Here is a 56,394-nt window from a genome sequence, read left to right as displayed (position 1 = left end):
GAATGTTCCGCGATGCCGGATTGGCGACGCGGGCGCCCGAGACGAGATGCTCGGCATCGAATTCCTCGAAGAAGAGGTCGATCGCCGCGCGCGCGGCCTCGGTGCCAAAACCCTGGCCCCAATGGTCGACGCCGAGCCAGTAGCCGAGTTCCGGCGCATCCGGCTCGCCGCGGTCGATACCGACCATGCCGACCGGCGAGTAATTGTGCTCGATCAGGAACACCGTCTCGCTGCTGTCGGCGGCCTTCGCGCGCACGAACTCGACCGCATGGTCCTGCAGATAGGGATGCGGCAGGCGGCGGGTGTTTTCCGCGATACGGCGATTGTTGGCGAGATGCGTAATCGCTTTTACGTCCGCGAGCGTCGGCCGACGCAACGTCAGCCGTTCCGTCTCGAGGACGCAGCTACTGGTCCCACGCAAGCTCGGGGTCTGGATCTGGATGTCCTGCAACATGTCGGGCTCCTGATTGCGGAAAAACGCAAAATGAAAAGGGGAGGCCGGTTTCCCGCCTCCCCTGGAGCCCGTTTCGACTCCGCCGGTTCAACAGGACCCGGCGGACTCGAGATTGTGTCCACCGTCTATTCGGCCGCCTCCGCCATCGGGACTACCGATACGAAAGTGCGGCCGTTGGTTTTCGCGCGGAACTCGACATGACCTTCGACCTTGGCAAAGAGAGTATGGTCGGTGCCCATGCCGACATTAAGGCCGGGATGCCAGGTGGTGCCGCGCTGACGCACGATAATGTTGCCGGGAATCACGCGTTCGCCGCCGAAGGCCTTGACGCCCAGGCGCTTGCCTTTTGAATCGCGACCATTTCGCGATGAACCGCCTGCTTTTTTGTGAGCCATGGCCCGTCTCCGACTTCGTAGATATGTCTAGATCAATTCCTTGACGGAATCATTTCACTTTTTGTCACGCTTCAACTTTTCGTTGAAGCCTGATCACTTCTTCTCGCTTTTGCTCTTCGCGGCGGCCTTCCTGGCCGGAGCCTTTTTCGCGGGCGCCTTCTTCCTGGCTGCCGGCGCCTCGTCTCCGTCGGCGGCTGCTACTTCAACCTTTTCCTTCTTCGGCCGCGGGCCGATCGAAGGCTTGTTGTTGTCGGTCAGGATCTCGGTGACGCGAAGCACCGTGATCTCGTCGCGATAGCCGCGCTTGCGGCGCGAATTCTTGCGGCGACGCTTCTTGAACGCGATCACCTTCGGGCCGCGCTTGTGGTCCAGCACCTCGGCCGCCACGGAAGCACCTGCCACGGTCGGCGTGCCCAGCACCGGCGTGTCACCGCCGACCACCAGAACCTCGCCAAGCTGCACGATCGTGCCGACGTCGCCGGCGATCTTGCCTATCTCGAGCACATCATCCGGAACGACGCGGTACTGCCGGCCGCCGGTTTTGATGACTGCGAACATCGTTTTTTTCCTTCGTGTTCAATCCCGGCCTCGGATATGTGCCCGATAGGGCTTACCCGGGTCGGCTTTTTGGTCAGTCGTTATGGGTACGATTTTCGCGCGCCCTGGGGAGCGACCCCTTGAGAATTCGCGCAAAAACAAGCGGCGCGAGAAATCCCGCGCCGGATGCCGGGACTTATAGCCGCCGAAAGCCGCGAGTCAAGGCAAAACGGCCGAAAAACTGACTAAAATGGACGGATTCGGGCCGGAAAAGGCGAATGGCGAGTGCCGAATAGCGAGTAGAGCGCCACCCTATTCGCTATTCGCTATTCGCTACTCGCCATTCACCATTCACCCGCCCATGAAACCAATGGGTTCCCCGCCCGTTGTCGCCGGCAACATCCGGCAGGGCGAGGGCAATGGCAGAGGACACCATCACGACCACGGGCATCGCGCGCCACGGGGCCACGCGGCTCCCGTCGGTCGAAGTCGACAGCTTCAATATCGAGTTGAAGGACGACGATGGGTTTCTCGGGGATCGCGCCAGCAGGAAGGCGTTCCGCAAGATTCTGGACGATTTGCGCAAGCCGCTGAAGAAGAACGGCGACGATCCCCTGGGCAAGAAGGCCAGCGGCGAGATCGCCAAGAGCGAGCTCGACGAGGCGCTTGCTAGCGAGGACATCGCCGCCGCGGCGCTGGTGCACAGCGCGATCGAGGAGTTCGCGCAGGAACTGGCTCACGTGACGCGGCGGTTCCTCAAGACCAAGGCGTGGGCGGATACCGAGCGCATCGTGGTGGGCGGCGGCTTCCGGCAGAGCCGGGTCGGCGAACTTGCGATCGCGCGCACTGACATTCTCCTCAAGGCCGATGAGTTCGAGGTCGACCTGGTGCCGATCCGCTTTCACCCCGATGATGCCGGTCTGATCGGCACGCTGCATCTGGCGCCGTCGTGGATATTCGAGGCCTATGACAGCATCCTGGCGGTCGATATCGGCGGCACCAACATCCGCTGCGGCGTGGTGGAAACACGCTGGAAAAAGGCGCCGGATCTTTCCAGGGCAACGGTCTGGAAATCCGAGCTGTGGCGGCACGCCGACGATGAGCCGACGCGCGAAGGCGCGGTGAAGCGGCTGGTCAAGATGCTGAAGGATTTGATCGGCACCGCCGAAGCCGAGGGGCTGAAACTTGCGCCGTTCATCGGCATCGCCTGTCCCGGCGTGATCGATGCGGATGGTTCGATCGAAAAGGGCGCGCAGAATCTGCCCGGCAACTGGGAAAGCTCAAAGTTCAACCTGCCGGCGAGCCTGGTGGAAGCGATACCGGAAATCGGCGGTCACGATACCGCCGTGCTGATGCATAATGACGGCGTGGTGCAGGGGTTATCGGAAGTTCCCTTCATGCAGGACGTCGAGCGTTGGGGCGTCCTGACCATCGGCACCGGGCTCGGCAATGCGCGCTATACCAATCGCCGCAAGGAAAACAGCAAGGACGAGAAGAAATCCAGGAAGAGCAAAGACTAGCGCGGGCATTAACGTTTTGCGCGGGTAGTAAGGTTGATCGGTTAGGTTAAAACCCGGTTCGCGTTGCCGTTTCGCGCCGCCTTGCTACCGTCGCCTGCGTCGCTCCGCTGACCGGCGAAGCCGCACTTCCCCGGCCAGGATTTCAAAGCAGCGGCACGGGACCGTCAGTTTTTGTCGCGTCTGGCGGTCCCACCCCTTTTCTTCCGACATTCGCTAACGCCAGCCGATGCGCGTGAAGAACGTCGCAATCTCCGACGCGGCGCGATCGGGGTCCTCGCGATGCGGAAAATGCCCGACGCCGGGAAGCATCGCGAGATCGAGATTTGAAAAGGTCTCGCCGAGCCTGTCGGTCCATTCAAACGGAAACAGCGGATCGTGCTCGGCCCAGCGAACGCAGGTCGGCACGTCGATCGGCGGTAGCGCCGGCGCTTCGCCCTTCATCATCCTGACCCGGCCGGCATGGGCTGCGCGATAATGCGCGAAACCGCCGGCAAGGTTTCCCTCCTTGAGGAAATTGTCGGTGAAGGCGTCAAGCACATCGTCAAAGGCGTGCTTGCGGTGCGACCATGCCGTGAGGAAGTGCCCGATGTAGCGACGGCAACTTTCTCTGGTAGCGCCGACGAGGGCGGGCGCCATCTCCATCTGGTGAAAGGATTGATACCAGATGTTGTTGAGCCGATCCGGCTCCGCCATCCGTGGGCCGATTCCGGGATAGACGAAGTCGAAGAAGAACAGGCCGGCGATGCGTCCGGGCACTGAGCGCGCCAGCGGCTGCATCAAGGCACCGCCGACATCGTGACCGACGATGCCGGCCTGCGCCAGGCCAAGCGCATCCATCAATGCCAGCATGTCGGCGGCTTGCTGGTCCGGTCCGAACGGTCTCTCCGGCTTGTCGCTGTCGCCAAAGCCGCGGAGATCCGGGGCGTACAGCGTGAAACGACCGGCGAGCCGTGTCATCACCGGCTCCCAGGTCAGCCAGAATTCGGGCCAGCCGTGCAGCAGCAATAGCGGCCGCCCGGTCCCGATTTTTGCGACATGGAACGCCGCTCCGTTGGCCCGGATCGTCAGGTGCTCCATTTTCGGCTCCTTTCGCGCCCCACCATCCGGAAATCTTGTGGCCCGCGCCTTGTCTGTCCCGCAATCCTCGCCTAGAACACGCCCCGACCACGAGGCCGATTCCGGCCCGTCTTGGCGCCTGGAGAGGTGGCAGAGTGGTTGAATGCACCGCACTCGAAATGCGGCATAGGTGCAAGCCTATCGGGGGTTCGAATCCCTCCCTCTCCGCCAGCAGCACAAGAAAACCAATAAAATCAACAGGTCATTGATTGTCATAGGCTTTTGCCGCCCGGATTGGTACACACGGGTGGTACACGTGACCCTTTCGATGACTCGACCCTGGAAGCATCCCGACAGCGGCTATTACTGGTTCCGGAAACGTGTTCCGGATGATCTTCGCAACCTGGTCGGGAAGCGCGAGGAGCGCTTCAGTTTGGGAACGCGGGATCCCAGCGAAGCGAAGCGGCTGCATGCGTTGAAGCTGGCCGAACTTGAAGAGCGCTGGTCGAATTTGCGCGCTGGCCAGCGCTCATTGTCTCCCGACGATATGGCGCGATACGCGTTCGCGATTGGTGAGCAGCTTCGGAGCACATTTGAAGCGGACCCCTATATGCAGTTGAAATGGGATGTCGAGATTGGCGCAAGCCTTTGGGGTCCACCCAAGGGCGAACGCTACTTGGACGCCACTCAACCACTACCCCCGGCTTATCAGAAGCAGACTGATCAGCAGAGCCTCTGCTATTGGCTCGTTGACCAGCATTTCCAAGCACGAGGCTTATCCCCACCTGCTGACGATCGCGAGAGATTGGCTCGGGCCGTCACTATTGAGGTGCAACGGATTGTTCAAAATCACGAAGCCTACTTGCGTGGCAAGCAAGAGATACGCGTCAGTGGATTTTCGCTGGTACAGACTCGGGCATCCGCTGCGCCACTAACTTTCGAAGCGATGATTGCGGGCTGGCTTCTAGAAAAGAAGCCAAATGAAAAAACACTATATTCTTGGCGCCGGGTAATGAACGAGCTGGCTAGGTTCCTCGAGCACGACGATGCGCGCCGGGTTACCGCAGATGACCTAGTGAAATGGAAGGAAGAACTCCTCGCCAAGGAACGCGCCGCCAAGACCATCCGCGACAGCAAGCTGGCGCCGGTGCGGGCGATATTTCAATGGGCTGTCGATAACCGCAAGCTCGATGCCAATCAGCCAACTGTTCCAGGACGACGTCGTAGTTGCCTTGAAGCCGCTGCTCGCGGCAGCTCCAGAGATCCGGTTCTACCAGGTCGCGTGACCTCGAGTTCAGGCGCCCGGTCGACGACCGGGCGCCTGCTCGTTGCCTGGCGAAAGGGGGAGTGGCCCCGACGAACGGTACGTCCGCATGGCGAAGCTCGTCCGGATGTCGCGCAACTCGGGCAGCGACAGCAGTCGGTTCAACACCGTCGCTTCATAGGTCGCCATGTCACGTACGACGACCTCGATGAGGAAGTCGATATCCCCGGAGACCAGGTGGCAGGCGATCACTTCGGGCATCGCCAGCAGCATCTTGATGAAGTTCTCCTTGCCTTCGGCCGAGTGACGCCCGACGCGAATTCCGGCGAAGACGGTCAATCCGAGCCCGACCGCCGAACGGTTCACGATCGTACGGTAGCCCTCGATGGCGCCTGTCTCTTCCAGCAGCTTGACCCTCCTCGAGCACGGGGAAGGGGAAAGGCCGACCCGCTCGGCGAGCACGTTGTTCGGCAGACGGGCGTCGGCCTGCAACTCACGGAGAATCTTCAGGTCGATTGCATCGAAATTGGCTGTATTGGCAGGAACGGTCATGAAGCGCCTGTCTGACACGATTTCGTGCCAAAATCTCAATCCGACAGGCTTGTCTTTGGCAAGTACGAATTCGCGCAGCGACTATGCTGGCGGCATGAAAAACTTCGAATTGGGCTTCTCCACCCGGGCGATCCACGAAGGGTACGACCCGCTCGACTATCATGGGGCACTGAACCCGCCCGTATTTCTGACGTCGACCTACGCGTTCGAGCGCTCCGAGACGGGCAGCGAGCGGTTCGCCGGCGCAGCGGATGGCTACATCTACGGCCGTGTCGGCAACCCGACTGTCGCGGTTCTGGAGAAGCGGATGGCTTCGCTGGAGGGCGGCGAGGCCGCGATGGGCACCTCGTCCGGTATGGGGGCCCTGACCTCCGTACTCTGGACGTTGCTGAAGGCCGGCGACGAGATCGTGGCTGACAAGACGTTGTATGGCTGTACTTTCTCGCTGCTCCATCATCAACTCGCACGCTTCGGCATCAAGACGAAGTTCGTCGACCTGACCGAGCCTGCCAATCTATCGGACGCACTCACATCACGGTGCCGGATGGTCGTCGCGGAGACGCCCTCGAACCCGAACATGCGCCTGGTCGACATCGCCGTGCTCGCCGAAATCTGCCGGAGAAAGAGCGCGCTTCTTCTCATCGACAACACGTTCTGCACGCCCTATCTGCAGAAGCCGCTCGCGCTCGGTGCCGACATCGTCGTTCATTCGGCGACCAAGTACCTCGGCGGACATGGCGACCTGCTTGCCGGCATCGTCGTCTCGAGGAAGGAATTGGTCGACCAGTTCCGCTTCGTCGGGATCAAGGAGATGAACGGCGCCTGCATCTCCGCTTTCGACGCATTTCTCGTTCTCCGAGGGCTGAAGACGCTGAGTATTCGGATGGATCGGCACGGTGAAAACGCCTCCAAGCTGGCACATGCCCTTGCGGCGCACCCCGCGGTGGAGACCGTCTACTTCCCTGGCCTGACGTCTCATCCGCAGCACCAGCTCGCGCTGCGCCAAATGAAGAACATGGGCGGGATGATCGCGCTGGAGCTCAAGGGCGGGCTCAGTGCCGGGCGCGCCTTCATGGACAACGTTGCGCTGGCGACGCGGGCGGTCAGCCTCGGCGACGCGGAGACCCTGATCCAGCACCCGGCCAGCATGACGCATGCGACCTACTCGCCGGAAGAGCGCGCCGCGCACGGATTTACAGACGGTCTGATCCGGATTTCGGTCGGCCTCGAAGACTACGACGATCTGCGGGACGATCTTTTGGGATCGCTCGATCGCTTGAAATAACTAGCGCCCGGCGATCGATCGGGCCTGACACGGGAGGTGGACCATGACTGAATTCGTGTCGCCGGAGGCGATGGCCGACATGATCCCGTCGGGCGTCAAGCTCGGCCTCGCTCCGGACGGTTCGGGATCCTGTCCCGCGATGATCCGGCTCCTGATCGAGCGAGGAATCCGCGACCTTCACATCGTCTGTGCTCCCATCGGCGGGATGCAGGTCGACATGCTGATCGGCGCCGGCGCCGTGTCTGTGCTCGAGACCAGCGCCGTCAGCCTGGGCGAGACGGGCGGGGCGCCGTGCTTCGGGCGCGCGATCCGGAACGGCGAGATCCGGATGCTCGATGCGACGTGTCCGGCAGTGTTCGCAGGTCTGAGCGCGGCGGAGAAGGGCGTGCCGTTCATGCCCATCCGCGGCATCATCGGCAGCGACGTCCTGAAGAACCATCCGAACTGGAAGGTCACCACCAATCCGTTCGACGAGAGCGAGAAGATCGTCGTGGTCTCGGCCATCCAGCCGGACATCACGCTCATCCACGCGCCAGAAGCCGATCTCTTCGGCAACGTCCGCCTTGGCCGGCGCCGCGAAGTGATGCTGCTCGCGCACGCATCCAAGAAGACCTTCGTCACCGTCGAGCGCATCTCCGAGACTTCGCTGCTCGACGACGAAAAGCTCGCCGCTGGCGTTCTCCCGGCGATGTACGTCTCCGCCGTGGCCGAATACAGGAATGCGGCCTGGCCGACGGGTCTCTATGCCGAGTACGAACTCGACGCTCAAGAGGTCGAAACCTACGCGCGTGCTGCGCGCACGCCAGAGGGATTCCAAGCCTACATCACCGGTACCAGGAGCGCGGCGTGACGACCAAGTGCACAAACCGCGAGTTGCTGATCTATGCGATCTCCCGCCTTCTTGATGGAGTGCAGCACGTCGCCGTCGGAATGTCGTCGCCGATGCCTGCGGCCGGCGCGATGCTGTTGCGGGCCCTGAACAAGAAGCGGGGCCTCGGCGAGGTACAGGTCTCGATCCTCGGCTCGGTCAAGCACAACTCCTTCACCAGCGGGTCGGAAGAACTGTTCGATTGCGCGGCGCAGGGCCGCATCGGCGCGTTCTTCCTCGGTGGTGGCCAGATCGACGGCAAGGGCAACGTGAACCTTGTCGGTGCCGGAGGCTATCCGAACTCGCCCGTCAGATGGCCTGGATCGTACGGCTCGGCTTATCTGTATTTCCTGGTGCCGCGCGTGATCCTCTTTCGCGAAGAGCACAGTCCCCGCGTGCTGGTCGACCACGTCGATTTCATCTCTGCGCCGGGAGCGACCGAAGAGGGGGTCTATCGACGGGGCGGTCCGCATGCACTGCTGACCAATGCCGCGTTGTTCAGTTTTCAGCGCGATTCCAGTCGCTTCCGGCTCGAGAGCGTGCATCCGGGCCGCAGCGCTGTCGACATCCGTGAGATGACCGGCTTCTCCTTCGACAATGACCGCTGCGAGGTCGAAACTCCCGGTCCGGATGTTGAGACCCTCGCGCTGATGAGAGGCCAGATCAGGACCGAACTCGCGGAGACCTATCCGCAATTTGCGGCCTCCCTTCCGGAGGCGGCCTGAAGGTGTCGGACGTCCGCTAAAGATTTTCTTTGTCGGCCGCCAAGATCATCCCGTTTGAAGGAACGCCCGCGGGCGAGCATGCTCTTCGGGTGCCCACTTTTCGAGTTTCTGTCGTGTCGAATTCCGATCATCCCGTCGTCATCGTCGGAGGAGGCGTCGCCGGCCTTACCGCGGCGTTGCGGATCCACCGCGCAGGTATCGCTTTCCGACTGCTGGAAGCCCGGTCGCGGCTCGGTGGTCGCGTTCTAACCGCGGACGAAGCCGGGCAGGTCTCGAGCGACGGTTTCGATCTCGGTCCCTCCTGGTTCTGGCCCGAGATGCAGCCGGCATTCGGCCGCCTGGTCGCCGATTTCGGGCTCGCCAGCTTTGGTCAGCACGACGACGGTGACGTCGTCCTTCAGCGGATGCCGCACGGGCCGCCGCAACGCTACAGCGGTTTGACACAGGCGCCACCGTCGATGCGGCTTGCCGGTGGCACGGCTTCCATCGCGTCTGCACTCGCCGATGCGCTCCCCGAAGAGAGTATCGAACTCGGTGTCCGTGCAACGGGCGCAAGACTTGATGATGAGGACGTCGAGCTTTCGTTCGTGGACATCGCGGGCGCAGTTCAAACCTGCCGTGCGACCGTTGTCGTGTTCGCGCTGCCGCCGCGCCTCCTCGAAGCGACAGTCGCGTTCTCGCCTGCGATCGACCCGGCATCGGCAAGCCGCTGGCGGGCGACGCCGACATGGATGGCTCCCCATGCGAAGTTCTTCGCGGTCTATGATCGGCCGTTCTGGCGAGAGCAGGGGCTGTCGGGCACGGCACAGAGCATGGTGGGTCCGCTTGCCGAGATACACGATGCCACGACAGCCAGCGGGAAGGCGGCTTTGTTCGGGTTTCTCGGCATCTCCACGGAAGATCGCGCTGCAGCAGGAGAATCCGCGATCGTCGCCGCCTGTGTGCGGCAACTCGCCGACATCTTCGGTCTGGAGGCGGCAAAGCCGCGTGCGACGCTCTTCAAGGACTGGGCAGCCGACCCGCTGACGGCGACGGGTAGGGATAGGATCGCGACCGGCCATCCGATGTCCGATCGGCGCCCTTGGGTCGGTCAGGAGTGGCGGGACCGCATCGTGCTGGCGGGTAGCGAGTCGAGCTCGCGGGACCCCGGCTATCTCGCTGGCGCCGTCGACGCGGCGGAGCGCGCCGCGGCGTTCGTGATCGCGCGCCTACAAAAGCTTGCACGGCGCAATCCGCTGTCCCCGGCAACGAACGTCTGAAACGAAACTATCGGAGGCAATGGAAATGAGGCGCTCCCATCGCGTCGCGCAGGTCTCGAAGCCAGGCGAACTCGAAATCGTCGAGCGCGAGACGCCGTCACCCGGCGCGGGAGAAGTTCTTATCGCCATTGAGGCCTGCGGGATCTGCGGCGCGGACGCGGGTGATATCGACCGAGCCGATCCCAAGATGCGCCCCGCTCGCGTGCCGGGGCACGAAGTCGTCGGACGTATTGCGGCTCTCGGCTCCGGCACGCCATCGATCTGGAAGGTCGGCCAACGGGTCGGCATCGGGAGGCTCGGTGGACACTGCAACGAATGCGTCCAGTGCCGCCGCGGCGAGTTTCAACTCTGCCTGAACCAGCCCTTCGTTGGATCGACGTGCGACGGCGGCTACGCCGAGATGATGATCGCCCGGGCTACCGGGCTGGTCTCGATTCCCGACGAACTGAAGTCGGAGGAGGCGGCGCCGCTTCTCTGCGCCGGCATCGCGACGTTCAATGCGCTGAAGAAGTGCGGCGCGGAAGCGGGCGACACGGTCGTCGTGCTGGGCATTGGCGGATTGGGGCATCTCGCACTCCAGTACGCGAGGCGGATGGGTTTTCGCGTCGTCGCCGTGGGGCGCGGGAGCGACATCGCGGACGATGCTTTATCGCTGGGAGCGCACGTCTACATCGACTCGAAGAAGGAAGATCCTGCCGCGCGGCTGCAGAGCCTCGGGGGGGCTCAGGCCATCATCGCGACCATCGGCGATGTTCAGGCCGTTGCCGCTGTAATCGGCTCTCTCTCGCCGCAGGGGAGGTTGGTCCTGCTCGGAGCTGGAAAGGACCCTCTGCCTGTGTCTGCAGGGCACGTCGTCGTGGGAGAGCGCAGCATCCTCGGCTCGATCACCGGCACGCCCTTCGAGAACGAGAAGACGCTGGATTTCAGCGTGCTCGCCGGCGTCCGACCTCGCATCGAAGTCATGCCGTTCGAAAAAGCTGGCGAGGCGGTCGCCCGGATGAGGTCCGGCCAAGCGAATTTCAGAATGGTGCTCACCATGAAGGAGGGAAGCCATGCGCATCAATGACGATGTGACGATCCCCGTGATCATCCAAGCCTCGGAACTCCCATGGGTGGCGAGCCCCGCCGCCGGCGTGGACCGGCGCATGCTGTTCCGGATCGGAGACGAGGTCGCGCGCGCCACCTCGATCGTGCGCTACGCCCCACGCAGCGCGTTTCCCCGGCACACGCACGGTGGCGGCGAGGAGATCGTCGTGCTGGAAGGCGTCTTCCAGGATGAGCACGGCGACTATCCCGCCGGCAGCTATTTTCGTAATCCACCCGGAACATCGCACGTCCCAGCCTCTGCCGAGGGCTGCACGATCTTCGTACGGCTCTGGCAGTTCCGGGAAGGCGACGATCAACAGATCGTCCGGCGTCCTTCCGGAGCTGGGTCAACACCGGGCACGATCGAGCTTTTCGATGATGGATTTGAAAACGTGCGGATCGAAACTCTTGCCGCAGGCGCTGCGGCCGCGATCCAGAACCGACGTGGACTCGAGGCGCTCGTTCTCGACGGCAATGTGACGGTCGGCGATCGGAGTTTGACTGCGCAGGCCTGGGTCCGCTTGCCGGCCGGTGACGCGCTGCGTGCGGTGGCCGGCCCGCAAGGAGCGAAGCTCTGGTTGAGGGACGCGCCACTCATCCATCTAGGTGTCCTCAAGATGCCCAGTTGATCTCTCTGGTGTGTTCTTCAGTCGCGTGTCCGCCCTGGCAACCGAAGCAACGCGTCGTCAATGGTCGTAGCTTGATGGAATACAGCTGTGCAGCATCAGTTTGCAGGCGGGCACTGGAGTTCTGGCCATCGCGGCCAGATCCATCGGGCGTGCAGACTTAGGCTAGAAAGCGAAACGATCGAATGCTCTAACGTTGTGCGAGCTCGTCATTTTGGGAGTTCGGAGGAAAAAGAGGTAGGTCCTTGCAAGTATTTGATTTGAAAAGGAAATTATTCAATCTTGGCGGGAATCCCTCCCGCTCCGCCACCTTACGATCGCTTCGAGAAAGCCCCGTAAAACAAGGTCTTTCTGCACGCTCGGGTTTGCCGGCATAGCCCCCGGTGCAGCCCAAGGGTATCCGGCCCGTTTACCCGCGTCGGCATCATCCGGCCGCAGACTCAGCATTCGTGATTTTGCTACATTCAACATAATCCGTGAAATGGATATTTCCCGCATCGATATTTTCTGTATGAATATAGGCGGCTTGGAGCATTGCTGAGCGCGCCATGAACCTGAGATCCGTCGATCTGAACCTGCTGGTTGCCCTGAACGCACTCCTGACCGACCTTCACGTGACGCGGGCGGCCGACCGCATCGGCCTGAGCCAGCCGGCCATGAGCAATGCTCTCTCGCGTCTACGTCACATCTTCAAGGACGAACTCCTGGTCCGGACGGCCAACGGCATGCAGGCCACGCCGCGCGCGATCGAACTGGCGGAGCCGGTGAAGCGGCTGCTGCGGCAGTTGGAGCGCCTTCTGGACAGCGAAGCAGCTTTCGATCCGACCACGACCACCCGTAGCTTTTCCGTCCGATTATCCGATCTCCTCAGCCGGCTTCTCCTTCCGGCCGTCGGCAAGACCATCGAAACGACGGCACCCTTCGCGCAATTCGACGTCGTGCACTATTCGCCGACGCAGACGGTCGAGGCTCTGGAGAAGGACGAGATCGACCTGGCGATCAGCATGGGCCTGGCGCATTCGAATTCCATCAAGTCGATCGTCCTGATGAAGGACCGGATGGTGTGCGTCATGCGCGAAGGGCATCCTTTGGCGCAGCGACCCTTGACCATGGAGACATTCCTCCAGGCGACGCACCTAAAAGTCTCGATGTCGCCGACCGATCTCCGCTTCGTTGACGACGTGCTCGCCCGGCAGGGCTTGACCCGCCGGGTCGCGGTCAATGTCCCGCATTGGCTGCTCGTCCCGCACGTGCTGCGGGATTCCGACCTCCTGTCAGTCATGCCACGCCGCCTAGCCTTCGCGATGGTCGCGGAAGACCTCGCGATCCGGGATTTGCCGTTCGCCTCCGATCCCTTCGAATGGTCGATGTATTGGCACCGAAGGCACGACGCCAGTCAGGACCTGAACTGGTTGCGTTCGATCTTCGTTGAGGCCGCGCGCGGCCTTCCCGAAAGCGACTGAGGCTATTCGAACGCCGCAGCGCCGAGAAGCGCAGACCGGAAACGGTCCTTGAGATAGGAGCCGTCGCGCGGCGGCATGACGCGCGGCACGGGGCTCGGGTCGATCTTCACCTGGGCAAAGAGAGTGCTCTCCTTCTGGCGGATCCGGCCGCAGAGCCTGATGACGTCTTCCTCGGACCGGACCAGATGCGAGTCGCCGATGCCGAACCCGGAGGCAACGGCGGTCAGATCGACACCCATGCCCGTGTGGGTGGGTTGAGCGCCCGTTTCGAAGTAGCACTCGTTGTCGAGGACGACGATGCTCAGATTTTTCGGCTTCTGGGCCGCGATCGTGGCCAGCGCACCGACCTGCATCAGGATCTCGCCGTCCCCGGTGATGACGAGAACCTCGCGAGCCGGCTGGGCGACGGCGACGCCGAGACCGACCATCGCAGCGGCCCCCATCGCGTTCCACAGCGGAAAGGTCAGCGGATGATCGCCGGCCGCGGCGCAATCCCAGACGGTCGAACCGACGCCTGCGATCACCAGCCTGTCTCCGCGATCTGCGAGAAGCTTCTCAACCACCCACCGGCGCTGAAGTCTGCTGTCTTCGGGCATGAAAGGCGCGCTCAGTTCTGGAAGGATTTCGCGCCGAGCATGCTCTGCTCGACCAGGAGGACGACTCGCTCGTTGCCGCCGAACGCGTGCTGAAGCGCGGCCCTCATGGTTTCGCCGGCCCGAGAAGCGTCCGTCAGGCTGTAAATGCTGAATCCGAACAGCTCGAAGCACCCGCGCGTCGCCTTGCCCATCGGCACCTGCCACGGATTGAACTCGCCCCAGACGCCGCGCATGGTTACGACCATGACGGCAGGGAATGTGCAGGTCGTCAGCAAGGAGAACATGTTCACGCAGTTGCCCACTCCGCCGCACTGCATGAGCAGGGCGGAGCGGTCGCCGCCGAGCCATGCACCCGCGAGCAGCATGACGCCTTCCTCTTCGGTCGTGAGCGGAATGGCGCGCATGGAGGAATCCTCCCGGCACAGGTCGATCAGCGGTGCGAGCGATCCGTCTGGCAGATAGGGTACCTGCTTGACGCCGAAGTCCTTCAGCGCCTGATAGACCTGATCTGTCCAGGAAGCTTGCGGGGGGTACGACGTCGGACTGTCGGAGTTCCTGGTGGAAGTCATGTTTGGTTCGGGCTCTCTGTGCCGCTTCGGGCCTGCTCGGCTGGCGGGGAGGGGTCGGGGCCAATATAGGAGGGCACCTATTCGGCGGGCCAATCGATATTTCCCATGGGTCAATCCGCCCCATGAATAACGCCATATCGAAGCGCGATTAGCGTGGTGCTGGACATCGGCCGAGGATCGGGCTGCCAAGAGGGCATCGACGATCCAGGAGTTTCCTATGAACGCGATTTCGAAGGAACCCGAGCTGCCGCGCGGTTCCGTCGTCATCACGGACCACGTGAAGGATTGGTCCATCGCCCGTGAGGTACTGGGCGACGCGCTCGGTAATCGGTTGAACGCCGAGACCAGAGTGGCAGTGGTTTGGCGCCATCGCGTCGACGGTGCGTTTTTGAGCGTGCATCCCCGGATACGTGGAGTCGTCCGCTACGGCGTCGGATTCGATAACATCGACGTGGAGGCCGCCTCGCGGCACGGGGTGGTCGCATGCAACAATCCGGCCTACGGCGTCGACGAAGTTGCGGACACGGCCGTCGCGATGGCCTTTGCGCTGGTTCGCGGTATCCTCAAGTACGACGAGATCGCGAGGAAACTGCCCGCCAACTGGCAGCAGAACATGCAAGCCACGATCCGCCGCACGAACCGGACCATGGTCGGTATCGTCGGGGCCGGGCGTATCGGTGGCGCCGCTCTCCTGAAATTCAAGGCGCTCGGCTTCCAGGCCCAATTTTTCGACCCCTACGTGCCCTCCGGCCACGAGAAGATGCTCGGAAGCAGGCGAGCGGAAACGCTCGCGAGCCTGCTGGAGGAGTGCGACGTGGTTTCTCTCCACACGCCGCTCAACGCCGAGACCGCTGGATTCGTCGACCGCAGCTTTGTCGAGGCAATGAAGCCGGGCGCGATCCTGGTCAACACGTCGCGCGGCGGTGTCGTTCGCGAGCTCGACGTGATAGCGGACGCTCTGGAAGGCGGCCGTCTCGGCGCTGTCGGATTCGACGTAATGCCTGAGGAGCCACCGCAACTGAACAGCTTGATCAAGGCCTGGCAATGTCGATTGCCGTGGATCGTCGGCCGATGCATCATCAATCCTCACACGGCGTACTACTCCGTCGAGTCCCAGGTCGAGATGCACAGGCTCGCGGCCGAGACCGCCAAGTACATCCTGCTCGGAAAGTGGCCGCCGAACGCGCTCAATCCGGAGATCCGTGCGCAGTGGCTGCGCGACGGAGGCCGGGGCTAACAGGCCGCGCGCCCCGCGCATGTCGCGCCACGGATGCGGCTCTCGCTTTCTACCTGTACGCGACCGCATCCGCGCTATCGGACGGGGCGACCAGAACCTTCGACAGCGCATCGCTGATCGGCATAGCCAGAGTGTTGCCGCGGGGAGGAATCGGTTGGAGGAACCACTTCGCATAGATCTCCTTCATCTTCGGGCTCTTGAACAGATCCGCCATCGCCTCGTCGACGACCGCCTTGAATTCGGGATCGTCGCGCCTCGTCATGAAGCCGTACGGTTCGAGCGACAGCGGCTCCTGGGAAATCTGGTAGATGGACGGATCCTTCGACCCGCTGACGAAGCCGGCGAGGATCACGTCGTCCATGACGAAGGCTGCGGCCCGATCCGTCTCGACCGCGAGAAAGGCTTCCGCATGATCCTTCACCGCGAGGATGTTGATGCCGAGGTTTCTCGCGAGGTTAAATTCCGTCAACTGCTTGATGTTGGTCGTGCCGGATACCGAGACGACAGTCTTGCCCTTCAGGTCGTCGAACTTGGTCAGGTTCTGGTTCTTCTTCGAGACGAAGCGGTTCGAGGTGACGAAATGCGTCACTGAAAACGACACGTACCGTTGGCGCTCGGTGTTGTTCGTCGTCGCCCCGCATTCCATGTCGATCGTCCAGTTGGCCAGCAGCGGAATGCGGTTCGACGAGCTTACCGGCACGAGAGCGATCTTGAGATCGTCGATGCCCGCGGCCTTCGCGATGGCCGGGATGATTTCTCGACAGATGTCGGCGGAATAGCCGACGACCTTCTGATCCTGATCGTAGTAGGAAAACGGGATGAGACTTTCTCTGTGCCCGACCGATATCGCGCCCCGCTCCTTGATGGCCTTGAGCGTGGGAGACGAGGTTTGAGCGTTCACGACGGCTAGAGCGCTGCTTCCGACGAGCGCGATGGTCGCGTACTTCAGTATCTGCCGAATCTGCATCGTCCCCTGCCTCCTGTTAGGTCGCACTGCCGCTCGTCGAGGCTAGGGGCGGCGAGGGGTAGGCAATAATGGATATTTGAAATGGCGTCATTTGCCCGCCGGATGGGCGGCTATGGCACGACGGGATCGCAAACCGGCAGATGCCTTCGCAAACGCGAAAGGTCCTGGAGCCGTCCCATTATCACCGTGCCGAATAGGCAGATTGCTCATTTCAATTAGACGCCGCCGCCGGAGTCACCATTCACTCGGGACCATGAACAGCAACGCGGCCCGGAGATTCCGCTCCGGGAAGACCAGAATTCCCGCTTCAAAAACAACAGGAGAAGAATCTTGGCCAGTCGTCGAGACGTGTTGAAATACGGCGCCGCTTCGGTTGCCGCCGCCGTTGCGCCCTCTATTGGTCGTGCAGCAGGTCCTGTAGTCCGCATCGGCGTCCTCGCCGATTTCTCGGGGCTGTACGTGGATTTCATGGGGCAGGGTGGCGTCGCCGCGGCCAGGCTGGCGGTCGCAGACTTCAAGCCGGAGGAGAAGGGATTTTCCGTCGAGGTCGTGTACGCCGATCATCTCAACAAGCCAGATGTCGGAGCCAACATCGTCCGCGGTTGGTTCGACAATGACGGCGTCGACATGATGATCGCCGGGCCGAACTCGGCGGTCGGACTCGCCACCTCGTTCGTTGCGCGAGAAAAGGACAAGGTCTGCCTCGGCACCGCCGTCACCACTTCGGACTTCACTGGCAAGCAATGCACCCCGAATTCCGTTAACTGGACCTACGACGCCTACATGCTCTCCAAGGCAGTCGCCGCGGAGACGGTCCGGAACGGCGGAACGAAGTGGTACTTCCTCGCGACCAACAACGCGTTCGGAGCCTCCCTTCAACAGGAGACGACGACCTTCATCGAGCAGGCCGGAGGCTCTGTGGTCGGCAGCTCAAAATGTCCAATTGGAACGGTCGATTTCGCCTCGTTCTTGCTGACTGCTCAGTCGAGCGGCGCGAACGTGCTGGGGCTTGCGCTCGGCGGCGACGACCTGACCCGCTGCATGAACCAGGTGAACGAGTTCGGCCTCTCCGCCAACATGTCGGTGGCGGCCCTTGTCCTGTTCCTCAGCGACATCCACTCTTCGGGTCTGAAGACGATGCAGAACCTTGTCTTCACCAATAGTTTCTACTGGGACCTGAACGACAGGACGCGCGCCTTCACAAAGCGATTGCTTCCCTCAATGCCCAGCGGCAGCTATCCGGGCATGACCCATGCCGGGTGCTATGGCGTCACCATGCACTATCTGAAGGCCGTCGCTGCACTGGGTGTCGAAGCGGCCAAGAAGAGCGGTGCGGCGACGGTCGCTAAGATGAAAGCCATGCCGACGGATGACGACGCGTTCGGTCCGGGCAGCATCAGGGCAGACGGCCGCGCCGTGCTGCCAGCGTACTTGCTCAAGGTGAAGAAGCCCACTGACAGCAAAGGCCCTTGGGACTACTGCGAAGTCATCTCGACGATGAAAGCCGAGGAGACCGTCAAGCCCTTGGCCGAAGTGGGTTGCCCGCTGGTGAAGAGCTGATGGCGACCATTCACGGCGTCAATGTCGGAAGACGTTTTTGCGATTTCCACGATGCCGTCCGATCCCCTTAGATGACTGCGCGCCACCGGAGCCGAGTGGGGCCTTCGGGCGCGCAGCAGGACGGTGGTTTCGGGCATGTCGAGCGACAAGGAACAAGCGATCAGACCTTGGCAACGAGACATCTACTCGGTGTTCAAGGCTGCGAACATCCAGCACGTCTCCTACGTTCCGGACGGCGGGCACCGCGGACTGATCGATCTCTGCACGGACGATCCGCAGATCGGGACAACCGTGCTCACGACTGAGGAAGAAGGCGTTGGCCTGGCGGCCGGGCTTTTCCTCGGCGGACAGCGCAGCGTGCTGCTGATGCAGTCTTCGGGCGTTGGCAATTGCCTCAACCTCTTCACACTCGCCGAGAACTGCCGTCTGCCGCTCGTTCTCCTGGTGACCATGCGCGGTGAGTTTGCCGAGTTCGTGCCGTGGCAGATCCCGATGGGCAAGCGCGCCGGCGCCGCCCTGGAATTGATGGGTTTCGACGTGTTCCGTGCCGAGGACCCCGCCACCGTAGGCGATATCTGTTCCGGCGCCATCGACCAGGCGTTCTATTCCAGCCGAAGCACGGCGGTGCTGCTCTCGCAGCGGCTGATCGGCCGCAAGAACTGGTCGAAATGATGTAAGCCCGGCGGGGCGAAGACCTAGAGGATCAAGATGATCGAACGTCGTCCAGCAGTCGCGGAATTGCTCAAGGATCGCGGAAACGCGCTCGTCGTCGCTGGCTTGGGATCTCCGGTGTATGACGTGTGCGCTGCGGGCGATCACGACCTGACCTTCTACGACTGGGGCGCCATGGGTTCAGCCGCGATGGTTGGATTGGGCCTGGCGCTGTCGCGCCCGGATCGGCCCGTCGTCGTCTTCACCGGCGACGGCGAGATGCTGATGGGTCTGGGCTCGTTCTCGACCATCGTTCAACACCAACCGGCCAACCTCTCGATTCTCGTTCTCGACAACGAACAATACGCCGAGACGGGAATGCAAAAGACTGCGACCGGTTTCGGGACGAACTTGGCGGCGGTTGCTCGCGCTTGCGGAATCAAGGACGCTTCGGTTCTTACCCAACAAAACGAGGTCTCGGCACTTCGTCCCAAGCTGCACGCGAAGGCCGGTACATTGGTCGCCGTGCTCAAGATCAAACCTGGAGATCAGCCGCGGACGGTTCCGGAGCGGGAAGGGACGCTCATCGCGTCGCGCTTCATGCAGCATCTGGCCGCCGGCGATCGAGCCCGCGTCTGATTTCCACGAAGAAACCTCGATCGGCCGGCTGCCTGAAGAGCAGTCGGCCGATCGATGGCGATAGATCAACTTTTCGGGCGAGACCGGATCATGAAGGTATCGTTGGTGAATTCGGCGACTTGCCACCAAAGATACTGATCGTTGCGATAGGCTTGCATCGCTTCGATTGACTTCTTGAAATCAGCATTCTTGGCGGAAATTTCTGCCCAGAGCTCGTTGGTCGCTCTTAGGCAAGCCTCCAGTATTTCATTGCTGAACGGACGAAGTTGAGTGCCAGTTGCAACGAGACGCTTTAGAGCCGCCGGATTCAAAAGATCGTAACGGGCGCTCATCGAGATGTTTGCATGAGCGGCCGCATTGGCCAGTACGCTCTGATAGTACTTCGGAAGCGAATTCCATTTGTCGAGATTGGTCATTACGTGCAGCATTGGACCGGCCTCCCAGAAGCCGGGATAATAGTAGAATTTGGCGACCTTCTGCAGACCAAGCTTTTCATCGTCGTACGGGCCGACCCATTCGGCGGCATCGATCGTGCCTTTCTCAAGCGCGGGGTAGACATCGCCACCGGCGAGTTGCTGTGGGACTGCACCAACCTTTTGGAGGACCTGGCCGGCAATACCCGCTATCCGAAACTTCAGGCCTGCCAAATCCGCCGTGGTTTTGATCTCTTTACGGAACCAGCCTCCCATTTGCGTGCCGGTATTTCCGGCGGCGTGGGCGATCACACCGTATTTTTTGAAGAACTCATTTCCCAGCTGTTCACCGCCGCCCTGGTACCACCAGGAGTTCTGCATTCGCGTATTCAGGCCGAATGGCACCGACGTATAGATCGCGAATGTGGGATCCTTGCCGACGTAATAGTATGCAGAAGTGTGCGCAATCTCGACCGTCCCGTTCGAGGCTGCGTCGAGCGCTTGCAATCCGGGGACGATTTCGCCGGCCGCAAAGGTCTGAATTTGGAATCTGCCGTCTGTCATCTCTCCGACCTGTCTGGCGAACTGCTCGGCACCGCCAAAAAGCGTATCCAACGATTTCGGGAAGCTTGATGTCAATCGCCACTTCAACTCTGGCATCGATTGCGCGATCGCAGGCGATGCAACGGCTGTTCCGACAGTACCGATCCCGGCAAGCTTGATGAATTCACGGCGTTTCATAGTTGGATGTTCCTCTCCATAAAATTGGCGCGCGACGGACATTGGATTCTTTGACGTCTTCCCGTCAGACGCCGTTGGATAGTACGCGGCTGGCGTAGCCGCCAAAATAGGCGCAAATGAACTGCACCCATGCGCGAACGCCAGACGTTTCACGAACTGAAAAGATGTGAAGTTCCTTTGGCATCCTGCTGGATCATGTCGGCGGCCTTCTCCGCTATCATGATCACCGGAGCATTCGTGTTGCCCGATACGATCAGCGGCATGATCGAAGCGTCGATCACCCGTAGCCCTCGGATGCCGTGGACGCGCAGTCTGTCATCGACCACCGCCATCGCATCCGAGCCCATCTTCGCCGTGCCGACGGGGTGGTGGATCGTGCCCCCTTTGCGGCGGGCGAAGTCCAGCAGTTCGTCGTCGGTCCGAGCGTTCCCGCCGGGATCTATCTCTTCAGCGATGTAGCGGGCGAGGGATGGGGCCTGCGTGATCCGACGCGCGATCTTCATGCCTTCCACCAGGCATTCGCGATCGGCTTCCTTGCTCAGGAAGTTCGGGCGGATCGCCGGTGCGGCGAACGGATCGCCCGATTTGATGTGGATGCTTCCGCGGCTTTCGGGCCGGAGCGGAGTGGGTCCGATCGTCAGGCCGGGCTCGCGATCGAGCGTCCGCTTGACCGGATCTTTGAAGCTGGCGTGAGCGATCGTGTACTGGATGTCCGGAGTATCCAACTCCGGTCGGGACCTGACGTTGCCGTTCACGATGCCGGCCGACGTGGTCAGGATGCCCCGACGCGTCAGGGCATATCTGAAGATTTCCTTCAGTAGAGGAAGCCCGTGCGAGCGCTCGTTCAGGGTCCGGGCCCCGGTGACTCGCCAAACCATCCTGATGATATAGTGGTCCTGGAAATTCTCGCCGACGCCGGGCAGCGCGTGCAGCACGTCGATGCCGTGTTCCTGCAGGATGTCAGGCCTGCCGATGCCAGAAAGCTCAAGCAACTGCGGCGACTGGACTGCTCCCGCGCACAGGAGGACCTCGCGTCGCGCCCTGACGACGGCGTCCGACGTTCCTTTCCGATAGACCACGCCGGAGGCACGCCTTCCGTCGAGGGTGATCTTGGTCGTGTGCGCACCGGTCACGATCCGGACGTTTGATCGCTTCATGGCCGGTTCGAGAAATGCCCGCTTGGTGGACCACCGGACGCCGTCCTTCTGCGTCACCTGGAAATAAGCGAAGCCGTCCTGCTTTCCGGACGTGTAGTCCGGATTGCGCGGATAGCCGCACTCGCCCGCGGCCGCGATCAACGCATCGGTGATCTCCGCGAATTCGTACTGGTCGCGCACGTTGAGAGGACCGTCCTTTCCGCGCCAGGCGGTGGGGGCACCCTCCCAGTTCTCCGATTTGCGGAAGTAGGGCAGCACGTCGTCCCAGGACCAGCCTCGATTTCCGAGTTGGGCCCAGCCGTCGTAGTCGCGGGACTCGCCTCGGACGTAGAGCATCGCGTTGAGCGAGCTCGTCCCACCGAGGACCTTGCCTCGCGGGATCGGGAAGGGACGCTGGTAGGTGTAGGCTTCGGGCTCGGTCTGGAACCGCCAGTTCACGCCGGGCATGTCGATGGTCTTCACGTAACCCACGGGAACGTGGATCAGGATGTTCCGATCCGGACCGCCGGCCTCGAGTACAAGGACCGACACGGAGGAATCCTCGCTCAGCCGGGATGCGACCGTGCAGCCCGCCGAGCCGGCGCCGATCACGATGTAGTCGAATTCAGTGGTGGACTTCATGGATCGATCCATCTGCCTACCTTTGCGTTCCCTCCGATCGATTGGGGCCGGATCGCCAGGATGTCCAATTCGTTTCGCCAATTGGATCATTGGCTTGATCGATAAGGGCGCCGGAATAGGTGAGGGCGGACGCACATCATTCGGATGAATAGCGCCATACCAAACTTCAGTTGGCGAAACGGTTGCGGATTCCCACAAGATTCCAGCCAAACACCGTGCGTCGCAGGACGACGGCCATCATCAGTGGGTTTCTCACGGAGGAAGAGCGAGTGCGACGTTTCGAAAACCTCATCGGCGGCAAGAAGATCGCGGCGGCGTCCGGCAAGTGGATGCCGAGCCTCGATCCCTATCGCAACGAGAACTGGTGCGAGATTCCCGACAGCGGCCCTCAGGATGTTGACGCCGCCGTCAGCGCCGCGAAGACGGCATTCCATTCTTCCGCATGGGCGGGCATTTCGGCGACCGCCCGCGGCGCACTGCTCCGCAAGGTCGGCGATCTGATCGCCGCGAACGCCGATCGGTTGGCGGAACTGGAAGTTCGCGACAACGGCAAGCTGATCAGCGAGATGCTGGTCCAGCTCAAGACGATCCCGCAGTGGTTCTACTACTATGGCGGCCTGGCCGACAAAGTCGAAGGCGGGGTTCTTCCCATCGACAAGCCCGACCACGTCGTATTCACGACCTGGGAGCCGCTCGGCGTGGTGGCGGCGATCACCGCCTGGAACTCGCCTCTGCTGCTTCTGACCTGGAAGTTGGCGCCGGGCCTCGCCGCCGGCAACACGTTCGTCGTCAAGCCGTCTGAATTCGCGAGCGCTTCCACCGTCGCCTTCGTCGAGTTGTTCGAGGAGGCGGGCTTCCCGGCAGGTGTCGTGAACGTCGTATGCGGCACCGGCCAGCACGTCGGTGCGCCACTCGTCGCTCATCCCGACGTCGCCAAGATCGCGTTCACCGGCTCGGATGCCGCCGGCAAGGCGATCAACAAGGCCGCCGCGGGCGACCTGAAGCACGTGACGCTGGAGCTCGGCGGAAAGTCGCCGAACATCGTCTTCGAAGATGCGGATCTCGAGGCGGCCGCAGCGGGCGTGGCGTCGGGCATCTTCGCGGCCGCCGGGCAAACATGCATCGCCGGCTCGCGGCTGCTGCTGCAGCGCTCGATCTACGACACCTTCCTGTCGAAGGTCAGGGCCATGGCGGAAGGCGTGAAGGTCGGAGATCCCCTGGATCCGGACACCCAGATGGGGCCGCTCGCGAACCTTCCTCACTTCGACAAGGTGATGACCTGTATCGCCGATGCCAAGAAGGAGGGCGCCGTCGTCGCTTTCGGCGGCAACGCCATGAAGCACCCGACCGGAGGATTGTTCGTGGAGCCGACGATCTTCCGCGATGTCGACAACGCCTCGCAGCTCGCGCAACGCGAGATCTTCGGTCCAGTGCTCGCCGTCATTCCCTTCGACGACGAGGCGGACGCGCTCCGGATCGCCAACAACTCGAAATACGGCTTGGCGGCAGGCGTTTGGACCAGGGACATGGGACGCGCGTTCCGGATGTCCAGGGGACTCCAGTCGGGAACCGTCTGGGTGAACACCTACCGCGCCCTCAGCTTCATGGCGCCGTTCGGAGGCGTGAAGGACAGCGGTCTCGGTCGCGAAAGCGGGCAGGAGATAATCAAGGGCTACATGCAGCCGAAGACGGTCTGGATCAACAACTCCGCCGATCGCCCGCAGAATCCGTTCATCATGCGATTGACCTGAGCGAGCGTAGCGTCGCGTGACATTCACGTCGCGAATGTGCGCAGAAGAACAATCCATTTCGAAAATGACGATGGATGCGATCAAATCCGGATCATCCATTCCGCCAGTAAAAGGAAGAAGCAATGACCGACGTTCAGAAGCTCAAGGACACCATCAAAGTCTGCATGTTCGACCAGTACGGCACGGTCGTCGACATGCAGGGGGGCCTCGTCAAGATCGCGACTCCATTTCTCAAGGAGAAGGGCTGGACGGGCAACCCGAACTCCTTCGTCACCTGGTGGCGCCGCACCCACTTCGAGAACTCGATGATCGACGCGCTGCTCCACCGCGAGCACACGCCCTATCGCGAGATCGGCCACCGCGCCGTCTCCCAGGTCATGGATCGCTCGGGCATCAAGTACACCAAGGACGAGGTGAAGTACCTGGTCGGCGAGATCGAGAAGCTCGAATGCTTCCCGGAGGTGCCGGAGGCGTTGGCGAAGCTGCAGACCAGGTACAAGCTGGTCGTACTGTCCAATGGCGACCGCGACATGCTCGAAACGGCCAAGAAGTATCACAGGATCCGGTTCGACAACGTGATCTCCGTCGCCGAAGCGAACTCCTTCAAGCCGCATAAGGCGACCTATACGAAGGCCGCCGAGATCCTCGGCCTCAAGATGGACCAGATCCTCTTCGTCGCCAACCACGCCTTCGACGTCATCGGCGCGAAGTCGGCAGGCATGCGCACCGCGATGATCAATCGCCGCGACCGGCCGTTCGAAGAGACGCCGCACCAGCCCGACATCACCGTCCCCACGATGAAGGATCTGGCGGATGCGATCGTCTAGTACGGAAGCTCTCTCCGGCATCAAGGTCCTGGACCTGTGCCGCGTCGTCTCCGGCCCGTTCGCCACGATGCATCTCGGCGATCTCGGGGCGGACGTCGTGAAGATCGAAGATCCCCGCGTCGGCGACGAGAGTCGCCGGTACGGCCCTCCGTTCGTCAACGGGGAGAGCTCATACTTTCTGTCGGTCAATCGCAACAAGCGAAGTTGCGCGATCGATCTGAAGTCGCCGGCCGGCCGGGACGCGGTGATCGCGCTCGCCAGGGCCGCCGACGTCGTGATCGACAATTTCAGGCCGGGGACGCTCGACAAGTGGGGCCTGTCCTACGCAGCGTTGAGTGCCCACAATCCGAAGCTCATCCAGTGCAGCATCTCCGGCTTCGGCCGCACTGGTCCGGATGCAAGCCGGCCCGGCTACGACCTGATCCTGCAGGGCGAGTCCGGCGTCATGGACATCACCGGGGATCCGGACGGTCCGCCCATGAAGGTGGGAACTTCGATCGCCGACCTGGTCACCGGCCTCTACGCATCGCAGGCGGTGCTCGCCGCACTCATGAAGCGCGAGCGGAGCGGCGTCGGCGGACGGGTCGACGTCTCCATGCTGGACGCCATGGCCTCGCTGCTGACGTTCAACGCCGGCATGTACTTCGCGTCCGGAGAAAGCCCGAAGCGTCGCGGCAACGTGCACCCGACCATCAGTCCGTACGAAACCTTCGAGGCGAGCGACGGCTGGTTCAACCTCGGCGTCGCCAACGACAAGTTCTGGTCGTTGTTCTGCGCCGCCATCGGCCGCAAGGATATCGAAACCGATCCCCGCTTCGACACCGCGCCCAAGCGGGCGGCCAACCGCGTTGCGCTCGCGGAGATTCTGCGTCCGATCTTCAAGGCCGAGCCGCGCGATCGTTGGCTCGAGATCTTCAGCGGCGCCGGCATTCCGTGCGGTGCGATCAGGACGGTCGGCGAGGTCTGCGAAGCGCCGCAACTCGTCCAGCGCGACATGGTCCAGACCGTGACGCACAAGGTGGCGGGAGAGGTCAAGTTCGTCGCGCGGCCGTTGCGCTTCGACGATGCGCCGCCTGCGCCGTCCACTCCGCCTCCGACACTGGGCGAGCACACCGTCGAGGTGTTCGAGAACTGGCTCGGGTCGACGCGGAATGAGGTATTGGCCTTTGCCTCGAAAGGCGCGTTCGGCCAAACTACACTGAAGCAATCGGCCGAATAGCGGAGACGACGGATGGACGAGGCGCAGGTTCGAGAACTTGTCGTGGCAGCCATGGGCGACGGCCGCCATGAGTTCGGGTCGTTCTTCCTGTCACGCTTCTTCGGGATGGCAGTCTCCTACGAGGCCGAAGCCTGCATCGTCTCCCTCGACGTGAAGCCCTACATGTACAACCCGCAGGGATCGCTCCACGGCGGCGTGCTGGCGACCGCGCTCGACATCTCGATGGGGCATCTCCTCAAGCATCAGTTCGGCGCCGGCGCGACGCTCGAGATGAAGGTCCAGTATTTCGCCCCGGTTCGCAGCGGCGTGGTCACGTGTCGTGCGAGCTTTCTGAAGAAGGGACGCAAGACCTTCTTTCTGCAATCGTCGGCTATCGACGGCGCCGGAGAGACCATCGCTCACGCGACAGCTACCTGGAAGCAGCTGTGAACGACGTCGTCCCCAGGCTCCGGGAACTGCTGGGCTCCGATTGCATCACCGGCCCGGCGCTGACGGACGGATATCTGTCGGATTGGCGCGGTTTGCTTCGTGGTAACGCTGCCTGCGTCTTGCGGCCCAGGTCGGCGTGCCTGCTCTCGCAGAGCGTCCGGATCTGTCGGGAGGCCGGCGTCAGCGTCGTCCCTCAAGGTGGCAACACGGGACTTGTCGGCGGCTCGACGCCGGACGAAACCGGCCTCCAGATCGTCGTCAGCACCGGCGTCATGAAGAAGATCCGGACGATCGATCCTGTCGACATGTCCGTCGTGGCGGAAGCGGGCGTGACCATCGCCGAGCTTCAGAACGCCGCAGCGGACGCGGGCACGCTGTTTCCCTTGTCCTACGCCTCGGAGGGTACCGCTACGCTCGGTGGCGCGCTTGCGACGAACGCAGGCGGTATCTCGGCAGTACGGTACGGGAGCGCGAGAGATCTCCTGCTCGGAATGGAGGTCGTGCTTCCGGATGGACGTATCTGGAACGGCCTGCGCACGCTGCGCAAGGACAACACCGGCTACGCCCTCAAGCACCTTTTCGCCGGTTCGGAAGGAACGCTCGGCATCATCACGGCGGCGGCGATGAAGCTCGCGCCACTGCCGGTACTGCGCGAGGTCGCCTTCTGCGCGGTCGAGACCGAGGGCCAGGTGCTGGATTTCTGGATAAAGCTGCGCGCGGCCGCGGACGGGAACGTGCGGGCTATCGAGTACCTTTCCGGATCATGTGTGGAGCTGGCGAAGCGCGCAGGGCTGCGCTCGCCCGTCGAGAAGGCGGACCACTACGTCCTTGTCGAACTGACCTCGAGCCGTCCGGAAGCCGGTCTGAAGGACATGCTGGAAGCGTTCCTCGCCGACAGGCTCGAGGATGGCACCATCGTCGATGCCGCGCTTGCCCAGAGCGGAGAACAACAGAAGCAGATCTGGCGCCTGCGGGAAGACCAGACTGAGTTCCAGAAAAAGGCGGGACGCGATTTCAAGCACGACGTCGCGGTGCCGGTGGCAAAGGTGCCCGAGCTTCTGCGCCGGAGCCGCAGCGACATCGAAGCCGGCTTTCAGGACGCCATGGTCGTTCCGTTCGGGCACGTCGGCGACGGCAATATTCACCTGAACGTCGTCCTGCCGGCCGCGCTCGACCCGGAGCGGGCGGCTGAGCAAGGCAAGCAGATCAGCCAGGCGATCTACGATATCGTGCACTCCCTGGACGGGACGTTCTCCGCCGAACACGGCATCGGTCGAGCCAAGGTCGACCTGCTCGAAAGCAAGAGGGATCCGGTGGAGCTCGATCTCATGCGTCGGATCAAGGCCGCGCTCGACGAGGACGGCTTGTTCAATCCCGGCAAGATCTTCCGACCATCGCATAGCGAACCCGCAGAGGTGCGACGATGAAAGCAGTCTATTTTCTTGGCGACCGCAAACTCGAAATCCGCGACCCTCCGGATCCGAGCTCCGGTCCGGGCGAGGTCATTCTCGAGATCAAGGCGTCCGGCATGTGCGGGAGCGACCTGAAATACTATCGCGCCGCCGACGGAGCGGACTCCATCGGTTTGGGCAAGAAGTCCGACAGGCCCATCATCGCGGGCCACGAACCCTGCGGCGTCGTAGCCGAAGTGGGGAAGGGCGTCTGGAGCCCTCTCGCCAAGGTCGGCATGCGTGTGATGAACCATCACTACGTCGGCTGCGGTTGCTGTCATCAGTGCCGGGGTGGATGGACGCAGATGTGCGACGAGGGCTCGATCACGTTCGGTGCCAATGGCGACGGCGCCCACGCCAGGTTCATGAAGGTTCCTGCGGACTCTTTGGTGGGCCTGCCGGATGACCTTTCGTTCCAAGCCGGCGCCGCGATCTCCTGCGGCACCGGTACGGCCTGGGGCGGTCTGGATCGGCTCGGACTGCGTGGTAGCGAGACGATTGCGATCTTCGGTCAGGGCCCCGTCGGCCTGAGCGGAACGCAACTCGCCACGGCTATGGGCGCGCGCGTCATTGCCTTGGACATCGATCCCGGCCGCCTTCAACGCGCCAAGGAGTTCGGCGCGCACGATCTGTTGGACGCCCGATCCGACGACGTCATCGCCGCGATCCGCGATTTGACGGGAGGACGCGGCGCGGATTGCACGATGGACTGCACGGGGTCGCCCAACGCGAGGGCAGCGGCGATCAAGTCGGCCCGCAAGTGGGGGCGAGTCGTTTTCCTGGGCGAGGGCGGCGATGTGACCATCGACGTCAGCAACGACATGAACCGCAAGCAGCTATCGGTGTTCGGAAGCTGGACCTTCAGCAAGAACGGACAGGCCGATTGCGCGCGCTTCGTCTCGGAACGCAAGCTCGACGTCGACGGCCTGTTCACCCATTCATGGCCGCTCGAAGCCGCTGAAGAGGCCTATAGGCTGTTCGATACGCAGACCACGGGCAAGGGACTCTTGATTCCTTGAGTTCAGGGGTGGTGACGGTCGAGCTGATCGAAGAGGATTGCCTCTACCAGATCGATCTTGCCGAGCCATGACTTGACGACGTTCGCCAATGCGGCCGGCTGCTCCATCGGGATCATGTGACCCGTGTGCTGCACGATCTCCAAGGTGGAGTGCGCAATGCCGGCGTGAAGTTCGTTGGCTTCGTCGAGGCTCCGCAGCCTGTCGTCCGCGCCGGCGACGATCAGCGTCGGGCACGCGATCTCGCTCAATCGGTCGGCATCACCATGCCGATCGAGAGCGGACTGGCGTCGAAACGTCTCCAGCCCGAGGCGACGTCCCATATCCTGCAACCGGCCGATCAGGTCGTCGTCGGTACTGCGGTCTGGATGGACTGCCGCCCGCAGCGACAAGCGGCTCATGCCCTTGAACGGGTCGGCGGCGAGCACCGCAGCGGCGGCTTTCCGCTGGACCTGCTCTGGCGTATCGGCGCGCGAGGAAGTAGCGATGAGCACCAGAGCGCTGACGGCGTCTGGAGCGAGCCTGGCCACTTCGCGTGCGACGTAGCCGCCGAGCGAGAAGCCGATCAGGACGAAGCGGCTCGGTGCCTCCGCGATCAGCCGCTGTGCCATCGTCCGGATGCTGTCGTCCCGGCCGAGGTCGGCATGGAAGATCGGGCGGTAATCTTTCATTTCGGGCTCGAGGGACGCCCACATCTCCTGATCGAGCATGAAACCCGGAACGAGAACGAGAGCCATTGGCTTCCTCTGACGAAGTGCGATATCCGATCGTAGCCTGCACCGCTACGGCTGCTTGAACTACTTACAAGGCCTCGCGCTGCCCTGACAAATGGGGCTTGAGCGGCATCACTCCGCTGAATGGCTCCATTGGCACTATCGATTGGACCTCCTGTTCGAGCGATGCACAATTTCTTGCGACCCGACGATTTCGTCCGAAATCGATTTCAATCCATGGTCAAGGCGAGAAAACATCGTGCGAACCGCTTTGAAGATAATTGCTTGCGTCGTCTCTGCTCTCTCGTGGCTTCCTGCAGTGCAGCTTGCACACGCGGTGGAATGGCCCACCAAGATCGTCAAAATTGTAGTGCCGTACGGGCCTGGCGGCGGGGTCGACAGCTTCGCCAGACCGATCGCGTCGACCCTCAGCGACCAACTTCCGAACCGGATTATCATCGAGAATCGCGCCGGCGCCGGGGGGACAGTCGGTGTGCTCGCAGCCGCGAAATCCTCGGCGGACGGCACGGTCCTCTTGGCCGGTGGCGTGCATCAGCCGATGTCCGAAGCCGTTTATCCGTCTCGCGGCTATCGCATCGACCAGGACTTCGTGCCGATCGCCATCACCGCCGTCGTTCCGAACGTCCTGGTGGTGCCGGCGGAATCCCGCTTCGCGACGGTCGCCGATATCATCAAGGAGGCGAAGGCAAATCCGGGGAAGCTCACCTATTGCTCGTCCGGCAACGGCACCTCGCAGCACATCATCGGAGAGATGTTCAAGCGGCGCGCAGGGGTGGACATCCTGCATGTGCCCTACCGAGGGACCGCGCCCGCACTCACCGATCTGATTGCCAACGTCTGCGACATGATGTTCGACGGAATGGGTACGTCCGCTCCCCAGATCGAAGGTAGGAAGCTGAAGGCGATAGCCTTGATAGCCGATAAGCGATCGCCGCGATTCCCCGACATTCCCGCTTTTGTGGAGGCAGGAGGTCCGCAACTGGATGCTTCCATCTGGTACGCGATCTGGGCTCCCGCGGGCACGCCATCCGATCTGGTTTCCAGGATCAGAGGCCTGGTCAAAGGTTCTCTGACCAGCCCGGCTGTCGCTCGCGCCTGGGAAATCCAGGGAGCCGAAATTCCGAAGATAAATGACGAAGAGATAGTCGGCTTCGTCGAGCGGGAGACGGCTGAATGGACCAGGACGGTGACCGAACTCGGGATCAAGGTCGACTGAATCGCCCTCGCAGCCAGGTGCGATCCGCCAATGCAGATGAACTGCCAGGCGACGGTCGCGGAGAAAGACGCCGTGATTGCCAGGTCAGTCAATGGTCGAATTGGAAGGGAGTGAAGTCATGAAGTTGAGCCGGCGGTCGTTGGTTGCTGGAGCTATCGCGATGCCTTGGGTCAGCGCTGGCGCACGGGCTCAGGAATGGCCTTCGGGCACAATCAAGATCATCGTTCCTTTTCCACCTGGTGGCTCGATCGACCCGATCGCCCGCATCGTGCTGCCGGGACTTCAGGAAAAACTCGGTGCCACGATCATTGTCGAGAACAAGCCGGGAGCGTCCGGGAGTGTCGGTACCAGCGCTGCAGCAAAATCTCCGCCGGACGGCAACACCTGGTTGTTTGTCTTCGACACTCATTCGGTGAATCCGTTCTTGATGAAATTGAACTTCGACACGCTTAACGATTTCGATACGGTTCTCCTCATTGGGACCGCGCCTAACGTCCTGGCGAAAAACCCGTCTCGACCCTGGAAGTCATTTGCCGACGTAGTAGCGGCCGCCAAGGCAGCGCCGAGCACAGTCACCTATGGTTCGATTGGAAGCGGAAGCGTAGGGCACCTGACCATTACGCTTCTGGAGAAACAGGCTGGATGCAAGTTCGTTCACGTTCCCTATCGTGGCGGCGGGCCGGCGATGAACGATGCAATTGCAGGCCACATCGACATGGTGGTGGGCAGTGCGGCGCTCATCGTTCCGCAGACTGTCGCGAAGACGATCGTTCCGCTCATTCAAGCCGGCAAGACTCGCATTCCCTCCTTGCCGGACGTGCCTACGGCATTGGAAAGCGGCTTCGACAATTTCGAATCATACGCCTCTTGGGGCGTTGTCACGCCGAGCGGCACGCCGAAGCCAATCATCCAAAAGTTTGCAAGTGCTCTCGCCGAGACATTGCGCGAGCCGGAGATCAATAAGCGAATCGCCGAATCCTTCCAGGTGACAATGGTAATAGGTGATGCTGCGCAACAACGTACGTTCATAGAGCAGCCGATGGCCTTGTGGGGCCCGATAATAAAAGAGAACGGCATCACGCTCGATTGAGACGGTGGAAATGAATGGGTGCGTGAGCGCAAGGTGCTGTCGTCATAACGGATGATGTCACCGATCGGGATGTCGCTTGGATAATGCTCGGTGATGTGCTTGGCCATCAGCTTTTCGAGGATGCCGAGGTTGCAATCGTTCGGCGCAAGAGAGTGGGTGCGGCTATCCAGCAGGCGTCGGCTTGACGTGTTGCCGTAAGAGCCGTCGACAGAGAATCGACTGATTTTCAGCACGGCAATCGCGACTGCCATGATCGCAGGGCGTTGCATCATTAAGTCCACGCTGCGCATTATTCCGTCGAATCTCAGCACGGCGAGACACATCGCTCGGCGGCGGAAACGGCACGCTCGATCGTGCTCGGAACGTGACCCCGAAAGGGTGCTTGAGCGGACGCAAGACGAGCATGGAGAAGTCAGGCGTGACATGATCCTGAACGATCCCGACGCACCGACGTCCGGCAATCCCAATGGCGACCTCACCATCGTCGATTTCCTTGACTGCAACTGTCCCTATTGCAAGAAGGCCGCCACAAGCCTCGAAAAGCTCGTCAAGGCCGACGGCAATATTCGTCTCGTCTACAAGGATTGGCCGATCTTGCACGAGACCTCGATCGTCGGCGCCCGCCTGGCGCTGGCGGCCAAATACCAGGGCCGGCATTTGCCGCTGCACCACGCGCTGATGGATATTCCCGCGCGGGAACAGCAGGCTTTGCAATCACTGGCCCGCAAGTCCTGAGACGATTGCGTTCAGGCCTCCGGCATGCGTAACTTTGGCAGTGGCCGCGACGAAACGATGAAGGGGGCGTGATGGCGCGGTCTGTTGACGCAGTGCACCGTCGCCTTGCGAGGTGTTCCGCGATGATGACAGAGGATCTCATTCGGGCTCTGGCTGCCGACGGATTATGTCGGACGAAAGCCGCGGACGACGCTTCTGTTGGCGTTGCTGCCGGCGATGGCCTTTGTTGCGATTGTGTTCTTTACGCGGATCGGCTTTCGAGACGACATTGAGGCCGCGCTTCACACAGTCCGCTTCCTGTTCAAGTCTGTTGTCATTGTGCCGCTTGCTGCCCGTTCCGTTGCTGGTGCTGTGCGCCGGGGTGGCGGCCGAGTTGATGGCGGTTCCGGCATCGGATTGGGCGGTGCGACTGATCGGCTCCAACGCCGTAAACTGCATGGCGCTGATCCCGCTGCTTGCGAGCGGCCCGCTCGCGGTATTCATCGCGGCATTGAAAAGCGGGGCACCGGCGGCTCCCGGGCGGAGCGGCGCGATGGCTGGTTTGGCGGCGGGCAGCCAGGCGGCAGTGTTCAACGCCATGAACTGTTTTGACGACAGTCCGCTGTTCGTCATCACCTGGTATCCGCTTGCGATCCTGGTCGTTGTATCTGCGGGTTATCTGGCCGGGGTCCGTCACTTGCGATGGTGAGGCCAGGAACGAGAGGATTTCTTTTAAGTATTTGATTCACGGCGACTGTTTCCGTGTTTGCCGCGAATCCCTCCCTCTCCGCCAGCTCAGACTTTCATCCCGAGCACATCGGTAACCGGTGATGCCGGTGGTGCGCGTTGCGACTTCCCGCCGCGCGGTTGCATGTCTTCTGCTCCGGCTTGAGCGTGCCATATCGTCGCGCACGACTCTTGCGTGCCAATGCCTGCGTCGGCTTGCTCGGTGGCAAGTGTTTGGCCGGTGCGATGGCGGTCTTGATCAACCTACCGTGCAGACAGCGAGCGCAAGAGGTGATGCGCACGTCGCGATCGTGGAACCGATATGTCAGTTCAGCCGACCTTTGCAGCAACGCGGCGCCGTCGCGCTTGATTGCCGTGACAAGTCATGCCGAAGTCTTGCGCGGTTGTTCGGTGCCGAAGTCAACTAACGCATCAGGACGATTCTGCTGCAGCTACAATTCGCACGTTGACTATGGGCTATCTCACACATTGAGAAGAAGCAGCCTCACAAATTGCTGAAACGATGCGAGGCGACGATCCATTGTTTTGTCTAACTCAGGTTGTATGGTGGCCGCGCGAGCATTTCGATCCGATCGCTGACGTTTGGGTGGTGGGCGCTGTCCGGATCATCGGTGATCCCGATCACAAGAAGAATGCTCGGTATTGGATAACCGAGGGACAGAGGACAATGACCGAAGGATAAAGGACAATGTCGCTGCTCCAGATCAATCTCTTCGGCGGTGTCGAGGTAATGCGTGCTTCCGGCGAGTCGGTGTTGATCCCCAGCCGCAAGGCTGCAACTCTTCTAGGCTATGTCGCCCTTAGCTCCCCTCGCGCCATTTCACGCGGCAAGCTCGCGACCCTGCTATGGGATGGCCATTTCGGCGATCGCGCGCGCGCCAGTCTTCGACAGGCTCTGCTCACATTGCGCCGTGTGTTGCCGCAATACGCCGACGTGATCTCGGCGGATCGCGACGACATTCGCATCTTCCCGAACGCCATAAGTACCGATGTCGGGGAATTCGAACAGCTCCTCCAGGAGAACGATCCCGAACGGCTGGCGCGCGCGGCGGAACTCTATCGCGGCGACCTTCTCGAAGGCATCAGCTCAACCTCATGCCAGTTTGAAGCCTGGCTGTCCGCAGAACGCCAGCGATTGAGGGTGCAAGCCATGCGGGCGCTTGCGGGCCTGCTGGCGACGGGCGGGCGGGAGCAAACGGATATCGCGATCGCGCTCGCGTTGCGCATTCTGGCGATCGACCCCGTTCAGGAGGAGGTTCATCGCATCTTGATGCGCTGTTATGCGCAGAAAGGTCGCCGTACCGACGCTTTGCGCCAGTATGATCTCTGCCGCGCCGTGCTGTGGAGGGAGGTTCGCGCGGTGCCGGAGCAGGAGACCGAACGGCTGCAGCACGAGATCCGGCGCATGTTTCGCGCTGACGGTCCGAGATCTTCCTCGCTCAAATTACCCGGCGCGAAGAAATTGCCTGGCGCCAAAAACTTTGACGCAACTTTCACGCTCGGCGTGACACCTGCATCACGATCCTGGTCGTAGCATCAGCCGCTCGCACATTCGTGCGTAGTGATCCCGGCTCCCTGCGGGGAGCGCGTGTCGCTCGCGGGTCAGGCACTCATCAGGAGACTTTGATCATGACTGGAACACAGCAAGGAATTGAGGACTACGGCCAGTTGGACCCGCAGGGGATATTCGGCTCCATCCTGGGCGGTGCGGCCGGAAGAGTTATCGGCGGCCTGCTCGGCGGCAAGCGGGGAAAGAGTATCGGTGGTACCGTGGGCCACATCGGCGGAGGTTTCCTGCCGTTTTCTGCCGGTCCGGAAACCGCTCAGGTTTCGGACATGGAGCTGCAGAGCTTCTGGAGCGTGCTGAAGAAGATTGGCCAGGGCGTGCAGACCGGTGTGAATATCGGTCACCAGCTTGGCGTCTTCAGCGCCGGCCAGCCCGGCTATCAACCTGCCGCGGCGCAGGTCTCCGACATGGAACTGCAGAGCTTCTGGAGCGTGCTGAAGAAGATCGGTCAGGGTGCCCAGACCGGCCTGAACATCGGTCACCAGCTTGGCATTTTCAGCGCCGGCCAGCCTGGCTTCCAGCCCGCCGCGGCAGCGCCGCCGACCGACATGGAGCTGCAGAGCTTCTGGAGTGTGCTGAAGAAGATTGGCCAGGGCGTGCAGACCGGCGTGAATATCGGTCACCAGCTTGGCGTCTTCAGCGCCGGCCAGCCCGGCCTGCAGCCCGCTGCGGCAGCGCCGCCGACGGACATGGAACTGCAGGACTTCTGGAGCGTGCTGAAGAAAATCGGCCAGGGCGTCCAGACCGGCTTGAATGTCGGTAAGGAGCTCGGCGTCTTCAGCGCCGGTCAGCCCGGCATGCAGCCCGCCGCGGCAGCGCCGCCGACCGACATGGAGCTGCAGAGCTTCTGGAGCGTGCTGAAGAAGATCGGCCAGGGTGTGCAGACCGGCGTGAACATCGGTCACCAGCTTGGCGTCTTCAGCGCCGATCAGCCCGGCCTGCAACCCGGCGCGGCGCAGGTCTCCGACATGGAACTGCAGAGCTTCTGGAGCGTGCTGAAGAAGATCGGCCAGGGTGTGCAGACCGGCGTGAATATCGGTCACCAGCTTGGCGTCTTCAGCGCCGGCCAGCCCGGCCTGCAGCCTGCCTCGGTGGCGCCGCCGACCGACATGGAGCTGCAGAGCTTCTGGAGCGTGCTGAAGAAGATCGGCCAGGGTGCCCAGACCGGCCTGGATATCGGTCGCCAGCTCGGCGTCTTCAACGCCGGCCAGCCCGGTGGCACGATGCATTAGACCCAACGCGACGGAGGGCGGGCGCAGGCCCGCCCTCCGCGCACAGATGTGAATGGAATCTAGATGGCGGATTCAAACTCGTCGCAGGAATTCATCGTGCAGGGAGACCCGGTCAAATCCGGTCAGCTCAACGACCACTTGCAGCGTGAGCCCGGCGTGAAACGAGTCGCGCAGGTTGCACCCGACGTCGTCATCCTTTCGATGACGAAGACACAGGCTGATCGCCTGAAATCGACGTTTGCCACGCTCGTGGTCGAGCCGAATTCAGAGCTGAAGCCATTCGATGCCGACTGATTTTGGTGGGCAAACATTGGACACGCAAAACATCAAGGAGGCCGCAGATGGCCACAAGAGGCAAATCAGGAACTTCCGGGCACGGTGATCAGAATGAGGCGGCCGATTCTGCGAACGGCAACGGCGCGCATCCGGAACACAGCGCCAGCCCGTCACCGGCACCAGCGCAGGAGCCCGCGACGATCGCATCGCGCCCGGCGCAATTCATGATCGCGCCACAGCAGCAAGCCGGGCTTGCCACCTTCAGCGCCGACTTTCTGACCCAGCAGCTTACCAGCAGCCCTGACATCGAGGTGGTGAAAACGGTGCCCGCGCCGCGCCTGTTCGGGTTTCAGAGCGCAGAACTTGGACAAGTGCCGCTCAGTCCGCTGGTGCTCGCCCGCATGACCCCCGACAAGGCCAGGCTGCTGAAGACCCAGGCACAAGGACGTTGTGCGGTGGAACGCGACGAGCGGCTGACCTACATGCTGGACCCGACCACGCCGCAGCTTCCCAATCCCGGGGTGCTTACGCCGCTGGCCGACGGTTTCACAACGACGATCGAAGTGTTGGGTCAGGATGGCCCGTTGCCGGAAGCCGAAGTCTATGTGTTCGGCAGCATGTGGCCGGCACAGGGCATCACCGATGCGTCGGGCCGCGCCACAGTGACCCTTCAGGGCGAAACGCCGGAAACCATCCGCTCGATCCTCGTCAAGCCGAAGGTCGACTACTGGACGTTCTGGCTCGATCGTCCGCAACTCGTTCCCAACAGTGTCAACCGGATCGTCGTGAGAGCGCTGGGCGCGGTTCTGCGCGATTTCCCCGGCCAGCAGTTGATGGGCTGGGGTGAGCGCGCGATGGGCCTCGATCGTCTGCCTCCGTCCTTCGACGGTGCCGGTATCAAGATCGCCGTCATCGATTCCGGCCTGGCGCCAACCCATCGCAATCTGCACGGCGTCACGCACGGCTCCAGCATGGTCGGCAACGACAAGACGGCGTGGACCGTCGATACGATCGGCCACGGTTCGCATTGCGCCGGAATTATCGCCGGCGGTCCGGTCGGACCCGGTGGCGGCATCCGCGGCTTCGCTCCCGCGGCGGAGGTCCACGTCTGCCGCATCTTCCCGGGCGGCCGGTTCAGCGATCTCGTCTCTGCGCTCGATTACTGCATGGAGCAGGGCATCGACGTCGCCAACATGAGTCTGGGCGGCGGCGAGCCTTCGCGGATCATCGAGGAACGCATCATCCGCGCCAAGCAAATGGGCATGGCCTGCATCATCGCGGCCGGCAATTCCTCGGGGCCGGTGCAGTTTCCCGCTTCGACGCCGCATTGCCTGGCGGTCGCCGCGTTGGGCAAATGGGGCGAGTTCCCCGACGACAGCTACCACTCACAGCAGGCGCTGGACGGCTTCCAGAGCCGCGACGGATATTTCCCGGCCAAGTTCTCTTGCTTCGGGCCGGAGGTCGACGTCTGCGCGCCCGGCGTCGGGATCGTCTCGTCGCTTCCGGCGGACGGTTTCGGTGCATGGGACGGTACCTCGATGGCGACGCCGCACGTCACGGGCCTGGCTGCGCTCGTGCTGGCGCACCATCCGGACTTCGCCAAAGGCAACTTCCAGAATCGCGACGCTCGCCGTGTCGAGCGGCTGTTCCAGATTCTGAAGGAAACGGCGACGCCGCTGCAATTCGGCGACCCGAACCGTACGGGCGCGGGACTGCCAAACGCGATGCGGGCGCTCGGCCTCGAGACCGGCGTTGCCCCCGTTGCCGCCGCCGCGTCTGGAACCGATCCTTCGCTGGAAGCCCTGCGTCGTCTATTGGGATTGCGGCCGGTCGATTCGCCGAGCATGGTTCCGGCGGGTGCGCCGGCGCCGCAGTCCGCCGATCCGGTGCAGGGCGGTGCGAGCTACGTAGCGCGCGGCCCGGCACAAACGGCGGGTGCGATGACGCTGCAGTCCATCGATCCCGCGCAAAACGGTGGGAGCTATGTCGCGCGCGGTCCCGCACAGACGGCGGGCGCGACACTCGCCCCCACGATGACGGACCTTGATCCGGCCCAGATCCGGGAGATCATGCACAAGGTCGGATTGCTGTAACGAAGGCGTTGCGACCTCATGAAATGAGGCACAGCTGCAACTGCAGCTGTGCCTCGGCGTCTATTGCGTCACCTGTGCCCTGCGAGCAGCCGGGCTCTCGACGCATCACTGCGACAGCTTCACGAAGCTCGGGAATTTGAGTTTCCCTTCCGCGATGGCCTTCGGCCACACCGTGACCTGCTTGCCGTCCTGCCACTGGAACACAAGTCCGGTCACGGCGCCCGGGCCTGACTTGATGCCGTGGGTGAACTCGTCGTTCTTGCCATAGAACTGGATCTTGCCGATGGTTCCCTCGAAGTCGGTCTTTTCGAGTTCGGCGACCATCTTGTCAGGGTCGGTCGAGCCGGCGCGCTGGATCGCGTCTGCGATGATATAGACCTCGTCATAGGCGGTGTAGCCGGTATAGGCCGGCGGCGTGCCGAACTTGGCCTTGAACGCCTGCGCGAATGGCTTGGTCTTGGAGGTAACGGCCACGTCTGGCGTTGCCACCGCGAGCGACGGCACGCCATCGGCTGCGCCGTTGGTATCCTTCCAGAAGGTTGGACTCAGCGCCTGCGCGCTGATGCCGAACATCGGAATCGGCACCTGCTGGTTCTTCCACTGCACGGTCGGCTGCACGCCGACATGCGAGATGCCGGTGACGATGACGTCGGGCTTCTGGCCCTCGATCTTGTTGAAGATCGGCGTGAAGTCGGTGGTGTCGGGCGAGAAGCGGATGTGCTCGACGACCTTCAGTCCGGCCTTGGGCAGGCAGGCCTCGTAGCCGACGTCGAGCGGCTTGGTCCAGGCGGCGTCCTCGCTCATGATCGCCACCGTCTTGAACTTGAGCTGGTCGACCAGCAGGTCCTTGGCGGCGTCGCAGACGATTTGCGCCTGCGCGGCCGACGTCAGATAGCCGTGGAACGTATATTTGTTCTTCTCATAGTCGTTATGGATCGCCTTGGTGATCTCGTTCGATGCCGCGCCGGGCGTGATCAGCGGCATCTTCAGCCGCGCAGCCCAGGGTTCGAGCGCCAGCACCACCTCGCTGATGTAGCTCGCGATGACGGCGGAGACCTTGTCCTCGCTGACGGCGCGCTGGAAGGCGCGGACCGAGTCCGCCGACGAGCTCTTGTTGTCGTAGGTCACGATCTCGATCTTGCGGCCCATCACGCCGCCCTTGGCGTTGATTTCGTCGGCGGCGATCTGTGCCCCGCCCGGCGTTGCCGCGCCCGCGATCGACTGCACCTCGGCGATCACGCCGATCTTGATCGGGTCCTTGGACTGCGCATAGGCCGGCGCTGCGAGACACAGCGCGAGCGCCGTGGCGAGTGGCAGCAGGCTGCCCGCGCCGAGGTGAGAGCGATGTCGTGGCATATTGGTCTCCCTTTTTCTTTGCCTTGTTGTTTCTGGTGCTGAAGAACTAGAGATATCCGGCGCCGGCTTCGGCGGCGAAACGCCCGGGATCGCCCTCCCATACGATCCGCGCGTGTTCGAGCACGTAGACGCGGTCGGCATGCGGAAGTGCGAAGGTGACGTTCTGTTCACCGAGCAAAACGGTGATCGAGGTGGTCTGGCGCAGCTTTTCCAGCGCCTTCGACAACAGTTCCAGGATCACGGGCGCGAGCCCCAGCGTGGGCTCGTCGAGGATCAGGATCTGCGGCTTCATCATCAGCGCCCGGCCGATCGCCAGCATCTGCTGCTCTCCGCCGGACAGAGTCTGTGCCAACTGACCCTGACGCTCCCTGAGGATCGGGAACAGTTCGAACAGCCAGGCGAGCTGCCTTGCCTTCTCCTCGTCGGGCAAATGCTGACCGCCGAGATCGAGGTTTTCGCGCACGCTCATCTCGCCGAACAGCTCGCGCGATTCCGGGCATTGCACGAGACCGCTGCGCGCGATTCGCGCCGGGCCGATGCCGCGCAGCCTCTCGCCGCCGCGCAGGATTTCGCCGGTATAGGGCAGGAAGCCCGAGATGGTGTTGAACAGGGTCGTCTTGCCGGCGCCGTTCAGTCCGACGATGGAAACGAACTCGCCCTCATGGACGTGGATCGAGACGTTCTCGAGCGCCTGTGCCTTGCCATAGTGAACGCTGACATTCTCGACCTGGAGCAGCGGCACCTTGTCCTTGAAGCTGGTTTCCGGCCGCGCGTGGGTTTCGATCGCGCCGCCGAGATAGACCCGCCGCACGGTCTCGTTCTTCATGACGTCCTCGGCCCGGCCGGTGACGATCTCTTCGCCCAGATACATTGCAAGCACGCGGTCGACCAGCGCGGCGACGCTCTTCACATTGTGGTCGACCAGCATCACTGCCCGCCCTTCGTCCCGGAAGCTGCGGATCAGTTCGGAGAAGGCGCCGACCTCGGTACGCGTAAGTCCTGCAAAGGGCTCGTCGACCAGAACGACCTTCGGATCGCGCGCGATCGCCTTCGCAAGCTCGAGCCGCCGCAGATCGGCAAACGGCAGGGTTGGCGGGCGGCGGTGCATGACGGCGCCGAGGCCGACGCGTTCCGCGATCCATTTGGCGCGCTCGGTCAGCGCCTTGTCGGGAAACAGCATGAACAGGCTGTCGGGCAACAGCGCCACCATGATGTTCTCGAGCACCGTCTGGCGGTTCAGCGGACGGGAGTGCTGGAACACCATGCCAAAGCCCTTGCGCGCGATCTTGTGCGCAGGGAGCCCGGCGATGTCTTCGCCTTCGAACACGACCTCGCCGTCGGTCGGCCGCTCGATGCCCATGACGCTCTTCATGGCGGTCGATTTGCCGGAGCCATTGGGACCGATCAGGCCGAGAATTTCACCAGGGCGCAAATCGAAGGCGAGGTTCTTGACGGCAGTCAGGCCACCGAATCGCTTGGTCAGTCCGCGAACGGTGAGGACGGGAGCCGTGATGACGGTCTGGTCCATCACGAGCGCGCCTCGCGTGACAAGGCTGCTCCGAGGAACCCGCCGGGGAAGAACAGGACGACCAGCAGGGCCACCGCCGAAACGATGAAGGTGGCGAGCTCGCCGGTCGGCCTGAGGAATTCGCCGGCGACGATCAGGAAGATCGCGCCGAGCGCCGCGCCCAGCACGGTGCGTCGTCCGCCGAGCACCGCCGAGACGATCACGTTCACGCCGACCGCGACGTCGACCACAGTGCCGACAGATGCGGTGCCGAAATAGAATACCAGCAGCGCACCCGAGAGCCCGGAGAAGAATGCGCTGACGACGAAGGCCGCAAGCTTGTGCTTGACGATGTTGAAGCCAAGCGCGCCGGCCTGCACGGGATCCTGTCCGCTCGCCTGCAATACGAGGCCGATCGGCGACTGCGCCAGCCCATACAGGATGGCTGCGCTGATCGTCATGAAACCGAGCGCAATCCAGTAGTTCGCTCCGGCATCGATGGTGATGACGTCAGGGATGGTCAGCCCGATCTCGCCGCCGGTGAGATCGGCAAAGACCACGATGAAATTCTGCAGGATGAGCACCGCGACCAGCGTGGTCAGGCCGAAATACGGTCCCCTCACGCGCAGCGCCGGCAGGGCGAGCACGAAGCCGGCGACGACCGAGGCCAGTGCCCCGAGCACGATGCACAGATAGACCGACCAGCCGAACTGGTTGTTGAGAATGCCGGCCGTGTAGGCGCCGACGCCGATCAGGAAGGTAGGGCCGAAATTGACCTCGCCGGCGAAGCCGAACAACAGGTCCCAGGCCATCGCGAAGACGCCGAAATAGAACGCTACCGTCAGCAGTCCGAGGATGTAACCCGACACGTAGAACGGCAATGTCGCGGCAAAGACCACACTTGCCATTGAAATGAAGAACAGGCGCGACGTGAAGAACCCGGCCATGTCAGCGCCTCCCCAGCAGGCCTTGGGGCCGGATGTACATCACGACGACGAGCAGCAGCAGCGCCGGAATGGTTCGGTAGGCGGGCGAAACCAGATAGGCCGTCATGGTTTCGAGATAGCCAACCACGAAGGCGGCAATCAGCGAGCCTGACACACTGCCGAGGCCGCCGAGCACCACGATCGAGAACGCGCTCGCCGTCAGAGGGCCGACACTGTACGAGCTGACCCCCAGGAACATGCCGAGCAGCACGCCGGCGATCCCGGCCAGCACGCCGTAAATGGCCCAGACCACGACATAGATGCGGGTGAGCTCGAAGCCGAGCAGCGTCACGCCACGCGGGTTCATGGATGCCGCCAGCACGGCCTTGCCGATCCGCGTCCGGTTCACCAGCAGCCACAGCAGGGCGATGACGAGGCAGCAGACAATCGCAGTGAAGATTTCGTTCCGCGGCGTGCGGACACCGAGGATGTTGACCACGCCCTCGACGATCGGCAGCACCGTCTTGGCATTGTTGGTGAAGAAATAGGCGATCAACTCCTGGATCATGATGCCCCAGAGCAGCGTGCCGGTGAGGACGAAGATTTCCTTCTCCTCGTTCGGGATCCGCCGCGAATTCTGGATCGGCTTCACCACCGCGAAATAGGTCGCGAATGCGATGACCAGCGCCACGGCGACGCCAAGCAGCGCGCCGGAATACCGGTCCATTTGCAGCACGCTGCCTGCGGCCCAGGCCGCCACTGCTGCGGCCACCATGATGGCGCCATGGGAGAGATTGAGGACGCCGGAGACACCGAAGATCAGCGTGAAGCCGGTGGCGCCGAGGGCGTAAAGGGCACTGATGGCAAAGCCATCGATCAGGATCTGGAGCGCTAGCATCTATTATGAGCCGCGGCAGCAGCGCTGCCTGTGTTGAGGACGTCGAATGAAAAAAACGCTCCCGGGACTGACCCGGGAGCATTTTCAAGCTCACTCTAATTTGTGACCTTGACGAAGCCGGGGAACTTGAGATCGCTCTTGGCGACCTCCTTCGGCCAGACCGCGGTCTGCTTGCCGCCCTGCCATTGCAGCATCAGGCCGGTGATCAGGCCCTTGCCGTATTTGATCGAGTGGGTGAACGGATCGTCCTTGCCATAGAACTGTACGCGGCCGATCGTTCCTTCCCAGTCGGTCTTTTCCAGCGCGGCGACCAGCTTGTCGGCTTCGGTCGAGCCCGCCCGCTTCACGGCGTCGGCAATGTAGTAGACCTCGTCATAGGCGGTGTAGCCGGCGTAGGACGGATAGTTGCCGTAGCGCTTCTTGAAGCCTTCGGCGAACGGCACCGACTTCGGCGTCACCGCGACGTTCGGGCCGGAAACACCCTGATAGAGCACGCCCTCCGCGGCGCCATTGGTATCCTTGGCGAAGGTTTCGTTGGTCGCCTGCGAGGAGATGCCGAACATCGGGATCGGCACCTGCTGATTCTTCCACTGCACCGTCGGCTGCACCCCGACATGGGAGATGCCGGTGATGATCACATCGGGCTTCGCAGCCTCGATCTTGTTGAAGATCGGCGTGAAGTCGGTGGTATCAGGCGAGAAGCGGATATGGTCGAGCACCTTCAGCCCGACCTTGGGCAGGCACTCCTCGTAGCCGACGTCGAGCGGTTTGGTCCACGCGGCATCCTCGCTCATGATGACCGCGGTCTTCATGTGCTTCTGGTCGACCAGCAAATCCTTGGCCGCATCGCAAACCGAGAGCGCCAGGGCTGCTGACGTCAGATAGCCATGGAATGTATACTTGTTCTTCTCGTAATCGTTGTGAACGCTTTTGCTTATTTCGTTCGATGCCGCGCCGGGTGTCACGAACGGCGTCTTCAGGCGGGATGCCCAGGGCTCCAGCGCCAGCACCACCTCGCTGATATAGCTGGCGATGACGGCGTTGACCTTGTCTTCGTTCACGGCGCGCTGGAATGCGCGCACCGAGTCCGCCGAAGAACTGTGATTGTCGTAGCTGACGATTTCGATCTTGCGTCCGTCGATGCCGCCCTTGGCGTTGATCTCGTCGGCCGCCATCTGCGCAGCCTGCGGGATCGAGGCGCCGGCGATCGCCTGCGCTTCCGCGATAACGCCGATCTTGAGAGAGTCGGCCGCCACTGCAGGCGTCGCCAGCAGGACGGCCGTTCCGAGCAACTGCGGCAATCCAATCAACCGCCACCGGAATCCAAGTTTCATGGCGTTTCTCTCCTTGTTCTTCTTGTTGGCTTCTTATCGAGCAGTTTCGCGAACGCTACACCGGGGCTCCGAAGCGCAGCAATGCAACTGTGCGCAGATCGCCATGCAAATGAAGGCGGGCAACTAAAGTAGGATGAGCCGCGGGACGGACCCGCACTCGCCGAATAGGTCGGCGTATCGCCTGAGTTTTCGCTAGTCCGTGATAAAGTGATCGACGCTTGAACGTCGGGGGCGTTCCGATAAAGAGACCGGTCCTGCCATTAATTTTTCGTAATGCTTCCTGCTAATGAGCCATCTCGCTGGCCCGTTCGCCTTCGCCTCGTTCCGTAGTCGCGGCGACCTTGCCGTCGACGATGTGAATGCGGCGATCGGCGCGGGCGGCGAGCGCGGGATCGTGGGTCACCACGATCACGGTCTGGCCGTTGTCGGCGATGTCGCGGAGGATCGCGAACACCTGTTCGGTCGATTTGGTGTCGAGCGCGCCGGTCGGCTCGTCGGCGACGATGATCTCGGGGCGGTTGGCGAGCGCGCGGGCGATGGCGACGCGCTGGCGCTGGCCGCCGGAGAGCTGGTTGGGACGCTTGTTGGCGTGCTCGGCAAGCCCGAGCGAGCCGAGCAGGGCGAGGCCGCGCTCCTGCATCTCCTTCTCCGCCATCTTGCCGGCCGCGCGCATCGGCAACAGCACATTGTCGAGCGAGGTGAATTCCGGCAGCAGGAAGTGGAACTGGAACACGAAGCCGCACTTGGTCAGGCGGACATCGGCGCGGTCCGATTCCGACAGCTTCGAGGTCGGCTGCCCGCAGATCATGACTTCGCCTTCGCTCGGCGCATCCAGCAGGCCGAGCAGATAGAGCAGCGAGGACTTGCCCGATCCCGACGGGCCGGTGATCGCGACGAATTCGCCCTTGTTGACCGCAAGATCGATGCCGTTGACGAGGATGTGCGAGACGTCGCCCTCGATTCGGCGAACCAGCTCCACCGCCTGCAAAGCAATATCCGTCATGACGCTCCCCTGATGATGTCGACCGGATGCACGCGCGTTGCCTTGCGCGCCGGGAAATAGGCCGCGCCGGCGCAGCAGGCCAGCGCGATGCCGCCGGCGAGCACATAGTGCATCGCCGAGTAGTAGATCTGCAGCGGAACGGTGGTGCCGGTCAGCGGATTGAAGATCGTGATCTTGGACCAGCCGAAGCAGAGCAGATAGCCAAGCACCCATCCAAAGAGGATGCCGACCACGCCGATGATCATGGCTTCGATGATGAAGATCCGACGTACCGCATATTCGCGCATGCCGAGCGACTTCATGATCGCAATGTCCTGGCGCTTCTCGTGCGTGATGGTCGAGATGATGTTGTAGGTGGCAAACGACGAAGTCAGCAGCATCGCGGCCATCACCGTGAGCACGATGAAGTCGCGCACCGTGAAGGTCGACAGCAGGTCGGCGTTGGCTTCCTGCCAGGACACCGATTTGTAGCCGGTCTGCGCCTCGACCTGGGCCGCGACCTTCTGCGCCACCATCGGATCGCTCAGCCGCAGCCTGAGCTGGTTGATGACCCCGCTCTGGCCCATCATGATCTGCGCCGGCCCGATCAGCATGTAGATCTGGCTCTCGTCGACGCGCTTCAGGCCGGAGCGGAACAGTCCGGCCACGGTGGAATTGAGCTGCACGCCCTGGCCGCCGATCAGCAGCACGGTGTTGCCGGTCTTGACGCCGAGCTTCTCGGCGAGCGCCTCGCCGAGCAGGACGCCGTTCGGCGCGCGCGAGAGATCATCGATCTTGCCCTCGCGCATTTGCGAGGCGAGCTTCGAGACGTGAATCTCGCGGCGCGGATCGATGCCGGTCAGGGTAATGCCGATGCGCGCGCCGCCGTGATCGATGATCGCGGTGGTCTTCACCGAGGGCGCCACATCGCCCGGAATCCAGGAGCGCAGCGAGCCCATCACCGACTCCGGATATCTGATGCCGGGACGCTTGCCGACATTGGCGATCTCGGCCATCTGCACCGCGCCATATTCCTGCTCGGCAGGCTGCGTCGGCACCGAGCGCCGCTCATCCTCGATCGTGATATGCGGCATGGTGTCGACGAGCTGCCGCAGGAAGTCGATCTGCGAACCCTGCATCAGGCCCGCCATCATGATGGTGAAGCCGACGCCCATGGCCACGCCCGCCATGCCAACGAGGGTCTGACGCACCCGGGTGCTGACGTGGGTCCATGCGATGCTGAAAATGAGCTTCACGGCGATTACCGGCTGTTGCTGATGCTGCTGCGGCGCGCATCGTTGACGACGGAATCGATGTGCGCGGTGATCGCTGCCGAAATCACCGCGTCGTCGGGGTCCGCGGGAGTTGCGTCGGCCGTTGCCACGACGGTGGCCGCCTCCGCGGTCGGGACGGGCTGGTCGGCCGGTTCGCTCGTGGCTGCCGGCTCGACGGCCCGGGTCACGTTGGTGTCGATGCGGATCCGGGCGCCATCCGCAAGGTCGATGCGGGCGGGCGAGAGCACTGCCATGCCCCTGGACACGTCGCCGATGATCTCGACGTTGCGGCTGCCGCGAATGCCGAGCTTCACCGGCACGCGCCTGACGCGGCCGTCATCGATCGTCTGAACCGAATCGCCGGTGACGGCTTCGGCCGGCACCACCACCGCCGCCTGCTTCTCGCGGAAGATGATGTTGACCTCGACCGACATGCCGATCCGCAGCGGCGTATCCTGCGGCAGCCGCAGGTAGACGCGGAAGGTCTTGCGGGTCGGGTCGCCCTTCGGCGTGATCTGGGCGACGTTGGCGCGCAGCGCCTTGCCCGGAAACGCCTCGCTGCGCAGAAAGGCCTTCTGGCCGGACGCGATGCGGTTGATTTCTTCCTCATTGATCTCGGCGACGACCTGCATCGGGGCGGGCGGTCCGACCGTGAACAGGACATCGGTGGGACCCGCGATCTCGCCGACCTCGCCGTCGCGGCGCAACACCATGCCGTCGAGCGGCGCTCTCAGGATCAGCGAGTCGAGCCGCACCTTCTGCGCGGCGATCCGCGATTTCGCATCTTCGAGCTTGGTCCAGCGCTGCTCGTATTCGGTACGCGAAGCGTCGTTCTTGTCGCGATCCTTGTCGGCGCGCGCCAGATCGCGTTCGAGCTGGCCGCGATTGATCTCCATCTGCTCGAGCGCGCTGCGCTCCTCGGCATCGTCCTGGCGGCCGAGAATCTGGCCGGACTTCACCACCTGTCCCTCGCATCGGCACAGTTCGACCAGCCGGCGCCGCTGCAGCGGCACCACCTTGGCCCAGCGCTCGGGCTCGACGGTGCCGGTGCCGTAAACGGCTTCGGAAACCGGCGCGAGGCTCGCGATGCCGGTGGTCACCAGCGGCGGATGAAGGAACCGGGAGTAGGCGTAGTAGCCGCCGCCGGTGGCTGCGATTGCCAAAATGCCGGTTGCGAGGAGATGCTGCAGTTTCATGTCATGCCCCGTTGTTCAGAAGCCAAACCGCTTGCGCAGGCCGGATGGAACCTGGTCCATCAGATCGCGAACGTCGTCTCGCTTGGCGCTCTTCGCGGCAGGCGCCGATGCGACCTTGGGAGATGCCGGCAAGACCGTGATGTTGGACTGCGCCGGCTGCGCCAACGCAGGTGCAGGTGCAACTGCAGCGACAGGCGCCGGCTGCACGACCGCGGGGGCGGGCGGGGGCGCGGCCGCGGCCGGCGCCGGTTGATCCGACGCGCCGTCCAAAGCCCTCTCGATATTCGAGGCCTTGGTTGCGCCGGCGGATCGCGCAGCGCGCCAGGCTCTTGCGGCGACGACGGCCTGGCCGATCTCGTCGCTCGTCATCTTCTTCATGAGCAGCGACAGCAATTGCCGGGCGCCGTCGCGGTACTCGTCGACCTTGCTCGCCGTGGAGACGATATGGGCCCAGCGATAGGCCTTCACATAGTCCTTGGTGACGCCGCGTCCGCTGGCGTAGAGGCCGGCAACGATCAGCATCGCGTGGGGATGGCCCTGATCGGCCGCCTTCACGAACCAGCGGAAGGCTTCGCTGTCGCTGCGCGAACGGCCGACGCCTGCGGAATAGAGCGCGCCGAGATAGAACTGGGCGTCGTCATCGCCGGCCTGCGCCGACTGTTCGTAGCGATTGGCCATTTCCCGATCCGACGTGGGGCTGGCTGCAGCGGCGCGACAGTCGAAGAGCACCGCGAGGCAGGCGGTCACGACAGCGGCCTGCTTCACAGCCTGCGGGATCGCGTAGCGAAATCGCGGCAGCAACGATCGGTTCGAGATTGACCTGGTTGAGCGGAAATTTGGGATGCGCCGCATGGTACACGCTCTCAGCTTGTTCCGTTGTGAAAGACGTCCGAACGACGCCTGGCAGTATGGAATTTCGAAAAGCCGGGGTCGGCGGTAGCCCGCTTGTTGCGCGCTGATCGACCCTGGAATTGAGCCTAGCCCACCTGCGTGCCGGCAAATGTGCGACGTGTCACATTGCCCAAAGTGCTCGCGATCAAATGATTGTCTTGCCTGCGCAGCAGGTCGCAGTAGTCATTTCCCGATCGAGGAACCCGCCCGGGCTAGTTGCGGCCCGGGCGAAGTTCTCATTCGACCTAGTAGACGTCGCAGACGTTGACCCGGCCGTAGGGGGTCCACTTCCAACAGCTGTTGTAGACGAAGAAGGGGCGATAGTGATGGCGATGGCCAAAGAAGCCATGGCGATGCCCGAAGCCATGACCGAAGCCGTGTCCATGGCCGAAGCCGCCGTGACCGTGACCATGGCCGCCGGCGAAGGCCGGAGCCGGGATTGTCAGAGATGCCGCGGCAAGCGCGAGAGCGCCAAAGGCGGCCGGAATGATCTTTTTGATGCTAGTCATATGGCTGACTTCCTGGACGTGACATGCAGCGCGGGGATCGCTCTGCCTTGCCGCAAACCCTAGAGACGCCCTGTGCGGCCGGATGTGATGGACGTCACGAACCCGACGCAGCCATGCTCGAAACGCGATAGTTGAGGTCATCACGATGCCCATCGGCGAACTCTTCATCCTCGGCTTCTTCGGCAAGGTCGTCCCCGATTGGCTGAAGGCGTTTGCCGCCCGCTACGGCCTCGGTGGCGTGATCCTGTTCGACTATTCCTGCCGCACCCAGCAATACGACAACAACATCGATACGCCGGAACAGGTGCAGCGCCTCTGCGCGGAGATCGCAGCGCTGCCTTCCGCGCCGATGGTGTTCATCGACCAGGAAGGCGGGCTGGTGCGTCGGTTGAAGGAAGGCCGCGGCTTTGCTCCCTTGCCGAGCGCAAGGGAGTTCAACCATCTCGCGACGGACCGGAAGCGGGCGATTCTCGCGGCGAGCTTTGCCGAGATGCGGCGGCTAGGCATCCACTATGACTTCGCGCCTGTGATCGACGTCGACTACAATCCCGACAATCCGAACATCGGCAGGATCAAGCGCTCCTATTCGTCAGATATCGCCGAGGTCGAAGCCAATGTGCTGCTGGTCAACGAAGTGGCGCGGGCGCAGCGCATCGGCCTTTGCCTGAAGCATTTCCCCGGCATCGGCGGCGCCGTTGTCGATTCCCATCAGGAGTTCATGGATATTTCCGACGCGCTGCGGAGCGAGCAGGAAGAGTTGTTCTACGCGCTCGCGCCAAAAATGTTCGGCAACGCGGTGCTGGTCAGCCACGCCATCGTCAGGCAATGGGACGAACGCCCGATGACGCTGTCTGCAGTCGGGCTCGGCCGTTTGCGCGCACGCCTTGCCGATACGCTCCTGATCACCGACGATATGCAGATGCAGGGCCTGCAGAAGGCGCTCGGCACCAGCGAAGCCAGCCTGCAATCGCTGATGGCCGGCATGGACATGCTCTGCATCGGCAACAATTTGCTCGATCAGGAAGCGGAGATGGCTGCGATCGCGGAACACATCCTCCAAAACCTGCGCGAAGGAAACCTGTCCCCTTCGGCGATCGAACGATCCATCGCGCGGGTTGGCGAACGGAAGGCGCTTCTGGCGGATTGACGTCTACTGCTGCTGCGCCTTCTCGTGCGCGGCGATGCCGATCGCCTTGTAATCATAGGTCGGATAGAACTCGGTGCGATAGCTGCCCCACGCGGTGTTCTCCAGGATACGGTTGACCTCGCGCAGCCGCGACGCGGGCAGGCGCAACGTCACCACCTGGCCGATTCCCATCATCACGTACCAGCTCACGACTTCGACGCCGTCAGGCGGGAAGGCCTTGTAATAGCCCTGGCGCTGAAGCTGCGCATTGAGTTCGCTGAGGGGGCGCGACTGGTCGTGCTTCAGCAACACGGTGAGCATCACGGCATTGTCGGCCGTCGGCGGCGCGTTTTCCGCCGGCGCAGGTGTGGTCTGCGCTGAGGCGGCCGAACCGAACGCCAGCGCGCCGGCCAGCACGGCCATCGTCATCCATGATCCCTTTGCCTGCGACATCGCAGTCCCCTTTTCAAATCGTTGCGGAAGGACCCTGCGCCGATCATCGCGAGGCGTCTTGAAGCTGTAAATCGGAATCGGCGGCGTGGCGGTGCCAGCCCGCTTGCGCAACCGCTGATCCGTCGCCGCAACCAATGCCTGGTCGCCAGGCGATACCGGGATTACTGGGTTGCCCGGGTCGACAACGGATGCGCGAAAATCGATACGGGTGGTTGAGGTTTATTAATAATGTAAATGCTGCGACCGCCAAATTGCGGAGGTAATTGGCTACAGCGTTTACCTTTCAGTCTTGTATGGCTCTCGCAAGAGGCCGAAATCAGCCGCTTTTGATGGGATTTGATGCGATTTCCGTCAACCAGAACCGTCTGGCAGACTGGTTTCTCCGTATTCTTACAGGCCCCAAAATTAACCATGAGCAAGCGGGGAACCGATAAATTAGTTATATGTCTAGAACCGATCAAAGAGCAGTTGATTCGCACTTCACGAAGTGGATGGAAAGCATCACGCCTCTCGAGGAGAATCCTGAGATCGTCCAACTGTCCGCGGTGCGTTCGCGCGCGGCGGACGAAGCCGGCGCTGCGATCGCCCGGCAGTTGAACGGCCCGCTGACGGCGCTGCTGCTCTACATGAACGAGATCAAGCAGCACAGCCATCAGTTTGCGCAGGCGCCCGGCAACCGGCTCTACCTGCAGCAGGTGGTCGAGAACGCGCTTCAGCAAACCGAACGTGTCTGCGCTTTGGTGAAGCAGATGTCGGACAGCCATCCGGCCACGGGCTCGGATACGGCTTACAGACAGTCAGGCGAGGGCCAGCCGAGCCGCGCTGTGGACGGTGGGCGCAGGTCTTCCCTGACGCTTACCCCGGGGGCCGGCCAGAAGCCGCTGACCAAGCGCGAGCGCGAGGTGTTGAGCCTGATCAGCGAGGGCTGCTCGAACAAGCAGGGCGCCTTGCGGATGAATATCAGTCCGCGGACGTTCGAGAGCCATCGCGCCGAGGCCATGCGCAAGCTTGGCGCCCGCAACACCGCGGATCTGGTGCGCAAGGCGCTGCTGCAGCCCGCCTGAACTTTCCTTGAAGGCCGTTGATCGCGATTCGCGGCCGGCGCAGCGTCAAATCCTCAATGTACAGGAGACCGGCAGCCGCGCGAGCCGGTGTGACCGCTCGATAGAGAGTTCAGCAGAGATCTTCCATGAAGGAACGGGCGCGCGACATCGGCCGCGTCGAAAGCGCGGGCTTGGGTTCTTCCGGAATGATCGTGATCGTCCAGGCGGCCGGCATGCTCGATTTGTTTTCAACGATCGATCGCACGTGGCCGGTGATCGCCGATCCGGTGGAACGCACGGTTGCGGTCCGCCCATTGAACTGGGCGATGCGGAAACGCCGCACTTCTTTCGGATCGCTCGTTTCAAACGTGAACATGAGGGCACTCCCTTGGTCCACGCAACTATCGCCAGTCAACGTTTCCCGGAAGTGAAAATCGCAAACCGTAGAAGTACGGCTAAGCCGCATCTGCGCGTTGCGATTGGATCGATTTCGGATTTTCCGTCACGCTGCGCGCGGGCGGGCGCGTTGCATCGGCGCAACGAGAATGATCGGCGCGTGGTCGTGAAGACGGCCGCGCCTGTGGCGCCGGCTCAGCCGGCGGCGTCGGGAAATACCGCTTCCATCTTGGTCTTGAGCGTCGCGGCGTTGAACGGCTTGACGATGTAATTGTTGACGCCGGCCTTCTTCGCGGCGATCACGTTCTCCGTCTTGGATTCCGCCGTGATCATGATGAAGGGCGTCTTGGAAAATTCCGGGCTGGCGCGGACTTCCTTGAGCAGGTCGTAGCCGGTCATCGGCTCCATGTTCCAGTCCGAGATCACGAGGCCGTATCGCTTGGTCTGCAGTTTCGCAAGCGCGGAGGATCCGTCGCTGGCTTCGTCGACGTTCTCGAAGCCGAGCTGCTTGAGAAGATTGCGGATGATCCTGATCATGGTGCTGTAATCATCGACCACCAGGATCGGCATCGACAGATCAAAAGCCATGGTCGTACTCCGCGCAGACAGCAAGCCGCCGAACACAGGTGAATGCACGTTGCACGCGAAAGAATCCCGATGCTTCTTGTCGAACCCGCACCCGTCAGCACCGGGATAACTATCAGGGCTCCTTGAACAGCGCGTTAATTCGACGCCGACCGGAATGTCGCGGGGGCGCGATTTGGTCGTAATAATACGGTGAACGGCGGCGCGCGGCGCAATTCCCGCGCGCAACGCTCACGCGACGCCTATCATAGATCGGGATCGCGCGTGGCCTCTCATGAGGGAACGGTCAGGCGGCCGCGCAGTGGATGCGCGGATGCAGCAGCCGGGTATATTGCGCCTTGACCGTCGCGTAGCACTCGCAGGACGTCTTGATCAGGCCATCCACGTTGGTGATCTCGATGTGCCCTCGGCTATAGTGAATAAAGTCTGCCTGCTGCAGCGTGTTGGCCACCAGCGAAACGCTGTTGCGGCGCGCGCCGATCATCTGGGCCATCGCTTCCTGGGTCAGGACGATCTTGTCGCTGCCGGAAAGGTCGCGCGTATGCAGCAGACATCGCGCCAGCCGGGACTCCACGGTGTGCGAGGCGTTGCAGCCAGCCGTTTGCTGTATTTGCGCATAAACCGCAAGGCCGTGCCGTACCAGCGCGGTACGCAGCGACGCGCTCTGGTCCGCGGCCATGCGAAGCTGGTCGAGGTCGATCGTCGCGGCGGTGCCCGGAACGAGAACCACGGCGGTGTTCAGCGCGATCGGGTCGCCGAGGGCGGAGAACGCGCCGAAAATGCTGTCACGGCCGATCATCGCAATCTGGACGTGCTCGCCGCGCGCGAGCTTGACGACCAGCGAGATGACGCCCTTCTGCGGGAGATACGCACGTTTGAGCGCTTCGTCGACTTCGACCAGGACCATCTCCGGGCTGAGATCGGCGGCGCGCAGATGGGGACGAAGCAGTTCGAAATCGTCCGCGGTCAGCGAGGACAGGAATCCATTCGGAGAACGAGGGGCTGAATCCAAAGCAACCTCCTGCCTTTACGGGCTAAGCGGTCTCTGGCGTCTGGCGCCTTAAGCCTGCAATCCGAGTGCAGGATGATCCTTGCACATATCAATGGCAAGAAAAATTGCCAAATGGACGCACATGATCGTTGCCCCGGCAAGGGGGTAGACGAGACCACGAGAACGATGCTGCATCCGTCGGGCCGGTAACAATCCATTTACCATAAATCGGATTGGCGGCGATCTTTCGTGGCTTTCGCAGTCCTGCACATTGGCGCGTTAACCTCCAGGTAGTGGTCGATGACCAGTGTGGCAGCAGCGCCCAAAGAAGTTTGTGGCGTTGCGTCAACAGTGTTCATCCAGAAGGGTATGAGTCATGTCAGGTATTGTTCTCTCCTCGTCGGTTCGCCAGAACCTCCTCTCGCTGCAGTCGACCGCCGATCTGCTCGCCACCACGCAGAATCGCCTTGCCACCGGCAAGAAGGTCAACACGGCCCTCGATAACCCGACCAACTATTTCACCGCGTCGTCGCTCGATTCGCGCGCCAGTGACATCAACAATCTCCTCGACGGCATCGGCAACGGCGTGCAGGTGCTGCAGGCCGCCAACACCGGCATCACCTCGCTGCAGAAGCTCGTCGACTCCGCCAAGTCGGTCGCCAATCAGGCGCTGCAGACGACGGTCGGTTTCTCGATCAAGTCGTCGTTTACGTCCGTCGTGATCGACGGCGCTACGGCCGACAACCTCGTCGCCGATGCGAACCCGACCAATGCCGCGTTCGTTGGTGGTGCGGCTCCGCGGCGGGCGGCGTATACCAACACCACGCTGACCCCCGGTGCCCAGCTCTTTTCGGGTACGGCCACCAACGCGAGCGGTTCGACGCTGCTGTCGGCCCTGACCACCACGGGCAACGTCCCCCAGGCGATCGCCGCCGCCGACACGCTGACTGTCAACGGCAAGACGATCACGTTCGAGGCGGGCGCGAATGGCCTCGTCGGCTCGGGTAACGCCTACACGATGGGCGTCGGCACCACGCTTGACAGTTTGGTTGCGGCGATCGACACCCTGTCGGGCAACACCGGCACCGCGTCGACGACAACGGGTGGCATCATCACCCTGAACACCGGTACGGCGTCCGACCTCGCTGTGTCCGGCTCCGCCGGCGTCCTCACGGCGCTCGGCCTCAGCGCCGCTGCTGCCAACACGGGTGCTCGTGGCGGTGGCGCCGTGACCGCCGGTGCTCTGGATGGCGCCACCAAGTTGAGCGTCGGCGACGGCACCGCTGCTTCGCTGTCCAACGCCTTCGCGGTAGGTGACACCATCACGGTCAACGGCAAGACGCTGTCCTTCGTGGCCGCGACCGCGACCGGCAATGATCCGAACGAAATCAAGGTCAACAGCGACGTCACCGGCCTGCTGGCGAAAATCGACGGCCTGACCGGCTCGTCGACGGCATCGTCCATCACCGGCGGCAAGATCACGCTGAACACCGGCACGCTGAGCGACCTGAAGATCACCAGCAGCAACGCCGGCGCTCTCAGCGCGCTCGGTCTGGCAGGCGGCGTGACGCAGGCTCGCACGCAGGTCCCGGGCGTGCTGGAAGGCAAGACCCTGAAGATCGCGGCGACCGGCGGTGGTGTTGCCACCGACATCGTGTTCGGTTCGGCTTCCGGCCGCATCGGCTCGCTCAACCAGTTGAACGATGCCCTTGCCGCCAACAACCTGCAGGCCACGTTCGTGTCCGGCAAGCTGACGATCACCACGACGAACGAAGCGGCTTCGGCCACGATCGGTGCGATCACCGGTTCCGCGGTTGGCTCCAGCCAGGCGTTCGCTGCCGGTACCACGGCTCCGGCTCCGGTTGTTGACGCAGGTGCGAAGCTGGCTCGGGACAACCTGGTCACCCAGTACAACAACATCATCAACCAGATCACCACCACCTCGCAGGATGCCTCCTTCAACGGCATCAACCTGCTCGGCGGTGACACCCTGAAGCTGACCTTCAACGAAACCGGCAAGTCCACGCTGAGCATCCAGGGCGTGAACTTCAACCCGGCCGGCCTTGGCCTCGACGTCCTGAACTCGGGCGCCTTCAAGGACAACGCTGCGATCAACAGCATCGTGACGGCGCTGAACGGCGCGTCGTCCACGCTGCGCGCGCAGGCTTCGGCCTTCGGTTCGAACCTGTCGATCGTGCAGATCCGTCAGGACTTCTCGAAGAACCTGATCAACGTGTTGCAGACCGGCTCGTCGAACCTGACGCTGGCTGACACCAACGAGGAAGCGGCGAACAGCCAGGCGCTGTCGACCCGCCAGTCGATCG

At 62.6% G+C, this 56,394-nt stretch carries 52 protein-coding genes, 1 tRNA gene and 3 pseudogenes (1 of these 56 only partly in view); 31 read left to right on the top strand and 25 right to left on the bottom strand.

Annotation, left to right across the window (positions count from 1 at the left end):
• The 3 genes from V7E26_RS09290 to rplU form a co-directional block, all read right to left on the bottom strand.
• Nucleotides 1–454, bottom strand: the 5' portion of a protein-coding gene (locus tag V7E26_RS09290) for a GNAT family N-acetyltransferase (RefSeq protein ID WP_324415149.1). 149 nt of this gene lie to the left of the window's left edge; only the first 454 of its 603 coding nucleotides appear in the window; its start codon is at nucleotides 452–454; its stop codon lies off the left edge, out of view.
• A 125-nt stretch (nucleotides 455–579) separates the two neighbouring features.
• Nucleotides 580–849 (bottom strand): 50S ribosomal protein L27, encoded by a 270-nt coding sequence (gene rpmA / locus V7E26_RS09285; protein WP_324415148.1) that lies wholly within the window; start codon nucleotides 847–849, stop codon nucleotides 580–582.
• 93 nt (nucleotides 850–942) lie between these two features.
• On the bottom strand, nucleotides 943–1,407 hold the full coding sequence (gene rplU / locus V7E26_RS09280; RefSeq protein ID WP_324415147.1) for a 50S ribosomal protein L21: 465 nt from the start codon (nucleotides 1,405–1,407) through the stop codon (nucleotides 943–945).
• Nucleotides 1,408–1,805: 398 nt separating this feature from the next.
• Between rplU and V7E26_RS09275 the strand changes: the two genes are divergently transcribed.
• The gene (locus V7E26_RS09275; RefSeq protein ID WP_324415146.1) at nucleotides 1,806–2,906 is read left to right on the top strand and encodes an ROK family protein; all 1,101 of its coding nucleotides are present in this window, start codon (nucleotides 1,806–1,808) and stop codon (nucleotides 2,904–2,906) included.
• A 213-nt stretch (nucleotides 2,907–3,119) separates the two neighbouring features.
• Here the strand turns inward: V7E26_RS09275 and V7E26_RS09270 are convergent, their stop codons facing one another.
• A complete protein-coding gene (locus V7E26_RS09270; protein WP_324415145.1) occupies nucleotides 3,120–3,983 on the bottom strand; it encodes an alpha/beta fold hydrolase in 864 nt (287 codons plus the stop codon).
• A gap of 120 nt (nucleotides 3,984–4,103) precedes the next feature.
• Here V7E26_RS09270 and V7E26_RS09265 point away from each other — a divergent pair.
• Together V7E26_RS09265 and V7E26_RS09260 are read left to right on the top strand one after the other, a co-directional pair.
• Nucleotides 4,104–4,193, top strand: a tRNA-Ser gene (locus V7E26_RS09265).
• A 97-nt stretch (nucleotides 4,194–4,290) separates the two neighbouring features.
• Nucleotides 4,291–5,127: pseudogene (locus V7E26_RS09260) on the top strand (DUF6538 domain-containing protein); the annotation flags it as partial.
• Nucleotides 5,128–5,256: 129 nt separating this feature from the next.
• Here V7E26_RS09260 and V7E26_RS09255 read toward each other — a convergent pair.
• A complete protein-coding gene (locus V7E26_RS09255; protein ID WP_324415170.1) occupies nucleotides 5,257–5,778 on the bottom strand; it encodes an Lrp/AsnC family transcriptional regulator in 522 nt (173 codons plus the stop codon).
• A 94-nt stretch (nucleotides 5,779–5,872) separates the two neighbouring features.
• On the opposite strand from V7E26_RS09255, the gene megL reads away from it, so the two are divergent.
• The 7 genes from megL to V7E26_RS09220 all read left to right on the top strand — a co-directional run bounded on the left by megL (nucleotide 5,873) and on the right by V7E26_RS09220 (nucleotide 13,090).
• Nucleotides 5,873–7,063, top strand: a complete 1,191-nt coding sequence (gene megL, locus V7E26_RS09250) for a methionine gamma-lyase (RefSeq protein WP_324415169.1) — start codon at nucleotides 5,873–5,875, stop codon at nucleotides 7,061–7,063.
• Between the two features lie 43 nt (nucleotides 7,064–7,106).
• Nucleotides 7,107–7,913 (top strand): CoA transferase subunit A, encoded by an 807-nt coding sequence (locus tag V7E26_RS09245; protein ID WP_324415144.1) that lies wholly within the window; start codon nucleotides 7,107–7,109, stop codon nucleotides 7,911–7,913.
• Nucleotides 7,910–8,656, top strand: coding sequence for a CoA-transferase (locus tag V7E26_RS09240; RefSeq protein WP_324415143.1), 747 nt, complete (start codon nucleotides 7,910–7,912; stop codon nucleotides 8,654–8,656). Before V7E26_RS09245 ends, V7E26_RS09240 begins: the two co-directional genes overlap by 4 nt.
• A 113-nt stretch (nucleotides 8,657–8,769) precedes the next feature.
• On the top strand, nucleotides 8,770–9,915 hold the full coding sequence (locus V7E26_RS09235; protein ID WP_324415168.1) for a flavin monoamine oxidase family protein: 1,146 nt from the start codon (nucleotides 8,770–8,772) through the stop codon (nucleotides 9,913–9,915).
• 25 nt (nucleotides 9,916–9,940) lie between these two features.
• On the top strand, nucleotides 9,941–10,981 hold the full coding sequence (locus V7E26_RS09230) for an alcohol dehydrogenase (protein ID WP_324415142.1): 1,041 nt from the start codon (nucleotides 9,941–9,943) through the stop codon (nucleotides 10,979–10,981).
• Nucleotides 10,968–11,630 carry a cupin domain-containing protein gene (locus tag V7E26_RS09225; RefSeq protein ID WP_324415141.1) on the top strand — a complete coding sequence of 221 codons (663 nt, stop codon included), beginning with the start codon at nucleotides 10,968–10,970 and terminating at the stop codon, nucleotides 11,628–11,630. The genes V7E26_RS09230 and V7E26_RS09225 overlap by 14 nt, the downstream gene beginning before the upstream one ends.
• Before the next feature lie 545 nt (nucleotides 11,631–12,175).
• Nucleotides 12,176–13,090: a LysR family transcriptional regulator gene (locus V7E26_RS09220; protein WP_324415140.1), complete on the top strand. Its 915-nt coding sequence runs from the start codon at nucleotides 12,176–12,178 to the stop codon at nucleotides 13,088–13,090.
• A 2-nt stretch (nucleotides 13,091–13,092) separates the two neighbouring features.
• Here the strand turns inward: V7E26_RS09220 and V7E26_RS09215 are convergent, their stop codons facing one another.
• On the bottom strand, nucleotides 13,093–13,614 hold the full coding sequence (locus V7E26_RS09215; RefSeq protein WP_324415139.1) for a thiamine pyrophosphate-dependent enzyme: 522 nt from the start codon (nucleotides 13,612–13,614) through the stop codon (nucleotides 13,093–13,095).
• An 83-nt stretch (nucleotides 13,615–13,697) separates the two neighbouring features.
• Nucleotides 13,698–14,255 carry a phosphonopyruvate decarboxylase gene (locus V7E26_RS09210; protein ID WP_324415138.1) on the bottom strand — a complete coding sequence of 186 codons (558 nt, stop codon included), beginning with the start codon at nucleotides 14,253–14,255 and terminating at the stop codon, nucleotides 13,698–13,700.
• A 217-nt stretch (nucleotides 14,256–14,472) separates the two neighbouring features.
• Here V7E26_RS09210 and V7E26_RS09205 point away from each other — a divergent pair, with 217 nt between their 5' ends.
• Nucleotides 14,473–15,492 carry an NAD(P)-dependent oxidoreductase gene (locus V7E26_RS09205; RefSeq protein ID WP_324415137.1) on the top strand — a complete coding sequence of 340 codons (1,020 nt, stop codon included), beginning with the start codon at nucleotides 14,473–14,475 and terminating at the stop codon, nucleotides 15,490–15,492.
• 49 nt (nucleotides 15,493–15,541) lie between these two features.
• Here V7E26_RS09205 and V7E26_RS09200 read toward each other — a convergent pair whose 3' ends face one another.
• Nucleotides 15,542–16,459, bottom strand: coding sequence for an amino acid ABC transporter substrate-binding protein (locus V7E26_RS09200; protein ID WP_324415136.1), 918 nt, complete (start codon nucleotides 16,457–16,459; stop codon nucleotides 15,542–15,544).
• A 330-nt stretch (nucleotides 16,460–16,789) separates the two neighbouring features.
• Between V7E26_RS09200 and V7E26_RS09195 the strand changes: the two genes are divergently transcribed.
• The 3 genes from V7E26_RS09195 to V7E26_RS09185 all read left to right on the top strand — a co-directional run bounded on the left by V7E26_RS09195 (nucleotide 16,790) and on the right by V7E26_RS09185 (nucleotide 19,309).
• A complete protein-coding gene (locus V7E26_RS09195) occupies nucleotides 16,790–18,019 on the top strand; it encodes an ABC transporter substrate-binding protein (RefSeq protein WP_324415135.1) in 1,230 nt (409 codons plus the stop codon).
• A gap of 135 nt (nucleotides 18,020–18,154) precedes the next feature.
• A complete protein-coding gene (locus V7E26_RS09190) occupies nucleotides 18,155–18,691 on the top strand; it encodes a phosphonopyruvate decarboxylase (RefSeq protein ID WP_324415134.1) in 537 nt (178 codons plus the stop codon).
• A gap of 36 nt (nucleotides 18,692–18,727) precedes the next feature.
• Complete coding sequence (locus V7E26_RS09185) at nucleotides 18,728–19,309, top strand: thiamine pyrophosphate-dependent enzyme (protein ID WP_324415133.1); 582 nt, start codon at nucleotides 18,728–18,730, stop codon at nucleotides 19,307–19,309.
• 65 nt (nucleotides 19,310–19,374) lie between these two features.
• Here the strand turns inward: V7E26_RS09185 and V7E26_RS09180 are convergent, their stop codons facing one another.
• Entirely contained in the window at nucleotides 19,375–20,463 is a 1,089-nt protein-coding gene (locus V7E26_RS09180; RefSeq protein WP_324415132.1) for a TRAP transporter substrate-binding protein, read from the bottom strand.
• A 149-nt stretch (nucleotides 20,464–20,612) separates the two neighbouring features.
• A complete protein-coding gene (locus V7E26_RS09175) occupies nucleotides 20,613–22,241 on the bottom strand; it encodes a GMC family oxidoreductase (protein WP_324415131.1) in 1,629 nt (542 codons plus the stop codon).
• Between the two features lie 269 nt (nucleotides 22,242–22,510).
• Between V7E26_RS09175 and V7E26_RS09170 the strand changes: the two genes are divergently transcribed.
• The 6 genes from V7E26_RS09170 (at nucleotide 22,511) to V7E26_RS09145 (ending at nucleotide 28,937) form a co-directional block, all read left to right on the top strand.
• On the top strand, nucleotides 22,511–23,992 hold the full coding sequence (locus V7E26_RS09170) for an aldehyde dehydrogenase (RefSeq protein WP_324415130.1): 1,482 nt from the start codon (nucleotides 22,511–22,513) through the stop codon (nucleotides 23,990–23,992).
• Nucleotides 23,993–24,114: 122 nt separating this feature from the next.
• On the top strand, nucleotides 24,115–24,819 hold the full coding sequence (locus V7E26_RS09165) for a haloacid dehalogenase type II (RefSeq protein WP_324415129.1): 705 nt from the start codon (nucleotides 24,115–24,117) through the stop codon (nucleotides 24,817–24,819).
• Nucleotides 24,806–26,038 (top strand): CaiB/BaiF CoA transferase family protein, encoded by a 1,233-nt coding sequence (locus V7E26_RS09160; protein ID WP_324415128.1) that lies wholly within the window; start codon nucleotides 24,806–24,808, stop codon nucleotides 26,036–26,038. The genes V7E26_RS09165 and V7E26_RS09160 overlap by 14 nt, the downstream gene beginning before the upstream one ends.
• Before the next feature lie 12 nt (nucleotides 26,039–26,050).
• A complete protein-coding gene (locus V7E26_RS09155) occupies nucleotides 26,051–26,467 on the top strand; it encodes a PaaI family thioesterase (protein WP_324415127.1) in 417 nt (138 codons plus the stop codon).
• Nucleotides 26,464–27,894 carry an FAD-binding oxidoreductase gene (locus V7E26_RS09150; RefSeq protein WP_324415126.1) on the top strand — a complete coding sequence of 477 codons (1,431 nt, stop codon included), beginning with the start codon at nucleotides 26,464–26,466 and terminating at the stop codon, nucleotides 27,892–27,894. The genes V7E26_RS09155 and V7E26_RS09150 overlap by 4 nt, the downstream gene beginning before the upstream one ends.
• Nucleotides 27,891–28,937: a zinc-dependent alcohol dehydrogenase family protein gene (locus V7E26_RS09145; RefSeq protein WP_324415125.1), complete on the top strand. Its 1,047-nt coding sequence runs from the start codon at nucleotides 27,891–27,893 to the stop codon at nucleotides 28,935–28,937. The genes V7E26_RS09150 and V7E26_RS09145 overlap by 4 nt, the downstream gene beginning before the upstream one ends.
• 2 nt (nucleotides 28,938–28,939) lie before the next feature.
• On the opposite strand, the gene V7E26_RS09140 is transcribed toward V7E26_RS09145, so the two are convergent.
• A complete protein-coding gene (locus tag V7E26_RS09140; RefSeq protein WP_324415124.1) occupies nucleotides 28,940–29,671 on the bottom strand; it encodes an alpha/beta fold hydrolase in 732 nt (243 codons plus the stop codon).
• A 142-nt stretch (nucleotides 29,672–29,813) separates the two neighbouring features.
• Between V7E26_RS09140 and V7E26_RS09135 the strand changes: the two genes are divergently transcribed.
• From V7E26_RS09135 to V7E26_RS09100, 8 genes and pseudogenes are all read left to right on the top strand, one after another.
• A complete protein-coding gene (locus V7E26_RS09135) occupies nucleotides 29,814–30,884 on the top strand; it encodes a Bug family tripartite tricarboxylate transporter substrate binding protein (RefSeq protein WP_324415123.1) in 1,071 nt (356 codons plus the stop codon).
• 118 nt (nucleotides 30,885–31,002) lie between these two features.
• Nucleotides 31,003–31,974 (top strand): Bug family tripartite tricarboxylate transporter substrate binding protein, encoded by a 972-nt coding sequence (locus V7E26_RS09130; protein ID WP_324415122.1) that lies wholly within the window; start codon nucleotides 31,003–31,005, stop codon nucleotides 31,972–31,974.
• Nucleotides 31,975–32,352: 378 nt separating this feature from the next.
• Nucleotides 32,353–32,673, top strand: a pseudogene (locus tag V7E26_RS09125) (thioredoxin domain-containing protein); the annotation flags it as partial.
• Nucleotides 32,674–32,925: 252 nt separating this feature from the next.
• Nucleotides 32,926–33,397: pseudogene (locus V7E26_RS09120) on the top strand (NrsF family protein).
• A 726-nt stretch (nucleotides 33,398–34,123) separates the two neighbouring features.
• On the top strand, nucleotides 34,124–34,969 hold the full coding sequence (locus V7E26_RS09115; protein ID WP_324415121.1) for an AfsR/SARP family transcriptional regulator: 846 nt from the start codon (nucleotides 34,124–34,126) through the stop codon (nucleotides 34,967–34,969).
• A 95-nt stretch (nucleotides 34,970–35,064) separates the two neighbouring features.
• Nucleotides 35,065–36,234, top strand: a complete 1,170-nt coding sequence (locus V7E26_RS09110; RefSeq protein WP_324415120.1) for a hypothetical protein — start codon at nucleotides 35,065–35,067, stop codon at nucleotides 36,232–36,234.
• 63 nt (nucleotides 36,235–36,297) lie between these two features.
• Nucleotides 36,298–36,528, top strand: coding sequence for a hypothetical protein (locus tag V7E26_RS09105; protein WP_324415119.1), 231 nt, complete (start codon nucleotides 36,298–36,300; stop codon nucleotides 36,526–36,528).
• Nucleotides 36,529–36,734: 206 nt separating this feature from the next.
• Complete coding sequence (locus tag V7E26_RS09100) at nucleotides 36,735–38,603, top strand: S8 family peptidase (protein WP_324415118.1); 1,869 nt, start codon at nucleotides 36,735–36,737, stop codon at nucleotides 38,601–38,603.
• A 105-nt stretch (nucleotides 38,604–38,708) separates the two neighbouring features.
• Here V7E26_RS09100 and V7E26_RS09095 read toward each other — a convergent pair whose 3' ends face one another.
• The 10 genes from V7E26_RS09095 to V7E26_RS09050 form a co-directional block, all read right to left on the bottom strand.
• Nucleotides 38,709–39,959 (bottom strand): ABC transporter substrate-binding protein, encoded by a 1,251-nt coding sequence (locus tag V7E26_RS09095; RefSeq protein ID WP_324415117.1) that lies wholly within the window; start codon nucleotides 39,957–39,959, stop codon nucleotides 38,709–38,711.
• Between the two features lie 46 nt (nucleotides 39,960–40,005).
• Complete coding sequence (locus tag V7E26_RS09090; protein WP_324415116.1) at nucleotides 40,006–41,487, bottom strand: ATP-binding cassette domain-containing protein; 1,482 nt, start codon at nucleotides 41,485–41,487, stop codon at nucleotides 40,006–40,008.
• Complete coding sequence (locus V7E26_RS09085; protein WP_324415115.1) at nucleotides 41,487–42,413, bottom strand: branched-chain amino acid ABC transporter permease; 927 nt, start codon at nucleotides 42,411–42,413, stop codon at nucleotides 41,487–41,489. The genes V7E26_RS09090 and V7E26_RS09085 overlap by 1 nt, the downstream gene beginning before the upstream one ends.
• Nucleotide 42,414: 1 nt before the next feature.
• Nucleotides 42,415–43,290 (bottom strand): branched-chain amino acid ABC transporter permease, encoded by an 876-nt coding sequence (locus V7E26_RS09080; RefSeq protein ID WP_324415114.1) that lies wholly within the window; start codon nucleotides 43,288–43,290, stop codon nucleotides 42,415–42,417.
• A 95-nt stretch (nucleotides 43,291–43,385) separates the two neighbouring features.
• On the bottom strand, nucleotides 43,386–44,624 hold the full coding sequence (locus V7E26_RS09075) for an ABC transporter substrate-binding protein (protein WP_324415113.1): 1,239 nt from the start codon (nucleotides 44,622–44,624) through the stop codon (nucleotides 43,386–43,388).
• 283 nt (nucleotides 44,625–44,907) lie between these two features.
• Nucleotides 44,908–45,627, bottom strand: a complete 720-nt coding sequence (locus V7E26_RS09070; RefSeq protein WP_324415112.1) for an ABC transporter ATP-binding protein — start codon at nucleotides 45,625–45,627, stop codon at nucleotides 44,908–44,910.
• Nucleotides 45,624–46,862, bottom strand: coding sequence for an ABC transporter permease (locus tag V7E26_RS09065; RefSeq protein WP_324415111.1), 1,239 nt, complete (start codon nucleotides 46,860–46,862; stop codon nucleotides 45,624–45,626). The genes V7E26_RS09070 and V7E26_RS09065 overlap by 4 nt, the downstream gene beginning before the upstream one ends.
• A gap of 5 nt (nucleotides 46,863–46,867) precedes the next feature.
• Nucleotides 46,868–48,076 (bottom strand): efflux RND transporter periplasmic adaptor subunit, encoded by a 1,209-nt coding sequence (locus V7E26_RS09060; RefSeq protein WP_324415110.1) that lies wholly within the window; start codon nucleotides 48,074–48,076, stop codon nucleotides 46,868–46,870.
• Between the two features lie 15 nt (nucleotides 48,077–48,091).
• On the bottom strand, nucleotides 48,092–48,754 hold the full coding sequence (locus V7E26_RS09055) for a tetratricopeptide repeat protein (protein ID WP_324415109.1): 663 nt from the start codon (nucleotides 48,752–48,754) through the stop codon (nucleotides 48,092–48,094).
• Nucleotides 48,755–49,212: 458 nt separating this feature from the next.
• Nucleotides 49,213–49,476, bottom strand: a complete 264-nt coding sequence (locus V7E26_RS09050; RefSeq protein WP_324415108.1) for a hypothetical protein — start codon at nucleotides 49,474–49,476, stop codon at nucleotides 49,213–49,215.
• Nucleotides 49,477–49,621: 145 nt separating this feature from the next.
• Here V7E26_RS09050 and V7E26_RS09045 point away from each other — a divergent pair, with 145 nt between their 5' ends.
• On the top strand, nucleotides 49,622–50,623 hold the full coding sequence (locus tag V7E26_RS09045; RefSeq protein WP_324415107.1) for a glycoside hydrolase family 3 N-terminal domain-containing protein: 1,002 nt from the start codon (nucleotides 49,622–49,624) through the stop codon (nucleotides 50,621–50,623).
• 3 nt (nucleotides 50,624–50,626) lie between these two features.
• Here the strand turns inward: V7E26_RS09045 and V7E26_RS09040 are convergent, their stop codons facing one another.
• Nucleotides 50,627–51,055: a hypothetical protein gene (locus V7E26_RS09040; protein WP_324415106.1), complete on the bottom strand. Its 429-nt coding sequence runs from the start codon at nucleotides 51,053–51,055 to the stop codon at nucleotides 50,627–50,629.
• Nucleotides 51,056–51,546: 491 nt separating this feature from the next.
• On the opposite strand from V7E26_RS09040, the gene V7E26_RS09035 reads away from it, so the two are divergent.
• Entirely contained in the window at nucleotides 51,547–52,119 is a 573-nt protein-coding gene (locus V7E26_RS09035; RefSeq protein ID WP_324415105.1) for a response regulator transcription factor, read from the top strand.
• 109 nt (nucleotides 52,120–52,228) lie between these two features.
• Here the strand turns inward: V7E26_RS09035 and V7E26_RS09030 are convergent, their stop codons facing one another.
• From V7E26_RS09030 to V7E26_RS09020, 3 genes are all read right to left on the bottom strand, one after another.
• On the bottom strand, nucleotides 52,229–52,474 hold the full coding sequence (locus V7E26_RS09030) for a hypothetical protein (protein WP_324415104.1): 246 nt from the start codon (nucleotides 52,472–52,474) through the stop codon (nucleotides 52,229–52,231).
• 215 nt (nucleotides 52,475–52,689) lie between these two features.
• The gene (locus tag V7E26_RS09025) at nucleotides 52,690–53,082 is read right to left on the bottom strand and encodes a response regulator (RefSeq protein WP_324415103.1); all 393 of its coding nucleotides are present in this window, start codon (nucleotides 53,080–53,082) and stop codon (nucleotides 52,690–52,692) included.
• A 283-nt stretch (nucleotides 53,083–53,365) separates the two neighbouring features.
• Nucleotides 53,366–54,091: a Crp/Fnr family transcriptional regulator gene (locus V7E26_RS09020; RefSeq protein WP_324415102.1), complete on the bottom strand. Its 726-nt coding sequence runs from the start codon at nucleotides 54,089–54,091 to the stop codon at nucleotides 53,366–53,368.
• 355 nt (nucleotides 54,092–54,446) lie between these two features.
• Here V7E26_RS09020 and V7E26_RS09015 point away from each other — a divergent pair.
• On the top strand, nucleotides 54,447–56,394 hold a 1,948-nt coding region (locus tag V7E26_RS09015; RefSeq protein WP_324415101.1), incomplete at its 3' end, for a flagellin N-terminal helical domain-containing protein.

The sequence above is a fragment of the Bradyrhizobium sp. genome (genome assembly GCF_036735945.1).
GTDB lineage: Bacteria > Pseudomonadota > Alphaproteobacteria > Rhizobiales > Xanthobacteraceae > Bradyrhizobium.
This window is presented reverse-complemented; position numbering and strand designations above follow the sequence as displayed.

What these genes read in the sequence shown, in the direction of transcription:
- rpmA (WP_324415148.1), bottom strand. Translation starts at nt 849, where the DNA reads ATGGCTCACAAAAAAGCAGGCGGTTCATCGCGAAATGGTCGCGATTCA.
- rplU (WP_324415147.1), bottom strand. Translation starts at nt 1,407, where the DNA reads ATGTTCGCAGTCATCAAAACCGGCGGCCGGCAGTACCGCGTCGTTCCG.
- V7E26_RS09275 (WP_324415146.1), top strand. Translation starts at nt 1,806, where the DNA reads ATGGCAGAGGACACCATCACGACCACGGGCATCGCGCGCCACGGGGCC.
- V7E26_RS09270 (WP_324415145.1), bottom strand. Translation starts at nt 3,983, where the DNA reads ATGGAGCACCTGACGATCCGGGCCAACGGAGCGGCGTTCCATGTCGCA.
- V7E26_RS09255 (WP_324415170.1), bottom strand. Translation starts at nt 5,778, where the DNA reads ATGACCGTTCCTGCCAATACAGCCAATTTCGATGCAATCGACCTGAAG.
- megL (WP_324415169.1), top strand. Translation starts at nt 5,873, where the DNA reads ATGAAAAACTTCGAATTGGGCTTCTCCACCCGGGCGATCCACGAAGGG.
- V7E26_RS09245 (WP_324415144.1), top strand. Translation starts at nt 7,107, where the DNA reads ATGACTGAATTCGTGTCGCCGGAGGCGATGGCCGACATGATCCCGTCG.
- V7E26_RS09230 (WP_324415142.1), top strand. Translation starts at nt 9,941, where the DNA reads ATGAGGCGCTCCCATCGCGTCGCGCAGGTCTCGAAGCCAGGCGAACTC.
- V7E26_RS09225 (WP_324415141.1), top strand. Translation starts at nt 10,968, where the DNA reads ATGCGCATCAATGACGATGTGACGATCCCCGTGATCATCCAAGCCTCG.
- V7E26_RS09220 (WP_324415140.1), top strand. Translation starts at nt 12,176, where the DNA reads ATGAACCTGAGATCCGTCGATCTGAACCTGCTGGTTGCCCTGAACGCA.
- V7E26_RS09210 (WP_324415138.1), bottom strand. Translation starts at nt 14,255, where the DNA reads ATGACTTCCACCAGGAACTCCGACAGTCCGACGTCGTACCCCCCGCAA.
- V7E26_RS09205 (WP_324415137.1), top strand. Translation starts at nt 14,473, where the DNA reads ATGAACGCGATTTCGAAGGAACCCGAGCTGCCGCGCGGTTCCGTCGTC.
- V7E26_RS09200 (WP_324415136.1), bottom strand. Translation starts at nt 16,459, where the DNA reads ATGCAGATTCGGCAGATACTGAAGTACGCGACCATCGCGCTCGTCGGA.
- V7E26_RS09190 (WP_324415134.1), top strand. Translation starts at nt 18,155, where the DNA reads ATGTCGAGCGACAAGGAACAAGCGATCAGACCTTGGCAACGAGACATC.
- V7E26_RS09185 (WP_324415133.1), top strand. Translation starts at nt 18,728, where the DNA reads ATGATCGAACGTCGTCCAGCAGTCGCGGAATTGCTCAAGGATCGCGGA.
- V7E26_RS09180 (WP_324415132.1), bottom strand. Translation starts at nt 20,463, where the DNA reads ATGAAACGCCGTGAATTCATCAAGCTTGCCGGGATCGGTACTGTCGGA.
- V7E26_RS09175 (WP_324415131.1), bottom strand. Translation starts at nt 22,241, where the DNA reads ATGAAGTCCACCACTGAATTCGACTACATCGTGATCGGCGCCGGCTCG.
- V7E26_RS09165 (WP_324415129.1), top strand. Translation starts at nt 24,115, where the DNA reads ATGACCGACGTTCAGAAGCTCAAGGACACCATCAAAGTCTGCATGTTC.
- V7E26_RS09160 (WP_324415128.1), top strand. Translation starts at nt 24,806, where the DNA reads ATGCGATCGTCTAGTACGGAAGCTCTCTCCGGCATCAAGGTCCTGGAC.
- V7E26_RS09155 (WP_324415127.1), top strand. Translation starts at nt 26,051, where the DNA reads ATGGACGAGGCGCAGGTTCGAGAACTTGTCGTGGCAGCCATGGGCGAC.
- V7E26_RS09145 (WP_324415125.1), top strand. Translation starts at nt 27,891, where the DNA reads ATGAAAGCAGTCTATTTTCTTGGCGACCGCAAACTCGAAATCCGCGAC.
- V7E26_RS09140 (WP_324415124.1), bottom strand. Translation starts at nt 29,671, where the DNA reads ATGGCTCTCGTTCTCGTTCCGGGTTTCATGCTCGATCAGGAGATGTGG.
- V7E26_RS09130 (WP_324415122.1), top strand. Translation starts at nt 31,003, where the DNA reads ATGAAGTTGAGCCGGCGGTCGTTGGTTGCTGGAGCTATCGCGATGCCT.
- V7E26_RS09115 (WP_324415121.1), top strand. Translation starts at nt 34,124, where the DNA reads ATGTCGCTGCTCCAGATCAATCTCTTCGGCGGTGTCGAGGTAATGCGT.
- V7E26_RS09110 (WP_324415120.1), top strand. Translation starts at nt 35,065, where the DNA reads ATGACTGGAACACAGCAAGGAATTGAGGACTACGGCCAGTTGGACCCG.
- V7E26_RS09105 (WP_324415119.1), top strand. Translation starts at nt 36,298, where the DNA reads ATGGCGGATTCAAACTCGTCGCAGGAATTCATCGTGCAGGGAGACCCG.
- V7E26_RS09100 (WP_324415118.1), top strand. Translation starts at nt 36,735, where the DNA reads ATGATCGCGCCACAGCAGCAAGCCGGGCTTGCCACCTTCAGCGCCGAC.
- V7E26_RS09095 (WP_324415117.1), bottom strand. Translation starts at nt 39,959, where the DNA reads ATGCCACGACATCGCTCTCACCTCGGCGCGGGCAGCCTGCTGCCACTC.
- V7E26_RS09090 (WP_324415116.1), bottom strand. Translation starts at nt 41,487, where the DNA reads ATGGACCAGACCGTCATCACGGCTCCCGTCCTCACCGTTCGCGGACTG.
- V7E26_RS09085 (WP_324415115.1), bottom strand. Translation starts at nt 42,413, where the DNA reads ATGGCCGGGTTCTTCACGTCGCGCCTGTTCTTCATTTCAATGGCAAGT.
- V7E26_RS09080 (WP_324415114.1), bottom strand. Translation starts at nt 43,290, where the DNA reads ATGCTAGCGCTCCAGATCCTGATCGATGGCTTTGCCATCAGTGCCCTT.
- V7E26_RS09075 (WP_324415113.1), bottom strand. Translation starts at nt 44,624, where the DNA reads ATGAAACTTGGATTCCGGTGGCGGTTGATTGGATTGCCGCAGTTGCTC.
- V7E26_RS09070 (WP_324415112.1), bottom strand. Translation starts at nt 45,627, where the DNA reads ATGACGGATATTGCTTTGCAGGCGGTGGAGCTGGTTCGCCGAATCGAG.
- V7E26_RS09060 (WP_324415110.1), bottom strand. Translation starts at nt 48,076, where the DNA reads ATGAAACTGCAGCATCTCCTCGCAACCGGCATTTTGGCAATCGCAGCC.
- V7E26_RS09055 (WP_324415109.1), bottom strand. Translation starts at nt 48,754, where the DNA reads ATGGCCAATCGCTACGAACAGTCGGCGCAGGCCGGCGATGACGACGCC.
- V7E26_RS09050 (WP_324415108.1), bottom strand. Translation starts at nt 49,476, where the DNA reads ATGACTAGCATCAAAAAGATCATTCCGGCCGCCTTTGGCGCTCTCGCG.
- V7E26_RS09045 (WP_324415107.1), top strand. Translation starts at nt 49,622, where the DNA reads ATGCCCATCGGCGAACTCTTCATCCTCGGCTTCTTCGGCAAGGTCGTC.
- V7E26_RS09040 (WP_324415106.1), bottom strand. Translation starts at nt 51,055, where the DNA reads ATGTCGCAGGCAAAGGGATCATGGATGACGATGGCCGTGCTGGCCGGC.
- V7E26_RS09035 (WP_324415105.1), top strand. Translation starts at nt 51,547, where the DNA reads ATGGAAAGCATCACGCCTCTCGAGGAGAATCCTGAGATCGTCCAACTG.
- V7E26_RS09030 (WP_324415104.1), bottom strand. Translation starts at nt 52,474, where the DNA reads ATGTTCACGTTTGAAACGAGCGATCCGAAAGAAGTGCGGCGTTTCCGC.
- V7E26_RS09025 (WP_324415103.1), bottom strand. Translation starts at nt 53,082, where the DNA reads ATGGCTTTTGATCTGTCGATGCCGATCCTGGTGGTCGATGATTACAGC.